General features: G+C 70.7%; 59 protein-coding genes (2 of these 59 cut by a window edge). 25 read left to right on the top strand and 34 right to left on the bottom strand.

Translation table 11 applies throughout. The annotated features are described in order from the left end of the window. On the top strand, positions 1–165 hold the end of the coding sequence (locus MZC64_RS48645; RefSeq protein ID WP_308300999.1) for a YibE/F family protein. 1,974 nt of this gene lie to the left of the window's left edge; the window shows 165 of its 2,139 coding nt (coding positions 1,975–2,139); its start codon lies beyond the left edge, outside the window; its stop codon occupies positions 163–165. Between the two features lie 17 nt (positions 166–182). Here the strand turns inward: MZC64_RS48645 and MZC64_RS13670 are convergent, their stop codons facing one another. The 3 genes from MZC64_RS13670 to MZC64_RS13660 all read right to left on the bottom strand — a co-directional run bounded on the left by MZC64_RS13670 (position 183) and on the right by MZC64_RS13660 (position 3,539). Beyond that, positions 183–1,574: a DUF1996 domain-containing protein gene (locus tag MZC64_RS13670; RefSeq protein ID WP_247756802.1), complete on the bottom strand. Its 1,392-nt coding sequence runs from the start codon at positions 1,572–1,574 to the stop codon at positions 183–185. A 145-nt stretch (positions 1,575–1,719) separates the two neighbouring features. After that, a complete protein-coding gene (locus tag MZC64_RS13665) occupies positions 1,720–2,916 on the bottom strand; it encodes an MFS transporter (protein WP_247756803.1) in 1,197 nt (398 codons plus the stop codon). A 47-nt stretch (positions 2,917–2,963) separates the two neighbouring features. Beyond that, positions 2,964–3,539 (bottom strand): pyridoxamine 5'-phosphate oxidase family protein, encoded by a 576-nt coding sequence (locus tag MZC64_RS13660; protein WP_247756804.1) that lies wholly within the window; start codon positions 3,537–3,539, stop codon positions 2,964–2,966. A gap of 106 nt (positions 3,540–3,645) precedes the next feature. On the opposite strand from MZC64_RS13660, the gene MZC64_RS13655 reads away from it, so the two are divergent. The 5 genes from MZC64_RS13655 to MZC64_RS13635 all read left to right on the top strand — a co-directional run bounded on the left by MZC64_RS13655 (position 3,646) and on the right by MZC64_RS13635 (position 7,983). Continuing rightward, positions 3,646–4,836, top strand: coding sequence for a macrolide family glycosyltransferase (locus MZC64_RS13655; RefSeq protein ID WP_247756805.1), 1,191 nt, complete (start codon positions 3,646–3,648; stop codon positions 4,834–4,836). Continuing rightward, positions 4,833–5,465, top strand: a complete 633-nt coding sequence (locus MZC64_RS13650; protein WP_247756806.1) for a GNAT family N-acetyltransferase — start codon at positions 4,833–4,835, stop codon at positions 5,463–5,465. Before MZC64_RS13655 ends, MZC64_RS13650 begins: the two co-directional genes overlap by 4 nt. A 73-nt stretch (positions 5,466–5,538) precedes the next feature. Next, complete coding sequence (locus MZC64_RS13645; protein ID WP_247756807.1) at positions 5,539–5,916, top strand: helix-turn-helix transcriptional regulator; 378 nt, start codon at positions 5,539–5,541, stop codon at positions 5,914–5,916. Further along, positions 5,909–6,361, top strand: coding sequence for an SRPBCC domain-containing protein (locus MZC64_RS13640; RefSeq protein WP_247756808.1), 453 nt, complete (start codon positions 5,909–5,911; stop codon positions 6,359–6,361). Before MZC64_RS13645 ends, MZC64_RS13640 begins: the two co-directional genes overlap by 8 nt. 647 nt (positions 6,362–7,008) lie before the next feature. After that, positions 7,009–7,983 carry a YafY family protein gene (locus MZC64_RS13635; protein ID WP_247756809.1) on the top strand — a complete coding sequence of 325 codons (975 nt, stop codon included), beginning with the start codon at positions 7,009–7,011 and terminating at the stop codon, positions 7,981–7,983. Between the two features lie 44 nt (positions 7,984–8,027). Here MZC64_RS13635 and MZC64_RS13630 read toward each other — a convergent pair whose 3' ends face one another. After that, positions 8,028–10,355: a 2Fe-2S iron-sulfur cluster-binding protein gene (locus MZC64_RS13630; protein ID WP_247756810.1), complete on the bottom strand. Its 2,328-nt coding sequence runs from the start codon at positions 10,353–10,355 to the stop codon at positions 8,028–8,030. Positions 10,356–10,510: 155 nt separating this feature from the next. On the opposite strand from MZC64_RS13630, the gene MZC64_RS13625 reads away from it, so the two are divergent. Beyond that, entirely contained in the window at positions 10,511–11,131 is a 621-nt protein-coding gene (locus MZC64_RS13625) for a TetR/AcrR family transcriptional regulator (protein WP_247756811.1), read from the top strand. A gap of 13 nt (positions 11,132–11,144) precedes the next feature. Here MZC64_RS13625 and MZC64_RS47775 read toward each other — a convergent pair whose 3' ends face one another. After that, positions 11,145–12,491, bottom strand: a complete 1,347-nt coding sequence (locus MZC64_RS47775; RefSeq protein WP_308300998.1) for a site-specific integrase — start codon at positions 12,489–12,491, stop codon at positions 11,145–11,147. Between the two features lie 68 nt (positions 12,492–12,559). On the opposite strand from MZC64_RS47775, the gene MZC64_RS13615 reads away from it, so the two are divergent. Next, on the top strand, positions 12,560–13,177 hold the full coding sequence (locus MZC64_RS13615) for a hypothetical protein (RefSeq protein ID WP_247756812.1): 618 nt from the start codon (positions 12,560–12,562) through the stop codon (positions 13,175–13,177). A gap of 1 nt (position 13,178) precedes the next feature. Here MZC64_RS13615 and MZC64_RS13610 read toward each other — a convergent pair whose 3' ends face one another. The 7 genes from MZC64_RS13610 to MZC64_RS13580 form a co-directional block, all read right to left on the bottom strand. Next, complete coding sequence (locus MZC64_RS13610; RefSeq protein WP_247756813.1) at positions 13,179–13,913, bottom strand: DUF554 domain-containing protein; 735 nt, start codon at positions 13,911–13,913, stop codon at positions 13,179–13,181. A gap of 94 nt (positions 13,914–14,007) precedes the next feature. Then, positions 14,008–16,191: an excinuclease ABC subunit UvrA gene (uvrA, locus tag MZC64_RS13605; protein WP_247756814.1), complete on the bottom strand. Its 2,184-nt coding sequence runs from the start codon at positions 16,189–16,191 to the stop codon at positions 14,008–14,010. 32 nt (positions 16,192–16,223) lie between these two features. After that, positions 16,224–16,985 (bottom strand): ABC transporter permease, encoded by a 762-nt coding sequence (locus tag MZC64_RS13600; RefSeq protein ID WP_247756815.1) that lies wholly within the window; start codon positions 16,983–16,985, stop codon positions 16,224–16,226. Further along, a complete protein-coding gene (locus tag MZC64_RS13595; RefSeq protein WP_247756816.1) occupies positions 16,982–17,938 on the bottom strand; it encodes an ATP-binding cassette domain-containing protein in 957 nt (318 codons plus the stop codon). Before MZC64_RS13595 ends, MZC64_RS13600 begins: the two co-directional genes overlap by 4 nt. A gap of 85 nt (positions 17,939–18,023) precedes the next feature. Continuing rightward, a complete protein-coding gene (locus tag MZC64_RS13590; protein WP_247756817.1) occupies positions 18,024–18,656 on the bottom strand; it encodes a PadR family transcriptional regulator in 633 nt (210 codons plus the stop codon). Between the two features lie 39 nt (positions 18,657–18,695). Next, positions 18,696–19,913, bottom strand: coding sequence for an MFS transporter (locus MZC64_RS13585; protein WP_247756818.1), 1,218 nt, complete (start codon positions 19,911–19,913; stop codon positions 18,696–18,698). Then, a complete protein-coding gene (locus tag MZC64_RS13580) occupies positions 19,910–20,488 on the bottom strand; it encodes a winged helix-turn-helix domain-containing protein (RefSeq protein WP_247756819.1) in 579 nt (192 codons plus the stop codon). Before MZC64_RS13580 ends, MZC64_RS13585 begins: the two co-directional genes overlap by 4 nt. Positions 20,489–20,581: 93 nt before the next feature. On the opposite strand from MZC64_RS13580, the gene MZC64_RS13575 reads away from it, so the two are divergent. Then, positions 20,582–21,496, top strand: a complete 915-nt coding sequence (locus tag MZC64_RS13575; RefSeq protein ID WP_247756820.1) for an SDR family oxidoreductase — start codon at positions 20,582–20,584, stop codon at positions 21,494–21,496. Here MZC64_RS13575 and MZC64_RS13570 read toward each other — a convergent pair. After that, on the bottom strand, positions 21,487–22,101 hold the full coding sequence (locus MZC64_RS13570; RefSeq protein ID WP_247756821.1) for a TetR/AcrR family transcriptional regulator: 615 nt from the start codon (positions 22,099–22,101) through the stop codon (positions 21,487–21,489). The two genes, MZC64_RS13575 and MZC64_RS13570, sit on opposite strands and share 10 nt — an antisense overlap. Positions 22,102–22,145: 44 nt before the next feature. On the opposite strand from MZC64_RS13570, the gene MZC64_RS13565 reads away from it, so the two are divergent. Next, positions 22,146–22,553, top strand: coding sequence for a RidA family protein (locus MZC64_RS13565; protein ID WP_247756823.1), 408 nt, complete (start codon positions 22,146–22,148; stop codon positions 22,551–22,553). 1 nt (position 22,554) lies between these two features. On the opposite strand, the gene MZC64_RS13560 is transcribed toward MZC64_RS13565, so the two are convergent. Further along, positions 22,555–23,247 (bottom strand): alpha/beta fold hydrolase, encoded by a 693-nt coding sequence (locus MZC64_RS13560; RefSeq protein ID WP_247756825.1) that lies wholly within the window; start codon positions 23,245–23,247, stop codon positions 22,555–22,557. A 100-nt stretch (positions 23,248–23,347) separates the two neighbouring features. Between MZC64_RS13560 and MZC64_RS13555 the strand changes: the two genes are divergently transcribed. Both MZC64_RS13555 and MZC64_RS13550 read left to right on the top strand, forming a co-directional pair. Further along, a complete protein-coding gene (locus MZC64_RS13555; RefSeq protein WP_247756826.1) occupies positions 23,348–23,656 on the top strand; it encodes a YciI family protein in 309 nt (102 codons plus the stop codon). Between the two features lie 3 nt (positions 23,657–23,659). Further along, positions 23,660–23,959 (top strand): YciI family protein, encoded by a 300-nt coding sequence (locus MZC64_RS13550; RefSeq protein WP_247756827.1) that lies wholly within the window; start codon positions 23,660–23,662, stop codon positions 23,957–23,959. On the opposite strand, the gene MZC64_RS13545 is transcribed toward MZC64_RS13550, so the two are convergent. Beyond that, the gene (locus MZC64_RS13545) at positions 23,947–24,816 is read right to left on the bottom strand and encodes a winged helix-turn-helix transcriptional regulator (protein ID WP_247756828.1); all 870 of its coding nucleotides are present in this window, start codon (positions 24,814–24,816) and stop codon (positions 23,947–23,949) included. The genes MZC64_RS13550 and MZC64_RS13545 overlap by 13 nt on opposite strands. A gap of 80 nt (positions 24,817–24,896) precedes the next feature. Here MZC64_RS13545 and MZC64_RS13540 point away from each other — a divergent pair, with 80 nt between their 5' ends. From MZC64_RS13540 to MZC64_RS13530, 3 genes are all read left to right on the top strand, one after another. Further along, positions 24,897–25,655 carry a class I SAM-dependent methyltransferase gene (locus tag MZC64_RS13540; RefSeq protein WP_247756829.1) on the top strand — a complete coding sequence of 253 codons (759 nt, stop codon included), beginning with the start codon at positions 24,897–24,899 and terminating at the stop codon, positions 25,653–25,655. A gap of 140 nt (positions 25,656–25,795) precedes the next feature. Beyond that, on the top strand, positions 25,796–27,037 hold the full coding sequence (locus tag MZC64_RS13535; protein WP_247756830.1) for a phenylacetate--CoA ligase family protein: 1,242 nt from the start codon (positions 25,796–25,798) through the stop codon (positions 27,035–27,037). Next, positions 27,037–28,242 carry an MFS transporter gene (locus MZC64_RS13530; RefSeq protein WP_247756831.1) on the top strand — a complete coding sequence of 402 codons (1,206 nt, stop codon included), beginning with the start codon at positions 27,037–27,039 and terminating at the stop codon, positions 28,240–28,242. The genes MZC64_RS13535 and MZC64_RS13530 overlap by 1 nt, the downstream gene beginning before the upstream one ends. A gap of 5 nt (positions 28,243–28,247) precedes the next feature. Here the strand turns inward: MZC64_RS13530 and MZC64_RS13525 are convergent, their stop codons facing one another. The 3 genes from MZC64_RS13525 to MZC64_RS13515 are packed head-to-tail and all read right to left on the bottom strand — an operon-like array spanning position 28,248 to position 29,520. Further along, a complete protein-coding gene (locus MZC64_RS13525) occupies positions 28,248–28,832 on the bottom strand; it encodes a hypothetical protein (protein ID WP_247756832.1) in 585 nt (194 codons plus the stop codon). Next, a complete protein-coding gene (locus tag MZC64_RS13520; RefSeq protein ID WP_247756833.1) occupies positions 28,832–29,149 on the bottom strand; it encodes a hypothetical protein in 318 nt (105 codons plus the stop codon). The genes MZC64_RS13525 and MZC64_RS13520 overlap by 1 nt, the downstream gene beginning before the upstream one ends. Continuing rightward, entirely contained in the window at positions 29,149–29,520 is a 372-nt protein-coding gene (locus MZC64_RS13515; protein ID WP_247756835.1) for a helix-turn-helix domain-containing protein, read from the bottom strand. Before MZC64_RS13515 ends, MZC64_RS13520 begins: the two co-directional genes overlap by 1 nt. Before the next feature lie 101 nt (positions 29,521–29,621). On the opposite strand from MZC64_RS13515, the gene MZC64_RS13510 reads away from it, so the two are divergent. Then, on the top strand, positions 29,622–30,251 hold the full coding sequence (locus tag MZC64_RS13510) for an NAD(P)-dependent oxidoreductase (protein WP_247756836.1): 630 nt from the start codon (positions 29,622–29,624) through the stop codon (positions 30,249–30,251). Between the two features lie 2 nt (positions 30,252–30,253). Here MZC64_RS13510 and MZC64_RS13505 read toward each other — a convergent pair whose 3' ends face one another. Continuing rightward, entirely contained in the window at positions 30,254–31,342 is a 1,089-nt protein-coding gene (locus tag MZC64_RS13505) for a hypothetical protein (RefSeq protein WP_247756838.1), read from the bottom strand. Between the two features lie 133 nt (positions 31,343–31,475). Here MZC64_RS13505 and MZC64_RS13500 point away from each other — a divergent pair, with 133 nt between their 5' ends. Then, positions 31,476–31,943 carry a helix-turn-helix domain-containing protein gene (locus tag MZC64_RS13500; protein ID WP_247756840.1) on the top strand — a complete coding sequence of 156 codons (468 nt, stop codon included), beginning with the start codon at positions 31,476–31,478 and terminating at the stop codon, positions 31,941–31,943. On the opposite strand, the gene MZC64_RS13495 is transcribed toward MZC64_RS13500, so the two are convergent. Beyond that, positions 31,944–32,363, bottom strand: coding sequence for a hypothetical protein (locus MZC64_RS13495; protein ID WP_247756841.1), 420 nt, complete (start codon positions 32,361–32,363; stop codon positions 31,944–31,946). A 33-nt stretch (positions 32,364–32,396) separates the two neighbouring features. On the opposite strand from MZC64_RS13495, the gene MZC64_RS13490 reads away from it, so the two are divergent. Then, positions 32,397–32,771 carry a MerR family transcriptional regulator gene (locus MZC64_RS13490; protein WP_247756842.1) on the top strand — a complete coding sequence of 125 codons (375 nt, stop codon included), beginning with the start codon at positions 32,397–32,399 and terminating at the stop codon, positions 32,769–32,771. Between the two features lie 23 nt (positions 32,772–32,794). On the opposite strand, the gene MZC64_RS13485 is transcribed toward MZC64_RS13490, so the two are convergent. Together MZC64_RS13485 and MZC64_RS13480 are read right to left on the bottom strand one after the other, a co-directional pair. Then, positions 32,795–33,955, bottom strand: coding sequence for a hypothetical protein (locus MZC64_RS13485; protein WP_247756843.1), 1,161 nt, complete (start codon positions 33,953–33,955; stop codon positions 32,795–32,797). 81 nt (positions 33,956–34,036) lie between these two features. Next, positions 34,037–34,597 carry a TetR/AcrR family transcriptional regulator gene (locus MZC64_RS13480; RefSeq protein WP_247756844.1) on the bottom strand — a complete coding sequence of 187 codons (561 nt, stop codon included), beginning with the start codon at positions 34,595–34,597 and terminating at the stop codon, positions 34,037–34,039. Positions 34,598–34,693: 96 nt separating this feature from the next. Here MZC64_RS13480 and MZC64_RS13475 point away from each other — a divergent pair, with 96 nt between their 5' ends. Further along, on the top strand, positions 34,694–36,184 hold the full coding sequence (locus tag MZC64_RS13475) for an FAD-dependent monooxygenase (RefSeq protein ID WP_247756845.1): 1,491 nt from the start codon (positions 34,694–34,696) through the stop codon (positions 36,182–36,184). 51 nt (positions 36,185–36,235) lie between these two features. Here MZC64_RS13475 and MZC64_RS13470 read toward each other — a convergent pair whose 3' ends face one another. From MZC64_RS13470 to MZC64_RS13445, 6 genes are all read right to left on the bottom strand, one after another. Then, complete coding sequence (locus MZC64_RS13470) at positions 36,236–38,758, bottom strand: acyl-CoA reductase (protein WP_247756846.1); 2,523 nt, start codon at positions 38,756–38,758, stop codon at positions 36,236–36,238. Beyond that, the gene (locus MZC64_RS13465; protein ID WP_247756847.1) at positions 38,755–39,921 is read right to left on the bottom strand and encodes a hypothetical protein; all 1,167 of its coding nucleotides are present in this window, start codon (positions 39,919–39,921) and stop codon (positions 38,755–38,757) included. The genes MZC64_RS13470 and MZC64_RS13465 overlap by 4 nt, the downstream gene beginning before the upstream one ends. Continuing rightward, positions 39,918–41,042, bottom strand: coding sequence for a GNAT family N-acetyltransferase (locus MZC64_RS13460; protein WP_247756848.1), 1,125 nt, complete (start codon positions 41,040–41,042; stop codon positions 39,918–39,920). The genes MZC64_RS13465 and MZC64_RS13460 overlap by 4 nt, the downstream gene beginning before the upstream one ends. A 192-nt stretch (positions 41,043–41,234) precedes the next feature. Continuing rightward, a complete protein-coding gene (locus MZC64_RS13455) occupies positions 41,235–42,431 on the bottom strand; it encodes an FAD-dependent monooxygenase (protein WP_247756849.1) in 1,197 nt (398 codons plus the stop codon). A 292-nt stretch (positions 42,432–42,723) separates the two neighbouring features. Continuing rightward, entirely contained in the window at positions 42,724–43,179 is a 456-nt protein-coding gene (locus MZC64_RS13450; RefSeq protein WP_247756850.1) for an N-acetyltransferase, read from the bottom strand. 52 nt (positions 43,180–43,231) lie between these two features. After that, the gene (locus MZC64_RS13445) at positions 43,232–43,921 is read right to left on the bottom strand and encodes a TetR/AcrR family transcriptional regulator (protein WP_247756851.1); all 690 of its coding nucleotides are present in this window, start codon (positions 43,919–43,921) and stop codon (positions 43,232–43,234) included. 65 nt (positions 43,922–43,986) lie between these two features. On the opposite strand from MZC64_RS13445, the gene MZC64_RS13440 reads away from it, so the two are divergent. Further along, positions 43,987–45,099 (top strand): NAD(P)/FAD-dependent oxidoreductase, encoded by a 1,113-nt coding sequence (locus MZC64_RS13440; protein WP_247756852.1) that lies wholly within the window; start codon positions 43,987–43,989, stop codon positions 45,097–45,099. A 134-nt stretch (positions 45,100–45,233) separates the two neighbouring features. On the opposite strand, the gene MZC64_RS13435 is transcribed toward MZC64_RS13440, so the two are convergent. Next, a complete protein-coding gene (locus tag MZC64_RS13435) occupies positions 45,234–46,094 on the bottom strand; it encodes an NAD(P)-dependent oxidoreductase (RefSeq protein ID WP_247756853.1) in 861 nt (286 codons plus the stop codon). 115 nt (positions 46,095–46,209) lie between these two features. On the opposite strand from MZC64_RS13435, the gene MZC64_RS13430 reads away from it, so the two are divergent. Together MZC64_RS13430 and MZC64_RS13425 are read left to right on the top strand one after the other, a co-directional pair. Continuing rightward, positions 46,210–47,187 (top strand): GlxA family transcriptional regulator, encoded by a 978-nt coding sequence (locus MZC64_RS13430; RefSeq protein WP_247756854.1) that lies wholly within the window; start codon positions 46,210–46,212, stop codon positions 47,185–47,187. A gap of 49 nt (positions 47,188–47,236) precedes the next feature. Next, positions 47,237–48,148: an NADP-dependent oxidoreductase gene (locus MZC64_RS13425; protein ID WP_247757437.1), complete on the top strand. Its 912-nt coding sequence runs from the start codon at positions 47,237–47,239 to the stop codon at positions 48,146–48,148. Between the two features lie 2 nt (positions 48,149–48,150). Here MZC64_RS13425 and MZC64_RS13420 read toward each other — a convergent pair whose 3' ends face one another. Further along, positions 48,151–48,717: a TetR family transcriptional regulator gene (locus MZC64_RS13420; protein ID WP_247756855.1), complete on the bottom strand. Its 567-nt coding sequence runs from the start codon at positions 48,715–48,717 to the stop codon at positions 48,151–48,153. 109 nt (positions 48,718–48,826) lie between these two features. Between MZC64_RS13420 and MZC64_RS13415 the strand changes: the two genes are divergently transcribed. Beyond that, complete coding sequence (locus MZC64_RS13415; RefSeq protein ID WP_247756857.1) at positions 48,827–49,675, top strand: SDR family oxidoreductase; 849 nt, start codon at positions 48,827–48,829, stop codon at positions 49,673–49,675. Here the strand turns inward: MZC64_RS13415 and MZC64_RS48640 are convergent. After that, positions 49,647–50,102: an Lrp/AsnC family transcriptional regulator gene (locus tag MZC64_RS48640; RefSeq protein ID WP_185005066.1), complete on the bottom strand. Its 456-nt coding sequence runs from the start codon at positions 50,100–50,102 to the stop codon at positions 49,647–49,649. The genes MZC64_RS13415 and MZC64_RS48640 overlap by 29 nt on opposite strands. Before the next feature lie 113 nt (positions 50,103–50,215). On the opposite strand from MZC64_RS48640, the gene MZC64_RS13405 reads away from it, so the two are divergent. Beyond that, positions 50,216–50,827 carry a LysE family translocator gene (locus MZC64_RS13405; RefSeq protein ID WP_247756858.1) on the top strand — a complete coding sequence of 204 codons (612 nt, stop codon included), beginning with the start codon at positions 50,216–50,218 and terminating at the stop codon, positions 50,825–50,827. Positions 50,828–50,887: 60 nt separating this feature from the next. Here the strand turns inward: MZC64_RS13405 and MZC64_RS13400 are convergent, their stop codons facing one another. Then, positions 50,888–51,742 carry an alpha/beta fold hydrolase gene (locus MZC64_RS13400; protein WP_247756859.1) on the bottom strand — a complete coding sequence of 285 codons (855 nt, stop codon included), beginning with the start codon at positions 51,740–51,742 and terminating at the stop codon, positions 50,888–50,890. Continuing rightward, the gene (locus tag MZC64_RS13395; RefSeq protein WP_247756860.1) at positions 51,739–52,170 is read right to left on the bottom strand and encodes a helix-turn-helix domain-containing protein; all 432 of its coding nucleotides are present in this window, start codon (positions 52,168–52,170) and stop codon (positions 51,739–51,741) included. Before MZC64_RS13395 ends, MZC64_RS13400 begins: the two co-directional genes overlap by 4 nt. A gap of 221 nt (positions 52,171–52,391) precedes the next feature. On the opposite strand from MZC64_RS13395, the gene MZC64_RS13390 reads away from it, so the two are divergent. Then, positions 52,392–52,970, top strand: a complete 579-nt coding sequence (locus MZC64_RS13390) for an SRPBCC domain-containing protein (protein ID WP_247756861.1) — start codon at positions 52,392–52,394, stop codon at positions 52,968–52,970. On the opposite strand, the gene MZC64_RS13385 is transcribed toward MZC64_RS13390, so the two are convergent. Beyond that, positions 52,967–54,153: the final stretch of a DEAD/DEAH box helicase gene (locus tag MZC64_RS13385; protein WP_374205742.1), read on the bottom strand. The gene runs 1,285 nt beyond the window's last position; only the last 1,187 of its 2,472 coding nucleotides appear in the window; the start codon falls outside the window, past its right edge; its stop codon occupies positions 52,967–52,969. The genes MZC64_RS13390 and MZC64_RS13385 overlap by 4 nt on opposite strands.

Here is a 54,153-nt window from a genome sequence, read left to right as displayed (position 1 = left end):
ACCTCACCCCACCCCGCCCCACCCCCCAGCGAGCCGCCCCACCCCACACACGAGCAGCGGCGACCCCCACCGCCGCCCTCGCAACAGTGGGAATCGCCGCCCGCCGACCACCCGGCACCGGACCACCCGACCCCGCCGCGCCGGTCCCGACACCGGCGCGACTGATCAGGCCCGGCCCGGTCTCACTCCCGGCACCGCTTGTTCTTGTTGATGCAGTTGACCACCCGGTTCATGATCGACTGCGACATCACGTTGGCGAAGTCGTCGTGGTCGGAGAAGGGGTTGTGCTTCTCCTCCGGGAAGGAGTCCACCGCGAACCGGCGCTGTTGCTGGATGTCCTGCGGGATGTTGTAGGTCAGGGAGATCCGCAGCTGCGGCACCGCGCGAGTGCCCCGCGGGCAACGCCCGGAGCCGGCATCGGCGAACTTGATGTGGTCGCGGTGGTTGGTGCTGTCGATGTTCTGACCGTCCCAGCAACTCGGGAAGTCGTGCACCCGCTTGATCTTGCTGCCCTGTGGGCAGATCGGATACTTGTTGAGCAGCCGATCCTCAAAGCCGGTGCAGGTCCAGGAGGCGCGGGCGTTCTTGGTGCCGTTGGTGGAGACCTTCGCGTCGCCGTAGAGGATGCGCAGGAAACGCGGCATCGCCGAGACCTTGCCGGTGGGGCTGCCGCGGAAGGTCAGGTCGACCACCTCCGGCCGCTGGATCTCCCCGCCGTTGCCGGGCAGCTCGTTGTTGCCGTCGGCATCGAGCAGGCTGGCCTTGGGGGACTCGAAGACCTCGGCGTTGTCCGGCTTGACCTCGCACTGGGCCAGCCCGTCCAGCTCCGGCTGCTGACCGTTGCGGGCGGCCTCCTGCTTGATCCCGTCGATGGCCACCTCGCGCTGCTGTGCCAGCGGCGCGAGCACCTCCTGCTGCACCTGACCCTGGTTGGCCAGGTCCACACCGCGGAGTTTCTCGTTGGCCTCCTCGACCTGTCCGTCGAGCTGGTCCAGCCGCGTTTCCACCGCGGGCTGGGACTCATCCGGCACGTCCTCCAGCTTGCTGGCCACGTCCGGGCAGGTCACCACATCGGCCTTGACCTGCTTGGCGTTGGTGCCGCCGCGCTGGCCCTTCTGGTTCTGCGCGTCGTCGTCACGGTCGATGCGCACCACCGGCCAGAAGTAGGTCGACTTGTCGCCGTTCTTGCAGGTCGTGCCTGCTCGTTTCAGGCTTTCATTCGTGGAGTCCGCATTCGTGGAAAGGTTTCCAACATAGTCGTGCAGGTGCTGGGCGCCGTTGCGCACGCCAGGCTGGGCGATGAAGTTGTCCGGATTGAAGTGGCCGTTCTCGTTGCGGCCGCAGTTGACCGTGAACGTGCCTTTTGTCGCGTCGTTCTCCCCTCGGGGTGTGCGTACGTTCGGTCTGACCTTCTGGATGTCGACATACTGGTCTTCCGGCCCCTGTCCGTCAGCCAGCGCCGAGCCCGGCTGCACCGAGGAGGTGATCACGGCGACCACTCCGGCGAGCAGCGTCATCGTGATGCACGCGGCGAGGAAAGCGGCCCGTCGGGACGGGAGTCTGTGCAAGGCCATGCGAGGTCACCTCACAGGTCAAGGTGCATGAAAAACATGCGTGTGCATAACTTCGCCGGGATTCCTGGGCACCCGTGAACCCGACATGGGAAATACGGGTCGGAACCTGCGAAAGCTCACCTCGTTGCCTCGCGTTATCAAACTGTTATTTCAGGCGTACTCCTTCCTCGGCTGCCACCAGCCGCGACTCCGACACCCACCGCCGCAGCGGCAGGATGGTCACCAGCATCACCACCGCGCACCCGGCGAAGACCGCCTGCGCGGGCACCAGCACGGCCAGCAACCCGCCCAGCGCCGCGCCGATCGGCGTGCTGCCGTAATTGATCATCCGGAACGCGCCGCCGACCCGGCCCAGCTCGGCCCGGACCACCGTGCGCTGCTGGACCGACATCGACACCGCCTGCCACATCCCGCCCAGCACACTGGCCAGCGTCATCACCGCACCCAGCACCCAGCCCTGCAGCACCAGCGGCGCGGCGAAGTACACCGCCCAGCCCACCCGGGTGAGCTGCAACAGCCGCGCCCGGCCCCACCACCGCTCACACCGCCCGGACAGCAACGACCCCACCGCGGCGCCCACACCGGCCGCCCCGAGCACCAGCCCGTACCCGGTCTCGCTCAGCCCCAGCACATCACGCGCGTACCCGAGGAACGGGACCAGGAACGCCGCGTAAGCCGCCATCGCTGTGCCGCTGACACCGAAGAGCGCCAACAGGATCGGCTGGCGCAACACCGGCCGGAACCCGGACCGCAGCCCAGGTCTGCCGCGGGCCACCGGCGCCGAGGGCAACGCGATCCCGCGCAACAACCATGCCGCCGCCAGGCAGGCCAGGCCCGCCGCCACCGCGGGCAACCCGATCGCCAGACTCGCCGCCACGCCGGCCACCACCGGCCCCAAAGCCTGCTGCGACAACCGGGTCGCCACCGACATCGCACCATTGGCGCCGGTCAGCTTCTCCGGAGGAACCAGCTCCGGAATGGTCACCTCGGCGGCGGTGTCGGACAACAACTGCAGACACACGACGAGGAAGACCGAGATCACCAGCACCGGTACCGGCGAGATGCCGGTGCTGAGCAACAACCCGGTTACTAGCAATACCAGACCGCGGCCCAGTTGGGCCAATCGGAGCAACCGGCCGCGGTCGGTGGAATCCACCAGCACGCCGCCGGGCACCGCGAACAGCAGCCAGGGCAGGCTGGCCGCCGTGCTCACCGCGGCCACCGCCAGCGGTGATCCGGTGCTGGCCTGCGCGATCAGCGTGCCCGCCACGATCACCACCCCGGTCGCGGAGTCCGACAACGCCGTGGTGCCGAGCAGACGCTGGAAGGGGGCGATCGGCATGACCCGAGCCTGCCAGGTGACAAGCCCTGGTCAGAGCGATTAAGGGGTCACCGCGGGGGCAGCGGCAAGGGCAGTGCTGGCAACCCGTCGATGCTGGTGCCGTTGGTCGGCACCCGCTCGCAATAGGTGGCGAAATCGGCGTCGGCGCGCCGGCCGAAGTAGTCCGCGTGCAGGGTGCGCTCGGCCCGGAAATCCAGCAGTGGCACCGCGAATCCGCAGCTGTCGCTGACCCGCTGCACCGCCACCAGGATCACCGCGCGCAACCCCGGCCCGTCCGCCTCGCCGAAACCCGCGACCAGGTCGGCGAACCGCGGGTCGTCGCGGAAGACCGGCTCGCCGGCGCCGTGCACCCGCAGCACCATCGGCGGACCGCTGAAAGCGCACCACATCAGCGTGATCCGGCCGTTCTCCCGCAGGTGCGCGATGGTCTCGGCGTGACTGCCGCCGAAGTCCAGGAAGGCCACCGTGTGCTCGTCCAGCACCCGCAGTGTGCCGGCCCGGCCCTTGGGTGAGAGGTTGACGTGCCCCGACTCGGCCAGCGGCGCCGTGGCCACGAAGAACAGTGGCTGCTCGTCGATAAAGCGTCGCAGCCTGGCATCGAGTCCGTCATAGTTCCGCCCCATGATCGGCAGTCTCGGTCCTGCCGCTGGCAATCCGCTGACGCCGCTTGCCGACCAGCCCGGCCACCCTCTAGCATTGTGATATCACTTTTCTGGGGAGGAACCTCGCATGGCGCACATCCTCTGTCTCGCCCCCGGTGCGGCGGGACACGTCAACCCCCTGCTCGGCGTGGTCAGCGAACTGAGCGCGCGCGGGCACCGGATCAGCTTCGCCACCACCAAGGACTACGCCGCCCGGGTCGCCGACGCGGGCGCGGAACCGGTGGTCTACCAGTCCGTCATCGAGGAGTCCTGGGGCGATGCGGACCCACCGGACTTCACCGGCGAGGAACTCATCCGGCTGATGCAACTGGGGGTCACCGAGACCGAGACCCAGCTGCCGGTGCTGGAACAGGCACTGGCCGGCGACGAACCCGACCTGGTGCTCTACGACGGCATGCAGATGCTGCGCTGGGTCGGACCGTTCCTGGGGGATCACTGGGGCGTGCCGACGGTGCAGAGCTGCCCGTCACTGGTCAGCAACCAGCACTGGTCGATGACCGACGAACACGTCGAATTCGACCCGGAACACCCCGGTTTCGCCGAGGTCCTGACCAGACTCGGAACCCTTGCCGCGCAACGGAAAGCCAGCTTCGACTTCGGTGGCCTGTTCGACGACTCGCTCAGCGCGCGGCACCTGGTGTTCCTGCCCAGGGAGTTCCAGCCCGCGGGGGAGACCTTCGACCAGCGCTACCACTTCGTCGGCCCGTGCCTGAGTCAACGCTCTTTCCAGGGCGAGTGGGAACCGCCGAACTCGGTGCGCCCCAGGGTGTTCATCTCCCTGGGCACCGCCTACAACCGGCGGCCGGAGTTCTTCCGCACCTGCATGGACGCCTTCGACGGACTGCCGATCCACGTCGTGCTGGCCATCGGCGACCAGGTCGACCGCGCCGCCCTGGGCACCGTGCCCACCCACGTCGAGGTTCACCAGTTCGTGCCACAGCTGTCCGTGCTGGAACAGGTCGACCTGTTCGTCACGCACGCGGGCATGGGCAGCACGATGGAGGGCCTGCACCTGGGGGTGCCGCTGCTCGCGGTGCCGCAGATGGCCGAACAGCGGGTCAACGCCGACCGGATCGAGGCACTTGGACTGGGTCGTCAGCTCGCGCCCGGCGAGGTCACCGCGGAGAGCCTGCTCGCGGCCGCGCTGGCCGTGCTCGGCGACGGCGCGATGGCCAAACGTGTTGCGGCGTACCGTAAGCGCTCGCAGGCTGCAGGCGGTGCGCCGGTGGCCGCGGACGTGGTGGAGGAACTGCTGTGACCGAGCAGGTCGGTGAGCTGGTGCGGGACTGGGTGCACGGCTGGGCGCGCTGCCGCGAGGTCGCGCCGCCGGTGGCCGTGCCCGAGGGGTACCGGCTGCGCGTGGACCGGCCCGGACACCTGGTCCGCCATGTCCTGCCCGGCTTCGATCCGGTGGGGCTGCGGGAGCTGGCCGCCGGACTGACCACTGTGGACACCTGGCTGAAGGTCTGCGGACCACCCGATCAGGTCACAGCCTGCCTGTCCAGGCAGTGGTCGGTGGGCGCGCCGGAGTTCCTGATGAGCCTGGACCTCACACCGGAGCGGGCGCCGGTGACCACCTATCCGATCGAGGTCGCCGAGGGTGCGGACGTGGTCGACGTGCGACTGCGCGCCCCGGACGGCTCGGTCGCGGCCAGCGGGCGGATCGGGCTGACCGGGACGGCCGCCGTGGTCGACCAGGTCGAGACCGCGCCCGCGCACCGGCGCCGTGGCCTGGGCCGGGTGGTCATGGCCGGCCTCGGCGCGCAAGCCCTGGTCAGGGGCGCGCGCCGGGCCGTGTTGGTGGCCACCGAGGACGGCCAGGGCCTCTACCACGCCCTCGGCTGGACCACCCGCTCCTCGGTCACTGCCGCCCGCCGCACCGCCTGACCTGCGCATTTGCCAGTCGAGGTGACCTGGACTACATTCAACCCAGCGGTTAATTAACGAGGCGGTTGAATACATGACTGGCAACGCGAGCCCCGATACCGAGGACCAGCTCAGTGTGGTGTTCGCGGCGCTGTCCGACCCCACCCGCCGGGCCATCCTGGCCCGGTTGGCGGAGGGGGAGGCCACGGTCAACCAGATCGCCGAACCGTTCGCGATGAGCCTGCCCGCGGTCTCCAAGCACCTCAAAGTGCTGGAGCGCGCCGGGCTGATCACCCGCGGACGCGAGGCCCAGTGGCGGCCCTGCCGGTTGGACGCACGTCCGCTGGCCGGGGCCACCGACTGGCTGGAGCGGTACCGGAAGTTCTGGTCCGACAGCTTCGACCGCCTCGACGACCACCTGCGCCGGCTGCAGGAGCAGGCGCCCCAACAGAAAGGACAGGACGATGACTGAGGTAGCAGTCGCCAGGGAGTTCACCCTCACCCGCGTCTTCCACGCTCCGCGCGAGCTGGTGTACCGCTCCTGGACCGACCCGGACGAGGCCACCCACTGGTGGGGTCCGCACGGTTTCACCACCCCCCGCGCCACCATGGCCTTCGACGTCCGCCCCGGCGGCGAATGGCAGGCGTGCATGATCGAGGACGCCACCGGCAAGCAGTTCCTCAGCAGCGGTGTCTACCGCGAGGTCGTGCCCAACGAGAAGCTCGTGTTCAGCTGGGGCGAGCAGGGCGACGCCGACGAGGACAAGCCGGTCATCACCATCGACTTCAACGACCTGGGCGAGCGCACCGAGATGGTCTTCCACCAGGTCGGCCTGCTCCCGGAGGACGCCTTACTGGAAATGGAGGACGGCTGGAGCCAGTGCATCGAACGCAGCATGACCCACCTGAGCCGCTGACCCCACCAGCACAACCTCACCGTCAGCACCACCGCGCTCCACCCCAGCACAACCCGCGCCCGCTCTACCGGCAACCACCGCCACCCGGCTGACCACCGGCACCACAGCTCGATGGTGACAGCGATCCACCGCCCGGATCGCCGCCGAGTCCCACCCGGCGCCCACACCGTCGACCAGCCCAGCACAGTTCCCAGGCCAGCCGCGACCAGCGCCGCCGCGTGGTCGCCCAGGGAACACCAGCTCCGCGGATGACACCCCACCGAGCACGCGGCAAGCGGGCACACCAGTCCCTGCCCAGCTCAGCCACAGCCCAGCGTCGCCGCCGCTGACCACGCGCGCTCGTCATCCACGGTCGGCCCGCCTCGCCCTCGCCGAGGCACCACGGTCCAACCACGCCAACCACTTGCGGCACAACCATGCCCGCCAACAACCACAGCGGAGGTGAACCTGCACTCTCACGCACTCGAATCCCAGCCCGCCGGAACACCACGCCCCCGGCACTGACCGTGCTCGCCGCCGACCCCACCTCGGCACTTGCCCACCTCCAGCCTGGGTCCGCCCGCCTTCGCTGAACTGGGCACCGAATCGCCCCAAAGACCATTCCAAGTAGGACAGGAGGTGTCCGCATGGGTTGAGATGATGTGGCCATGACCGACACACCGGGCCGACTGCTCACCCTGCTCTCGCTGTTGCAGACGCCGCGGGAGTGGTCGGGCACGGTGCTCGCCGACCGGCTGGGTGTCACCACCCGGACGATCCGGCGGGACATCGAGCGGCTGCGCGAGCTGGGCTACCCGGTGCAGGCCACGCTGGGCGCAGAGGGCGGGTACCGGCTGGTGGCGGGAGCGGCGATGCCGCCACTGCTGCTGGATGACGAGGAGGCGGTGGCGATCGCGGTCGGGCTGCGGACCGCGGCGGGTCAGGCGGTGCAGGGGATCGAGGAGGCATCGGTCCGGGCGCTGACCAAGCTGGAGCAGGTGCTGCCGTCCCGGTTGCGGCGGCAGGTGGCGAGCTTGGGCAGCGCCACGGTGCCGATGTACGGGCCGCCTGCGGCGCTGGTGGATCCGGAGAACCTCACCGTGCTGGCCGCGGCGGTGGCCAATCGCGAGCGGGTGCGGTTCGGCTACCAGGCCGGTGACGGCGCCGAATCGAAACGCCTCGTAGAGCCGCATCGACTGGTCTCCTCCGGTCGGCGGTGGTACCTGGTCGCCTTTGACGTCGACCGGGATGACTGGCGGATCTTCCGGGTGGACCGGGTCGCCGAGCCCAGGGCCATCGGGGCGCGTTCGCTGGAACGGACCTTGCCCGCGGCCGATGCCGCCGAGTACGTGACCAACAAGCTGTACTCGCTGGTGCCGACCTACCGCGCGGTGGCCACCATCCACGCCCCGGCCAGTCGGCTGGCCGGAGTGCTGGGTGACCGGCCGGCCGATCTGGAGGTGGTGGATGAGAACACCTGCCGGTTGCACAGCCACACCGACACCCTGGAATGGCTGGCCTTCCGGCTGGCGATGCTGGGCTGTGAGTTCGAGGTGCATTCGCCGCCGGAGCTGGCGCAGTACCTGCGTGAGCTGGCTGGGCGGGTCACCAGGGCAGTCGCCGGGACCCCGTCGGCGGGGTGAGTGTGATCCACTGACTGGCAGCGCACCTGCCAGTGGATCATCGGTCAGGACGGTTCGGCGATGTCCAGGGTGACCTTGGCCAGTGGGCAGCCCACGCAGGTCAGGACGTAGCCGTCGGCCTTCTGTTGTGGGGTCAGGCAGTTCGGTTCGTTCATCCTGACCTGGCCGGTGCGGAGTTTCACCATGCAGTCTCCGCAGTTGCCGACCGTGCAGGAGTAGGGCATCGGCAGGCCCGCCGCGAGACCGGCGTCCAGGAGCGTCTGGCCTGGTTCGACCACCACGGAGCCGACTTCGTGCGCGCCGTCCTCGACCACCATCTCCTGCGGTGCGGTGGTTGTGCCGGCGGTGTCCGCTCCGCTGGCGTAGCGCTCCTGGTGCACGTGGGCTTCAGGCACGCCGCGTTCGGTCAGGACGCCCTGGACCGTGTCCATCAGCGGTTCGGGGCCGCACAGGTAGTACCGGGCGGTTTCGGCGGGGTTCAGCTCGGTGAGCCAGCTGTGCGTGCCCGGGGCGTCGAGCCGTCCGTGCTGCTGGGTGAGGATGTGGGTGACCGACAGGCGTTCGGGGTTTTCCGTTGCCAGCCGGTGGAGTTCGTCGGCGAAGATGATGTCCGGTTCGGTGCGATTGCTGTACAGCAGCGTGATCCGGCTGGTCGCCGGTGCGGCCAGCAGGGTGCGGATCATGCTCATCATCGGGGTGACGCCGCTGCCCGCAGCGATCAGCACGACCTCGTGTGCTGCCGCCGGGTCGGTGTGGAAGACGCCGGAGGGGCCGCGGAGCGACAGCCGGTCCCCGGTGCGCAGGGTGCGGTGGACGTGGGTGGAGAACCGGCCGCCGTTGACCTGCTTGACCGTGACCTCCAGCCGTGGCGTCCCGGGTGCGGAGGAGGCGGAGTAGGCGCGCCGTACCGGCCGGCCGTCGATGTCGGTGATCAGGGTGAAGAACTGTCCGGGGCGGAAGTGGAAGGGGGCGGGGTCGTTGGCGTCCTCCAGCGCCAGGGTGATCGTGCTGGGCGTCTCCTGGCGAACCTCGGCGATCCGCACCTCCCGCACCGGGTGCTCCGCCGCGGGCCCGGCGGCGGGACGCTGGTCTCGCCCGGCGCGGCGGGAGCCGACCTCGACGTCCTGGTAGCCCTCCTTCTGCAGTGCGGACCGGTAGGCGCGGTTCATCACCAGCCGCAACAACCGGTTGATCCCAGGGATCTTCATGACGACCTGGAACACCCGAGCGAGCCGACTGCCCTCGGCCTTGGCCAGGTTCGTGGCGAGGTGGTCTCCGGCCAGCGCCATCAGGTCAGGCACCGTGCCACGCACCAGGTGCGCGGCCGCGGTCCACGGCCGGGACCGTGCCAGGGCGGGGCCCGCGGTCACTTCGGCGTGGTCAACCTCGATGAGCAGGGCCGCGTGCGGGGGTGTGCCACGCAAGGCCATCGTCGCCAGCAACGCCGGATCGTCGGTGATCGAGCCGCGGCCGCGCACGTGCAGCACGCCGGTGCGGCCCGGGACGAGGGCGGCGAAGGAGAGCCGGTTGTCCTGGAGGAGGTTGTGCAGGCTGTCCGTGCGTTTGTTGCCCTTGCGGTCCGGGATGGCGAGGGTCCGGCTGTCCAGGATCCGCGCGACGGTCCGCCAGTCCCCGCGTGGACTGGTGTCGCTGCCGCCGGAGGCGTCCCAGGTGGACAGTGCGAGGAATGGGGCGGCGGCCAGGAAATCGGCCACGCCAGGGCCGCGCAGCGGGCCGTCATCGCCGCCGCCGTTGGCATTGCTGGCGCTGTCGCCGCTGGTGCCATTGCCGTTGTCGCCGCTGGTGCCAGCGCTGTCGCTGTCGCCGTTGGCGTCGTTGCCGTTGCCGCCGCCGTCATCGCCGCCGTTGGCGCTGTTGCCGTCGCTGCCACCGCCGTCGTTGGCGGGCTCGAAGTCGGGAACGGGTGCGGGGTCGGTGGGAGCTGGGGGCTGCCACAGGCGGGAGCGGATGACTGCCTGGGCGCAGTGCACGTACGCCTCGTGCACGTCGACGAAGGTCTCGGCGCCCTTGCGCTTGACCACGGAACCGTTGACGCGCAACGTTTCCCCGACGCCCGGCAGAAGGAACAGGAACGACACCGGGCCGTGCGCCTGGCCATCGGGCAGAGCGAAGGAGATCCGGGTGGGCGAGTGGACGCGGATGAAGCCGGGGGTGCCGCCGAGGAACGTCGTGCGGCTGACGCCTTCCGCGTCGCGGTAGCCGAAGGCGGCGAGCGGACTGTGCGCCAGGATGCTCCGGCAGCCTTCGTCGAGGGCGCTGATCTGCTTCATCATGATCACCGCCGGTGGCGGTCCCACGGTCGCCTCGACTTCGGCGACCGTGGACATCCGGCGTAATGCGCTCAACTGCATGGGAATCCCCCTCATCCCGGCGTGGACCGGCCGTGCCGCTGGCAACCTGCGCGCCAGATGCCGCCGGGCACCTTGTCTGCGCAGCTCATAGCACTATTGTGAGCATTAGCTCAGGTATTTGCTACTCGCTTTTGCCGCCATCGAGGAGGACCAGCATGCCATCGGCGGACCGTCGCTTGGAACCACGTCGCAAGCCCCGTCAGGTGCGTGCCGAACTCACCCGCGAGCGCATCCTCACCGCGGCTGCTCACGTTTTCGCCGAGCACGGCTACGCCGCGGGCACCACCAACCGCATCGCCGAGCGCGCCCGCATCTCCATCGGCTCGCTCTACCAGTACTTCCCGAACAAGGACGCCATCCTCGCCGAACTGCTCATCCAGCACATCGACCGCGGCACCTGGACCAGCGCCGCCGAACTCGACCTCTCGCCAGGGACGCTGGAAGCCACCGTGCGGGCCTTGATCCGCGACGCGATCGACAACCACAGCGACGATCCCCGGCTGCTCCGGGTGATGATCGAGGAGGCGCCGGTCTCCCAGGAGCTGCTCGACACCATCGACCGGCACGGCAAGCTGCGCACGGCCCAGGTCCGCGATGTCCTGCTCCGGCACCCCGACATCCGGGTGGGCGATGCCGATGTGGCCGCGGAGATCATCCTGTTCACCGTGGAGATGAACACCCACAAGTTCATGGCCGCGCCGCGGACCAGCCCGGTCGAGACCTTCGAGCGCGAACTGGTCGCCATGGTGACCCGGTACCTGCGCGGGGACCGGTAGCCGGGGCGGGTTGTCACAGGCCGAGCTTGGTCACCGCGTTGTCTTCCAACGGGTTCGCGGTGCGGATGTAGCGGTGCACGGTGCGCGGGTTGGACCAGCGGCCCTGGCGCATGATCTCCCGGTCGCTGGCGCCGCCGAGGGCAGCCTGGGTGGCGAAACCCGCGCGGAGGGAGTGGCCGGAGAACAGGGCCGGGTCCAGACCCGCGCGCGCGGCATAGCGCTTGACCAGTTCGGCGACCGCGCGGCCGGAGATGGGGGTGCCGCCCAGGTGGCCGTGCTTGGTGATGGCGGGGAAGAGGGGGTGCGCGGAGCCATTGGCCAGGGAGGTGCCTCGGTAGGCGTGGCAGGTGTGCACCGTGGCGGAGAGGGAGGGGGATCGAGGGGGCGCTGGGGGCTGTGGGCCGGTTGGGGGCTGCGAGCCAACCAAGGACTGGGTACTGGCTGGGGATCGGGTGGTTGCCGGGGGTTGCGGGGCAGTGGATTGGGCGACAGCCGGGGACTGCGGGGCGAGGTGGTCCTGGAGGGCGGTGGAACCGTTGGTGGCGTTGACTTCCAGCAGGGCCACCCAGTTGGCGAAGGCGCACACGGGGCAGGTGTGCGGGCGTTGGCCCCTGGGGAGGGCGACGCGTTGTTCGTGGATGCCGGTGGGGTCGGTTTTGGTGCTGGCCAGGTGGACCAGCAGGAGGGGTTCGCCGGTGCTGAGGTCGGTGTCGACGGTGACGTCGTCCAGGGTCAGGGCCGCCAGTTCGCTGCGGCGCAGGGCGCCGGCGAAGCCGACCAGGAGCAGCAGCTGGTCTCGGCGGCGGGCTGGTTCGGTGGGCCAGCCCGGGGCGGGCAGCCCGGCGAGCAACTCTTCCAGGGTGTGCAGCAGGACGGGGCGTTTGCGGGTGGGCTGGGTGCGGCGGGTGCGGCGGATACCGCGCAACGTCAGGCGGACCACGTCCGAGCGGGTGGGGCTGGGCAGGCCGTTGGCGGCGTGCACGGCGGCGATGGCGGCGGACTTGCGTTCCAGGGTCGCGGGGCTGAAGGCGGGCTGGCCGGTGGGTTTGCGGGTGTCGGCGGCCGCGGCGAGGTAGACCGCGACGTCGAGCGGGTCGGCGGGCAGGGCCTGGCGGCCCTCGGCGGCGCACCAGGCCGACCAGGCCAGCCAGTCCGAACGGTAGGCGCGCAGGGTGTTGGGGGACTGGCTGGCTTCCAGGTAGCGGGCCAGGGACTCGGACTGTTCGGCGTCGAAGCGGGCGCGCACCGCCAGCAACTGCTGGGTGTCCACCAGCACGCTGCGCGGGCCCTGCTCCAGGCGGGCGCGCACGAGCTGGGGCAGGCGATCGACGACCTGGGACGCTGCGCCGGGGTGCTCCACCCGACCAGCCTGCCACAGCGGGATGTCATGATCGACTCCGTAGACCGGTGACACGGAAGGGAACTGCGGTGGCCGAGTTGTCCGGAGTGGCCTCGACCGAGGCGGGGATGCTGGCGATCTGGGCGCCTGAGGAGTTCGCCGGGATCGTTGATCAGCCCAGCTGGGCGGCGGAACTGGGGACCGAGGACGGGATCCGGGCGCGGATCGAGGCGGGCGGGCTGGTGCCGATCAACATCGGCGGCAACGGGGCCTGGCAGGTGGTGCTGCGAGCCGGTGGGCCGGAGGCGCCCGGTGGCGGCCTGGGGTTGAGCGCGCCGGAGATGCCCGGTGGCGGGGCCGGATTGAGTGCGCGGGAGGAGCGTTATGTGATGCTCAGTTCCGAGCCCTACCTGTTGGTGTGCCACGGGATGGTGCACGTTGGCGGCATCGAGGAGGTGTCCGGGCGGCCCGCCGACACCGGGCTGCCGTTGCCACCCGGGCGCTACTCCGTCTCCATTCACCTCATCGAATGGGACGCCGAACCGGGCAGCCGGGACGCCCAGGGGCAGCCGACCGAGGACGCGTTGCCGGACTTCGTCGTGTTGCTGGAACTGGACTATCGGCTCGGGGCGCGGGTGCCGCCCGCGGGGTCGGCGCTGGCGCCGGTGTACCGGCGGGAGTTGCTGACCTTCGGGGCCGCGGGGTGAGTCAGGCCAGGGCTAGGTAGACCGCGGTGGCGATCGGGGCCAGCGGCAGGGCCGGGAGCAGGTTGGCCACGGCGATCTCGCGGAGTTCCAGCATGCGCAGGCTGATCGCCAGGATCAGGATGCCGCCGACCGCGGTCAGGGAGCCGATCACGGCGGGGACCATCACGGTGCTCAGCACCGAGGCCAGCGCGGTCAGGCCACCCTGGTAGACCAGCACCGCGGCGGCGGACAGGCCCACGCCCCAGCCCAGGTTGGCGGCGAAGGCCAGGGCGATGAAGCCGTCCAGGATGGACTTGATCGCCAGGATGCCGGGGTCGCCCTGCACGCCGTCGGCGAAGGCGCCCAGCACCGCCATCGGGCCCACGCAGAACAGCAGGGTGGCGGTGACGAAGCCGGTGGCGAAACGGTGGTCCTCGGCGCCGCCGCGGGAGAAACGGCGTTGCAGCCAGCCGCCCATGGTGTCCAGGCGGGACTCGATGTCGAGGGCCGAACCCAGGCCGCCGCCCAGCACCAGGGCGGCCAGGATGAGGATGGTGGCGGCGCCGCCCGCGGCGGTGGCGAACTCGCCGGTGAAAGCCTGCATGGCCTGGTAGACGCCCATGGCCAGCAGGAACAGGGCCAGTGAGGAGACCATGAGTTCGCGCCAGCGTTTGGGCAGGCGGTCGCCGAGCACCGCGCCCAGGCTGGTGCCCACCAGGATCGCCAGGACGTTGATGCCCGTACCCAGACCAGTCACCGCAACAGCCTAGGTGGGCAGGAGCCCGCGGAAAGCGTGCTCCTGCCCACAGCAGGGACTGTCCACGAAGGACAGTCAGGAGGCCGGCACCGGACTACCTGGTGAGATACCGGCCGGTCCGGCTGGCCGGATTTGCCGCGATCTCCTCCGGGGTGCCGGTGGCCACCACCTGGCCGCCGCCGTCACCGCCTGCCGGACCCAGGTCGATCACCCAGTCCGCGGTACGCACCACCTCGCTGTGGTGCGAGACGGTGATCACCGTGTGCCCCTTGGCCACCAGCCGGTGCAGCACCCCCATCAACCTGGCCACGTCGCTCGCGTGCAGACCCGTGGTCGGCTCATCCAGCAGGTACAGCGTGTGCTTGCCGGGTCTGCGCTGCAGTTCCGCGGCCAGCTTGACCCGCTGCGCCTCCCCGCCGGAGAGCGTGTTCGCCGCCTGGCCCAGCCGCAGATAACCCAGCCCCACCTCGCACAACGTGCGCAGCGGACCGGCGATGGCCGGGGCCGCGGCGAAGAACTCCGCCGCGGCCTCGATCGGCAGGTCCAGCACGTCGGCGATGGTGCGATTCCGGTAGGTCACCTTCAGCGTGTCCGCGTCGTAGCGGGTGCCGTGACAGCTGTCGCACTCCAGGAACACATCGGGCAGGAAGTACATCTCGATGCGCACCGTGCCGTCCCCGGCACACGCCTCACACCGGCCGCCGGGGGAGTTGAAGGAGAACCGGCCCGGGGTGAAACCCAGCTCCTTGGCCGTGCTGGTCTGGGCGAACAGCTTGCGGATGGAGTCCAGGATCCCGGTGTAGGTCGCCGGGGTGGACCGGCCGGAGCGGCCGATCGGGGTCTGGTCGACCCGGATCACCCGGTCCACCAGGCCGAGTCCGTCGACCCCGTCGTGCTCGCCCGGGGGCAGCGCCTCCGTGCCGAGGGCCTTGGCCGCGGCCCGGTAGAGGATGGTGTCGACCAGGGTGGACTTGCCGGCGCCGGAGACCCCGCTGACCGCGACGAAACACCCCAGCGGGAAGGTCACGTCCAGGCCGGTGAGGTTGTTCTCCCTGGCCCCGCGCACCGTCAGCGCCCGCCCCGGCACCGGCCTGCGGCGGCGGTCCGGGCGATGGCCGGTGCGGCGGCCACTGAGATAGGCCCCGGTCAGCGACTCCGGATCGGCCAGCATCTCCGGCGCGGTGCCGGTGAAGATGAGCTGCCCGCCGTGCTCGCCCGCGGCCGGACCCAGTTCGACCACCCAGTCCGCGGCCCGGATCAGGTGCTCGTCGTGTTCCACCACGATCAGGGTGTTCCCCCGGTCCCGCAACGACTTCAGCGTGCCGATCAGCTCCTCGACGTCCTGCGGGTGCAGGCCGGCGGTGGGCTCGTCCAGCACGTACAACAGCCCGAACAACCGGGTGCCGAGCTGGGTGGCCAGCCGGATCCGCTGCGACTCGCCCCCGGACAGGGTGCGCGCCGGGCGGTCCAGGCTGAGGTAGCCCAGGCCGACCTCGGTGAGGTAGCGCAGCCGGTCAGTGATCTCGATCAGCGCCTGGTCCAGGACCTGCCGCTGCCGTTCGGAGAAGGACAGTTCAGCGAACCAGCGCAGGCACTGCGCCACCGGCAGCGCGGTCACCTCCGCGATGCTCCGGCCGCCGACCCGCACTCCCAGTTGGGCGGGCCGAAGACGTGCGCCACCACAACTGGCGCACAACCGGAGCCGGGTGCTCTCCTCCTCGGCCGCCGAGCCCAGGCCCTGGCAGTCCGGGCACTGGCCGAAGGGCAGGTTGAAGGAGAAGGAGCGGTTGTACAGCTCGGGCAACTCGGTCTCGTGCCCGTCCAGGCAGACCAGGACTCCGTTGTCCGGCAACAGTTCTTCGTCACACACCGTGCAGTGCGGCAGGCCGGCGGTGGCCCACACCACCCGCATCAGGTCATACACCTCGGTCACCGTGCCCACCGTGGAGCGCGGGCTGCGGGTGGCCGAGGAACGCTGGTCCACCGCCACCGCCGAACACAGGCCCTCCAGCCGGTCCAGGTCGGGCTTGCCCATCTCGTCCATGAACTGCCGGGCGAAGGTGGACAGCGACTGCACCTGACGCCGTTGCGCCTCGGCGTAGAGGGTGTCGAAGGCGAGCGAGGACTTGCCGGAGCCGGAGACCCCGGTGAACACGATCAGCTTGCGGTGCGGCAGGTCGAGGTCGACGCCGCGCAGGTTGTGCACGCGCGCGCCACGCACGATCAGTCGGTCGGGGAGCAGGGTGTCGGTCGAGTCGAGGACGTCGACTGAGGTCACGGTGCCCTTTCTGGACTTCTCTGAAAAGGAGATCAGGCGGAGAGTTTGCGGATCGCGCGCAGGGCGAAGGCGGTGGCTCCGGCGCCACCGACCACTACGATGCCCACCGAGATCAGGATCGAGGGATGGCTGAAGTTCCCGGCGAAGAGCGCGCGTTCGGCGTTGACCACGTGGGTCAGCGGGTTGATCCGGGAGAGCACGAACAGCCAGCCCGGCGCGGTGTCCATCGGCAGCAACATGCCCGCGGTCAGCATCAGCGGCAGGATCGCGGTCTGCACCGCGGTGTAGAACAGGTACGCCTGCTTGATCACCAGCCCCAGGCCGAGGGAGGCGATGCCCACCGCCGCGGAGAGCAGGATCAGCATCACCAGCCCCAGGAACGTGCCCAGCGGATCCACCGAGAGCCCGAAGGGCAGCACCACCACGATCAGCACCAGCGCCTGCACCAGCAGTGTGCTGACCTGCCTGCCGACCTGCCCGATCAGCAGCGCGATCCGGCTCACCGGCGAGGCCAGCAGCCGTTCCAGCGAGCCCATGTCCCGCTCGTACATCAGGTCTGCCCCGGCGAAGGCGGTGCCGAACAGGGTGGTGAAGACCAGCATGCCCGGGATGAACCAGGCCCACGGGGTGCCGCCGCCGGGCACCCCGGGCAGGCTGAAGGTGGACAGCAGCGGACCGAACAGCGCCACGTACAGCAGCGGCTGGAGCAGTCCGGTGATGATCGCCATCGGATTGCGCAGCGTCGGCCGCATCTCCCTGGCGTAGATGACACCGGTCGCGGTGATCAGGTTCATGCCGACTCCTCACGCAGGCTGCGGCCGGTCAGGGACAGGAAGACGTCGTCGAGACTGGGCCGGGAGACATTCAGCCCGCGCAGCCGGATCTCCGCGGTGTCCAGGGCGCGGACCAGCATCGGCAGCGCCTCGTCACCGTGCTCGACCCGCAAGGTGAGCCGACTGCCCTCGGCGTTGACCTCGTGCGCGCCGGGCAGGGCCTCGCCGATGGCCACCGCGCGGGCGGCGGCCTCGGGCTCGCCGAACTCCACGGTGACCAGGTCGCCGGAGACCTTGGCCTTGAGCTGGTCCGGGGTGCCCTCGGCGATGATCCGGCCGTGGTCGATGACGATCACCCGCTCGGCCGCGGTGTCGGCCTCGTCCAGGTAGTGGGTGGTCAGGAAGATGGTCGTGCCGTACTGCTCGCGCAGCCCGGTGATATGCGTCCACAGGTTCGCCCGGCTGTGCGGGTCGAGACCGGTCGAGGGCTCGTCCAAGAACAGCAGGTCCGGGCGGTGGATCAGCCCGAGCGCCACGTCCAGCCTGCGCTTCTGCCCGCCGGAGAGGGTGGCCACGTACCGTTTGGCCTGCTCGGCCAGTTCCAGCTGGTCGAGCAGCTCATCGGCCCGCTTGCCCGCATCCACCGAGCCGAGCCCGTAGATGCGGCCCTGCGCGACCAGCTCGTCGCGGACCTGCTGGCCCTCGCTGGCCCCGTGCTTCTGCCCGATGTAGCCGATCCGGCCGCGCACCGCGTCCGGGTTGGCGCGCACGTCGAACCCGGCCACCTTCGCCTCGCCGGAGGTGGCGGGCAGCAGTGTGGTCAGCATGCGCAGTGTGGTGCTCTTGCCTGCCCCGTTCGGGCCGAGGAAGGCGACGATCTCGCCTTGCACTACGTCCAGGTCAACGCCCTGGACAGCCTTCACTACCTCCCCTTTTGCCTTGAAGTGACGGACCAGATCCCTGGTGTGGATCATCCCCAGCTCCCTACTCAAACTTGAGTCGCCGGGCGAGGGTAGGGCAAAACGGACCCTACATACAAGTTTGAGTGGAGGAAAAGTTTCAGCCGCAGCTGATGTCGGGACGCGGCCGGGGCCGGGGTGTGCCGTCACTGTTGAAGGTGGCGCCGCCGGGCATGCCGAAGACGTGCGGGGCCTCGCCGGCGAAGGTGTGCTCCCCGGCCTCGATCCGCTCCACCAGGTCCTGGGTCCAGGCGATGCTGCTGTCCGCCGAGCGCCGCCAGACCCCGAACAACTCGCTCATGTGCGCGGGTTCGGTCAGGTCCCCGGCCTGCCCGGCGACCTGGGCCCGGTTGACCTCCAGCGCGGCCAGCCGCTCCTTGAGCAGCGAGATCACCTCATCGCGCGGCAGGGTCGGCATCAGCACCAGGGCGGCGGCGAGCAGATCGGGCTTGTGCTGCTCCGGTTCGCGCAGGGTGGCCCGCAGCAGTCGCAGGAACTCCGCGTCGCCTGCCTCGGTCAGCGCGTAGTCGACCCGGCCCACGTTGGTCGCCGGCGAGGCGGCGGTCATCAGCTCCTGCTTGGTGAGCTGTTTGAGGCCGTGATAGATCGAGCCCCACTTGATGTTGGCCCACTCGTGCGCCCACCAGGACTCCAGCTCGGCGCGCACCAGATAGCCGTGTGCGGTCCCGCACCAGCGCACCACACCGAGCAGCAGCAGCCTCGTCGCCGACATTGTCTCCCTGTTCAGTCACGCCCACCTACCGTGACCAGGTTATCCCTGCTGGATCGAGGCTCGCCGCAGGTCCGCCACAGCCAGGCACAAGATGGCCCCGATCAGCTCCAGTGCGGCGCAGAGCAGATAGGCGGGCAGCACCCCGAAGGCATCCACCGCCAGGCCGAACAAACCGATGGCCAGCGGCGCGATGCCCAGGCTGCACAGGGTGTGCACGCTGCTCACCCGGCCGCGGAAGGCATCCGGCGTGCGGGCCTGCATGAGGGTGCGCACCGCGATCCCGCACGGCGCGCCGCCCAGTCCGACCAGCACCGCCGCGAACACCGCCACCGGCAGACTCGGCCACACCGCCATCGCCACCATGGCCACCGCCTCGGCCAGCGCGGCCACCGCGACGATCAGCCCGAGCCGGGTGCGCAGGTGCACCCGCAGCAGCACCAGCGCGCCCAGCGCCGCGCCGCCGCCGAACCCGGCCACCAGCAACCCGATCCCGACCGACCCCCAGCCGCGGTACTCCGCCAGCACCGCGATGCCCAGGTTCATCGGCCCGACAAAGCCCAGGTTGATCACCAGCGCGGCCAGGATCACCGTGCGCAGCACCCGGTCCCCGCGCAGGAAGGCGAAACCCGAGCGCATCGCGGCGAACATCGGCTCACCGCTGGGCTGGACCTCCCGGCGCGGCCGGGCCGAGGCCACCGCGACCATGGAGAGCACGAAGGTCACCGCGTTGACCACACAGGCCAGCGGCAACCCGCCGACAGCCACCAGCACGCCGCCCAGTGGCGCGCCCAGCAGCAGCGCGGCCCTGGCCGCCACCTCGTTGAGCGCGGCGCCGGAGGAGAGCTGCCCGAGTTCCAGCAGCCGCGGTTGCAGCGAGCCGGCCGCGGGCAGGAACACCGCGTCGGCGATGCCGAAGGCCAGCGCGACCAGCACCAGCCACAGCACGCTGGGCGAGGTGAAGGCCAGTACCGCGGCCAGCACCATGACCACCGTGCGGGCCAGATCGCTACCGATCATCAACCGCCGCGCGTCGAAGCGATCGGCCAGCGCGCCGCCCAGCAGCATCAGCGCCAGCCTCGGCACCGAGGCGACGGTCATGATCAGACCGGCCACGCCGGGGGAGGCCAGCTGCACCGCGGAGTAGGACAGCGCCACATGCCAGACCTGATCACCCAGCAGCGAGGTGCCATGTCCGGCGAGGTAACGCAGGTAGGCGGGTTCGCGGTAGGCCGGGCGAACGGCGAGGGCGGTGCTCACGGGCGCTCCGGGAAGGCGTGCAGGAACAGGAACACGTGCTCGCGACCGTCCTCGGCCTCGGGCCCGGCCGGGAGGTCCTTGCGCGGTTCGCGCCACTTGGTGATCACCGCGTGCAGCTCGTCCTCCAGCTCGCGCAGTTCGGTGTCGGTCAGGCGCAGGTAGTTGTTGGAGACGAAGGCCGAGGTGTTCCACTGCCCTTCCCAGCCGTCCCGGGTCTGCTGGAAGGCACGCGAGCGCTCGAACTGGTTGGTCACCATCTGGGCCAGCGCCGCGGTGGCCACCGTGCGGGCCTCCGGGGTGGTGAAGTCGGTCCAGGCCCAGGACTGGTTCTCCCCGGTGGCCCGGTACCAGCGCTCGCGGCGGTCCCTGGCCAGCTCGGGCGCGGCCACGATGTAGCCCGCCTTGGCCAGCTCGCGCAGGTGGTAGCTGACCAGGCCGGGATCGGTGTCCACCCGCTTGGCCAGCGCGCTCACCGTGGCCGGGCCGGTCTGGGTCAGCAGCTGGTAGAGCTGCTGCCGCAGTGGCTGGGCCAGGCCCTTGAGCACCTCGGGATCGGTGATGCGACGGTTCCCCATGTTCCAGAAGATAAGTTCCAGAAGAAATCTTCCGCAACTGGTTTCGGCAATACCTGCCAGAACGTGTCAGTCTCTGCTGGCACGGTGACCGGCATGAGCAAGCCACTGAACGGCAAGATCGCCCTGGTCGCCGGCGCCACCCGCAACGCCGGTCGGGGCATCGCCATCGAACTGGGCGCGGCGGGCGCCACCGTCTACCTCACCGGCCGCACCGCGGGCGGGGCGAAGTCGCCGGAGAACCGCGCCGAGTCCCTGGAGGAGACCGCGGCGATGATCGAGGCCGAGGGCGGCACCGCGGTGATCGTGCCGGTGGACCACCTCGACCCGGCCCAGGTGCACGCCCTGATCCAGCGCATCGACGCCGAACAGGGCCGCCTCGATGTCCTGGTCAACGCGATCTTCGGCGGGAATTCCTTGCTGGAGTGGGAAAGGCCGATCTGGGAGCACAACCTCGACGGCGGACTGAAGATGCTGCGGCTGGCGGTGGACACCCACCTGATCACCGCGCACCACGCGCTGCCGCTGATGCTGCGCCACCCCGGCAGCCTGCTGATCGAGCTGACCGACGGCACCACCGCCTACAACCAGGACAACTACCGGGTCAGCACCTACTTCGACCTGACCAAGGCCAACTGCAACCGGATCGCCTTCACCCTGGGCCATGAGATGAAGGCCAAGGGCGGCACCGCGGTCGCGCTCACCCCGGGCTGGCTGCGCTCGGAGATGATGCTGGAGGCCTACGGGGTCACTGAGGCGAACTGGCGGGACGCCCTGGTCAAGGAACCGCATTTCGCGATCTCCGAGACCACCCGCTACGGCGGCCGGGCGGTGGCCGCGCTGGCCGGCGATCCCGAGGTGGCCCGGTTCAACCAGCAGTCCCTGGACGCGGGCAGCCTGGCCCAGGTCTACGGCTTCACCGACCTGGACGGCTCCCAGCCCGACGCCTGGCGCTACCTGGTCGAGGTGCAGGACCCGGGCAAGCCCGCCGACACCACCGGCTACCGCTGATCGAGGGTCCAGCCCCGCATAACGGATCGGGCGCACCGGCCCGGCTCATCGCCCATGCTGACGTAGAGCGCGGTCAGCATGGGCACGCCGCTGCCCAGGGTCTGGCGGGGGAGCGGGCCGTTGGCCACCAGGGAGACCAGGCCGTGCGCGATGGCCCAGCTCTGGGTGGCCAGTTCCAGCGGCACCACCTCGGCCCGGAACCGCTCGGCCACGCGGCCCCGGTCGGCGGCCTGGACCAGGTACTCCAGGGTCGCGTCGGCGGCCTTGAGGTCCTCCAGGTCAAAACTGGCGTCGAACATGACCCGGTACAGGTCGGGGTGATCCAGGGCGTTGCCGAGGTAGGCGGCCACCAGCGCGGTCAGGTCCGCGACCGGATCCTTGGACATGGTCAGGGTGGCGAAGCGGGCGGCCAGGTGGGTGAAACCCTCCTGCCGCAACGCTTTCCACAGTCCGTCCATGCCGCCGAAGTAGGTGTAGACGGCCATGGTGGACACACCGGTCCCGGCCACCAGCGTGCGCAGCGTGACCGGTTCGCGGGTGCGCAGCAGCTGCGCCGCCCGCTCCAGCAGCAGGGTGCGCACCGCTGGATCCTTCGTCCTGGCCATGGGCCCAGGATACATAGCATTGCAATGTTATGTATTGTCGCGGCATGGCTATCACCCTGGTTAACCCCGCCGGACTGCCCAAGGTCGACCTCTACCGGCAGGTCGCCGTGGCCACCGGCTCCAGAATGGTCTTCATCGCCGGCCAGGTCGCCCGCGACGCCGAGGGCCGCAAGATCGGCGAAGGCGACCTGGCCGCCCAGGTCGAGCAGTGCTACCTCAACCTCGGCATCGCCCTGGCCGAGGTCGGCGCCACCTTCGACGACGTGGCGAAAGTGACCGTGTACTTCGTCGGCTGGAACCCGGACCTGATCGCGCACTACGTCGAAGGCGCCGAGCGGGCCGCGGCGAAGCTGGGCATCACCGCGTTGCCGCCGCTGACCGGGATCGGCGTGGCCGCACTGGCCGAGCCGGATCTGCTGGTGGAGATCGAGGCGACCGCGGTGCTGGACTGAGTTACCCGGCCAGGAACCCGGAAACCACTGAGGTGAACGGGTCGGGGGCGTCCAGCCACGGCCAGTGCCCGCAGCCGGGGAGTACGGCGAGGACCCCGGCCGGGTGCAGGTCGGCGACCAGCTTGGCCGGGGTCAGTCCGGCGATGCCGTCCTCGGCCCCGGCCACCGCGAGCACCGGATGCGGCAGCGCCTTGGCCTGGTGCTCGACGTAGAACGCGCCCCGCAGCCAGCCCGGCGGACTGCCGTTCTCCGCCGGTTCCTGGGTGCGCACCCCTCTGGCCTGGATCCGGGCCACCTCTTCGGCGTCCGGCTCGCGCGACCCGCGACCGGCTGGGGCGACGAGCACCAGCCGCCGGACCCGCCGGGGTTCGGCGGCGGCGTAGGCCTGGGCGGTCAGGGTGCCCGCGGAGTGCGCCAGCAGGTCGATCTGGCGCATCCCGAGGTGGGCGCGTAACGCCTCGATGTCCTTGACCTGGGCGGGAAACGCGCAGCTGGCCTGGTCCTGGGGGATCTCGGAGTCCCCGCCCGCCCTGGCGTCCAGCCGGATGAGCGTGTGGTGCTCGGCCAGTCCACCGAGGTCACCCAGGCTGGTGGCGTCCGCGCCGGGTCCGCCGGAGAGGCAGATCAGCGGCGGGCCTGCGCCGAGTGTGGTGTAGGACAGCCGAAGTCCGTCATAGCTCTCGAAATGCGGCATCCCGCCCAGGTTGCCACAACTCGCCGCTGCGCCGGTGTCGATTCCGCGAGCCCGTGCCCGTCGGGTGGGGGAGAGTCGGAATCGGCCGAAGGAGGAGTGGGTGAAGTACCTGCTGATGATCTGCGCGGAGACACCCGCGGACACACCGGAGTTCGCGGCCTGGCTGCGCGAACTCGACGCGCGGGGCGCGAGCCGGACCGGACTGCCACTGGCCGCGCCGGCGGAGGCGGTGACGGTGCGGGTTCGCGGTGCCGAGCGCCAGCTTGTGGACGGCCAGTTCGGCGAGATCAACCCGTTGTCCGTGGAGATCATCGACTGCGCTGACCTGGACACCGCGGTGGCCATCGCCGCCGCGCATCCGGCCGCGGGCCGGGGTCCGATCGAAGTTCGCGCGTACTGGGAGGACTGAGTAATGAAGTACCTGATGTTCGTGCGCGTGGACGACGCACTGGTCGGCACGGTCGAGGACAACGCGGAGGACTGGGTGGACACCACCCCGCAACGCCTGGACGGAGACCGGCTCCGGCCGACCGCGGAAGCGAGAACTGTGCGCTCGCGGGCCCTGGTCAGCGACGGACCGTTCGCCGAGACCAAGGAGTGGATCGCCGGATTCGACCTCCTGGACTGCGCGAGCCTGGACGAGGCGATCGCGATCGCCGCCCGGCATCCGGTGGCCCGCTTCGGTGCGATCGAGCTTCGTCAGGTCGGCTGAAGCTGATCGACCAGCGCCAGGGCGTCCTGCACCGAGCCCGCCGCGTCCGGGATCGGGTAGAGCACCGAACGCACGATCCGCTGCCGGTCCACCACCAGGGTCAGCCGCTTGAGCCGGTCCACCCCGCCGGCCCGGAAAGTGGGTAGCCGCAACGCGGTGACCAGCGCCAGTTCGGCATCGGAGAACAGTGGGAAGGGCAGGGACTCGGCGGCGGTGAAGGCGGCCAGTTCGTCCGGGCGCTGGGTGGAGACCCCGTGCACGGTGGCCCCGCGCGCGGCGAACTCGGTGTGCCGGTCGCGGTAGGCGCATGCCTCCAGGGTGCAGCCGGGGGCGCCGGGGATCTGGTCCCAGCCCGGCGGGTGGGTGCCGCCCGCGCCGGGGAAGAAGTAGACAACAGTGCTGGTGGAGTCGGCGATCGGGTCCCGGCGGGTGCTGTCCGCGGCGGGCAGCAGCAGGTCCGGGACCCGGGCGCCGACCAGGTCACGCACCCGGCGGGCTTCGGCCGAGTCCGGTGCGCTGGTGGCGGAGAGGGTGCCGTCGCCGAGCAGCCAGGTCGCGCCCCAGTCCTGCAGGGCCACCAGCACCGGCAGCAGTGCGCGGCCCCGGTCAGTCAGCCGGTACTCGTAGCGCGGCGGGTGCTCGTGGTAGCGCTCGCGCCGCAGCACGCCATGATCCAGGAGCCAGCGCAGCCGTTCGGCCAGCACCTTGCGGGACATGCCCAGTTCGGTGCACAACGCCTCGAAGCGGTGCACGCCGCGGGCCACATCGCGCACCACCAGCAGCGTCCACCAGTCGCCGACCACATCCAGGGCCTGCGCGATGGCGCAGTCGGCGTCGGAGAGGTCCGTGCGGCGCACCCAGTCCTCCTTGACTCGCGCTTCCCTTGCCCAGCATAGTGCGTTCCCAGAAGGAACTCACTACATCCTGGGGGCAGGACATGCGTACAAAACCGGCTGGCGACTTCGACTACGAGACCCACGGCTCCGGCTACGCCCAGCACCGCCGCACCGACCCGCGTATCGCCGAACTGGTGCACGCCGCCCTCGGCGAGGCCCGCACGGTGGTCAACGTCGGCGCGGGCGCGGGCTCCTACGAACCGCTGGACCGGCACGTGATCGCGATCGAACCCGCCGCCGCCATGCGGGCCCAGCGGCCGTCACACCTGGTTCCGGCGATCAACGGCATCGCCGAGGAACTGCCCCTGGACGACGGCAGCGTGGACGCGGCCATGGCCACCATCACCGTGCACCAGTGGTCCGACGCCGAGCGCGGCCTGCGCGAGCTGCGGCGGGTCAGCCGCGGCCGGGTGGTGATCCTGACCATCGACGGTCCGGCCCTGGCCCAGGGCTGGTTCGCCGAGTACGCGCCGGAGGTGGTCAGCGTCGAACGCGGCCGCTACCTGCCCGTGGAGCGGATGGCCGAGATCCTCGGCGGCGCCACCGTCACCCCGGTCCCGGTGGCACTGGACTGCGTGGACGGGTTCACCGACGCCTACTACGGCCGCCCGGAACGCTTCCTCGACCCCGCGGTGCGCCGCGCCCAGTCCGGCTGGGGCTTTGTCGGACCCGAGGCCGAGGCGCGGATCGTCGCCACCCTGGCCGCGGACCTGGAGTCGGGGGAGTGGGACCGGCGATTCGGCCACCTGCGCACCCAACCGGAGTACGCCAGCGCGCTGCGGCTGGTCGTGGCGGAGTAACTAGGCCAGCCGGGGGTATCCGAGGTCACCGGGTGTCGGTGCGCACATCCGTTGCGCGAGCTGGGAAAACGCCAAACGGCGGACGCTAGCCTCAGGTGTTTTGTCCTGACCTGGCTGGAGGTTTCGCACAGGTGGCTGGCTTGTCTGTTTCCGCACTCGTCGACCTGGTCCGCGAGCGCTCCCCCTACTACCGGGAACTCTACGCGGAGCTGCCACCCGCGCCGGACCTGACCGACCTGCCGATCGTGGACCACGCCGGGTACTGGGCGGCGAACACCTTGCGGGACAACCGGTTGCACACCGGCGAGCACGTCGGCGGTCTGGTGTTCAAGACCGGCGGCACCACCAGCGCGCCGCGGGTGTCGGTCTACACCCGCGCGGAGTGGCGGGAGATGAGCGAGACCTTCTCCACCGGTCTCGTCGGCGCGGGACTGGTCGACGGGGACCGGGTGGCGAACCTGTTCTACGCCGGGGAGCTGTACTCCAGCTTCATCTTCACCCTCAACACCCTGCAGGACGCGCCGGTGGACACCGTGCAGCTGCCCATCGCCGGCTCGGCTCCGCTGGAGTTCGTGGCCAAGACCCTGGAAGAGTTCGGCGCGACCGTGCTGGCCGCGCCGCCCACCTCGCTGTGCCAGCTGGCCCAGCACGTGGTGGACACCGTGGGTTCGCTGCCGCTGGTGCGGATCGTGCTGTTCAGCGGCGAGGCTTTCTACGGCGACCAGCGGGCGCTGATCAACGCCGCTTTCCCCGGCGCGCAGGTCCGCTCGATCGGCTACGCCAGCGTGGACGGCGGCATCCTGGGCGGGCCGGTCGAGGGTGAGCAGGACGCGCGGATCCACCGGGTCTTCCCTGGGCGGATCATGGAGATCCTGGACATCGACTCCGGCGAGCCGATCCAGGAGGCGGGCCGGCCAGGGCGGGTGGTGGTGACCGACCTGGTGCGCACCCTGCAGCCGGTGGTGCGGTACCCGGTGGGCGATCTGGCCGAGTGGACCGATTTCGAGTCGCGGACCTTCCGGCTGCTCGGGCGTTCCGACGAGGGCGCGCGGGTCGGACCGGTGACCGTCTACCTGGACGATCTGCGTTCCATTGTGGAGGGTGCGGCGGCCGGGCAGTCCATCACCGGCATCCAGGTGGTGTTGCGGCGCAAGGACGCCAAGGACCAGCTCGTGCTCCGGCTTGGCGGCACGGTCACCGGACAGGAGGAGCTGGCCAAGGCGATCGCGGTGTCCCTGGACGAGCTGCGGCCGATGTTCGCCGACCACGTCGAGCGCGGCCTGATCCAGCCCCTAGCGGTGGAATGGGCGGGCCCGGACGGGCTCAAGATCAACCCGCGGACCGGCAAGCTGGTCCGGCTGCTCGATGAGCGCGGCGCCTGATGTTATTGCGCAACAAGAACTTCGCCCTGGTCTGGGTGGGCCAGGTGCTCTCCCAAGGCGGCACCCGGGTCTACCAGATCGCGCTGCTGTGGTGGCTGCTGGGCAGCCTGCCCGCCGACACCCGAGGGCTGGCCTCCGGGGCGTTCCTGGTGCTGGGCGCGCTGCCGCCGCTGCTGCTGGTCCGCCAGATCGGCCGCCGCCTGGACCGCCGCCCCAGCCGCACGGTGATGCTGCGCGCGGAACTCATCGCCTGCGCGGTGGTCACCGTGCTGGCGATCCTGGCCACCCAGGACGCGGTCGCGCCGTGGATGGTCTACCCGGTGGCGCTGGTGCTGGCCACCTGCCAGGCGTTCTTCGACCCCTGCCTGCTCAAGGCACTGCCGGAACTGGTGGCGGGCAAGGACATCGAACGCGCGGTCGGCTTCGGCGCGGCCACCCAGTCGGTGGCCAACTTCGCCGGCGCGGCCTTCGGCGCGGTGCTGCTGGCCACGGTCGGCTTCACCGGCGCGATCTGGCTCAACGCGGCCAGCTACGCCATCGCCGCGCTGTGCCTGACCGCGGCCAAGTTCACCCCGGTCCCGGCCCCGCCCGCACGCCCGGCGGACGCACCCGCGGCCGACGGTGGCACCTGGCACTTCCTGGGTTCGATGCCCGGGGTGCGGCCGCTACTGGTGTGCTTCGCCGCCGCCAACTTCTTCTCCGCGCCGACCCTGCTGGTGCTGCCGCTCTACACCAAACTCGTGCTGGCACAGGGCGCGGGCACCCTGGCGATCCTGGAAGCCGCGCTGTGGCTGGGTTTGCTGCTGGGCGCCTTCCTCGCGGCGAGCATCCCCACCGGTAGCCGCACCACCCGCTTCGGCGCGGTCTGCATCGCCCTGTTCGGGCTGTGCCTGGCGGTGCCGGGGCTGCTGGTGGACCAGTGGCTCTACGCGATCGCACTCGCGGCCAGCGGCTGGTTCCTCGGCGTCTCCAACGTCAAGTTCACCGCGCTGTTCCAGCAGGTGGTGCCGAATGAGGTCAAGGGCAGGTTCTTCGCCGCGCTGCAGGCCGCGATCAGCGCCACCTTCCCGATCGCCTTCCTGGCCTTCGGCGCGTTCGGCGACGCGGTCAGCCCGCAGCTGCTGACCCTGGCCCAGGCCGGTGGACTGCTGGTGCTCGCGGTCGCGCTGGCCCAGCTGCGCGAGCCGAAACCGGTGATGGCGTAACGGATTCAGCCGCCCTCGGCGACCAGTGCTTCAAGGTCCGTGCGGGCGTAGTGGCCATGTTTCTGGAGTAGGCCCCGCCGCTGCGCGAACTCCAGGAACTGGTCCTGCCGCTGCCAGCCCAGCGCCGTGGCCGCGTCCGCGATCGAGAGGCCAGCCACGATCCACGCGATGCGCTCGGCCACCACCGCGGCCAGTGCTGCGGCCTGCTCGGCGGCCACGCGGTCCAGCTGCGCCGGTGCGAACAGGTCGTGCGAGCGGTCGTTGCTGGTGTATCTCGCGGCGACGGTGAGCAGGCCCTGCTCGGCCAGCGCGGCCACGTCGGCCGGGGTGACGTCCAGGCCGCTGAGTACGGCCAGCCTGCCCGCCGCGCGTTGCCCGCCGATCGGGTACTCGGCGCCCACCGCCGCGCGGATGCGGTCGGCCTCGCCGGTGAGCGCGGCGGCCGTGGTGGCGGACCAGCGCGGGTCCAGGTCCGGTGCGGGGATCAGGCCGAACTCGCGGCCCACCGCGACCTGCCAGGCCCGTAGGCCAAGGTGTTCAGCCAGCTCGGCCTGGTTGTAGCCGGGCGGTGTCGTCTCGCTTGTACCCATCAGCAGTGCTCGGTGATCAGCACCAGCCGGGCGCCGGTGGCACTGCGCCACATGCTCACGCCGTAGCTCAGCTCGTGCTGGACGGTCGCCTCGCCGTCCACCCGGCCCGCCACCCGCTCGGCCCAGAACCCCGGCCGCGCGGCCGGATCCAGCCAGGTCAGCTCGGGATCGGCCGATTCCACCGCGACCAGTGTCGAGCCGCGCAGCACGAACCGCCGCGCGTCCCGCTCGGGCAGCCAGCGTGGCTTGCTCCGGAACCACTCCCGGCCCTGGTGATCAATCCAGCTCTCCCGGGCAGACCGCCACAGCTCGGTCATCAGCCGATCCGCGCTTCGTGTTCGGCGCGGGCCGCGAGGACTTCCGGCAGGTGCTCATCGGCCCAGGTGCAACAGGTCTCCAGCAACCCGAGCAGCGAGCGGCCCAGCCCGGTCAGCTCGTACTCCACCCGCGGCGGGATCTCCGGGTAGTGCGTGCGGGTCAGCATGCCGTCGCGTTCCATCGCGCGCAGCGTCTCGGTGAGCACCTTCGGGGTCACCCTGGCCATCGGCACCCGCAGTTCGGTGAACCGGCGCGGCCCGTCCTCCAGACAGCGGATGACCATCGCGGTCCACTTGTCACCGATCCGGAACGGCAGCGCGCTGGTGGGGCAGGCCGGGTCGAACAGGTCCGGACGCAGTGGCTTGGTCACTTCCGAAACGGTAGCCAAGTACCTTTGAAGTAACAAGTATGTCGTGGATAGCGTCCAGGTCAGCGCCGTGATCAGCACGGTCCTGACGAACTGGGGAACCCATGAGCAAGATCATCGTTTTCGGCGCCGGTGGCCGGGTCGGCCGGCTGGTGGTGGCCGAGGCGCTGGCCCGCGGTCACCAGGTGACCTCGGTGGTCCGCGATCCGGCCCGGCACCCCGACCTGCCCGGCCAGGTGGTCACCGGAGACGTCACCGACGCCGCCTCGGTGGCCGCGCTGGTCCCCGGCCACGACGTCGCGGTCAGCACGGTCTACGACCTCAGCGCCGACCCGGCCGCCTTCTACACCGCCGCCGCCCAGGCCCTGGCCGCGGTGCCCGGGGTGCGGGTGCTGGTGCTGGGCATCGCGGTGCTGCTGGAGTCCGCGCCGGGGGTGCGGCTGATGGACGTGCCGGAGTTCCCGGCGGAGTTCAAGCCGTTCTGCCTGGGGCACCTGGCCGGGACGGAGGTGCTGGCCAAGACCGACGGCCTTGATTGGCTGGTGCTGAGCCCGATCGGGGAGTTCGACTTCGAGGCCGGGCGCACGGGGCATCGCACTGACGGCGGGCTGGTCGCGCCGGGCTGGCCGCGGACCGAGGGCGCGTTGTCCGCGCTGGACTTCGCCGCCGCGGTGGTCGAGGAGATCGAGACACCCCGCCACCGCGGTCAGCAGGTCGCGGTGCACCCGGTCTGAGATCAGGTCAGGGCGCGGGTGAAGAACTTGATCACCTCGTCCACGGCCCGGCCACGCTGCCGCTGCTCGTCGAGCTGCTTGACCACGGCGCCGGACTGGGGTTCCCGGCACTGGCCCTCGGGCAGCGGCGGGTTCTCCTCCCGGCCGGGCGCGTCGTCATAGGCGTGCTGCTGACCGCTGCCCGGCGACCACTGGGTGTTGAAGAAGTTGTGGTTGCCGCCGGTGTAGGTGCTGACCGCGGCCGGATACCGGGTGCCGGCGGCCAGCGCGTCGCGGACGTAACCGCGGCCGGCCTCGCCCACCGCGCCGTCGCAGGTGCTCACCAGCACCCGGACCGGCGCGGTAGTCACCAGTCCGTCGCTGATATCGCCCTCCACCAGGGGGAAGTACACCGGTGCGACCGGCAGCACCGCGCGGATCCGGACGCCGGCCGGGACCTTGGCCCGTTCCCGGTCGGCGGCCTGCCACATGATGCCCTTGCCGCCCCGGGAGTGGCCCAGGGTGCCGACCCTGGTGAGGTCGGCCCGGCCGCGGAAGTCGACCTCGCGGGCGGCGCCGGTGTCCGGATCGGTGAACCGCCCGGCCAGTTCGCCGTCCCCGGTGGCGGCCAGCCGCTGCCACATCGCCAGGTGCTTGTTGATCAGGTCCGCGCGGGCCTGGTACGGCTGCATCGGCTGGGCCGGGCCGCTGCCGCCGGGCCGGTTCCACTGGCCCTCGATCGCGTTGGCCGCGATGGAGATCGCGATGATCCCGCGTTCGGCCAGCGCCCGGCCGAGGTAGTCGTAACCGCGGTGGCTGGGCATCGGCGCGGAGCTGGCGCAGGGCCAGGCCGCGTCGTCGGCGCAGGAGTGCCAGGAGCCGTGCAGCATCAACACCACCGGCGCGGGCCGGGAACTGCGCCGCACCGGGTAGTGCACCACCGCGGTCAGCTCCAGGGGCTCGGGCATGGCCGGGGTGCGGAAAGCCGCCCGCCCCAGGTCGTAGGCCACCACGCCCACGCCCTGGCCTTCCGCCTCGGCCTGGGCGAGCACCGGACTCAGCGTCAGCAGGAGTGCGGCGACGGTGGACACGGCGGGTTTGCGCAGGGGCACAGCGGATCCCTTCGGCGGTGGAGTGGCCGTCACCGACGGTAGGGGTGAGTTGTCAGGAAGTTGTGAACCGGTTGTCAGCCGGTAGTGGCCCCGACCTCAGTTCGGATTCACAACTCAAGGGTAGGCTGAGGGCATGTCCGAAGTCGCCGAGGTCAGCACCGACAACTGCTCAGTGGCGCGCACGCTCGCCGTGGTCGGGGAGAAGTGGTCACTGCTGGTGCTGCGTGAGGCGTTCTTCGGCACCACCCGCTTCGAGGAGTTCCAGCGCCGGATCGGCTGCGCCCGCAACCTGCTCACCCAGCGCCTGGCCACCCTGGTCGAACACGGCATCCTGCACCGCGACAGCTACCGGGAACCCGGCCAGCGCGCCCGCCCCGAGTACCACCTCACCGGCAAGGGCCGCGAGCTGTACCCGGTGCTGGTGGCGTTGATGCAGTGGGGCGATCAGCACGTGGCCGACCCGGCCGGGCCGTCGGTGCTGCTGACCCACCACGACTGCGGCCAGCCGGTGCACGCGGTGCTGACCTGCGGCGCCGGTCACGACCAGCTGACCAGGACCGACCTGGACATCACCCCCGGCCCCGGGGCACACACCGCCTGATCAGGCGCGGCTGAAACTCATGTCCAGCCAGTGCGTCCACTCCCCGCGCACCAGGCGTTCCCACCGCGCGGCCATCACCGATTCGGCGATCCGCAGCGTGGCCCTGGTGTCCGGACCGAGGAAGGTCCACACGCCCTCGGCGTCCACCCGCGCGATCATCTCCGCGAGCACCCCGCGGTTGTCGAAGGCCCGCATCGGGTAGCCGCCGGTGGCCGGATCGTAGGGGCCGATCATTTCCAGGACCTCGACGTGCTCACCGCCGAACCGCACATCCACCCGGTGCACCAGGAAATGCTCGCCGGCGAACCAGGTGTACTCGTCAGTGCCGATGATCCGCACCGGCGGGCTGTCCAGGGTCTCCCCACTGGAGCGCCACAGGCCGAGCAGTGCGTTGAGGGGGGCGTTCTCCGCGGTGGGCATCGGGCCGGCTCCTCATCGGTAAGGTGGGCTGACGTGCGGATCGGAGAGTTGTCGGAGCGTACGGGCACCCCCCGGCGGTTGCTGCGCTACTACGAGGAGCAGGGCCTCATCCTGGCCGAGCGCTGCCAGAACGGCTACCGCTCCTACGACGAGACCTACGTGGACCGGGTCCTACAGATCCGCGGCCTCCTCGACGCCGGGCTGCCCACCCGGCTGATCAAGCAGATCCTGCCCTGCCTGAACAAACCCCGCACCATCCACTTCCCGGACGCCACCCCGGAGATGATCACCACCCTGGAACGTGAGCGGGACCGGATGTCGGGGCGGATCGAGGCGCTGGTGCGCAACCGGGACGCCATCGCGGAGTACCTGGACGCGGTCCGGGACGGGAATCCGCCTGACGCCTAGCGTCCCCGTCCCGGCCGCGGTGGTCAGCGCTTCGGTTCGTCCAGGTTCAGGCCAGGCAGGTCGGCCGCGGTGATCCTGGCCAGCAGCCCCGGATAGTCGTGCCGCCCCTTGGCCTCCTCGATCAGCCGCTCCCGTTCGGCGCCCTCGGGCGTGCCGACGAGCTTGGCCGCGGCGTCGGCCGGCGCGTTCCCCTCGGCGATCAAGCCACGCCAGGACTCGCCGGTCGACTGCTCCAGCAGCCTGCCGATCGCCGCGCCCACGGCGTAACTGCGGTTGCCAGCCAGGTGGAAGAACAACCCCCGCCGGTCCTCCGGGGTGCGGTCCTCGTGCACGACGGTCTGCCCGCCGAGTTCGACGTAGCGGTCCTCGGCGAACCGGGCCGTGCCCTCCCACTGGTCCTGCTGCCGCTCCAGGTCCACCACCGCGGGTACCTGGGCGTAGCGGGTGGCGCGGATGGCCAGGAAGGTGCGCAGCCGCTCGCGCGCCGGGCCGGGCGCGGCCAGCACCCGGTCCTCCAGCAGCGCCAGGGCGTGCACCGCCGCGGGACCCCTCGGGAAGTCCCTCGGGTTCGGCTGGCCCGGCACCGCGGGGCGGAAGGTGGACTGGAAGTGGTGGAAGGCCTCGTGCACATCGATCCGGGACAGCAGCCAGGTGCCCGGGTCGAACGAGGCCCCCGTCCCGTAGTTGAAGTGCACCACGGCGGCGTCGTCGACCTCGTAGAAGGGGAGATCGCGCAACTTGTCCAACGCGGGCCCGTCCGAGATCCGGTGCACCGCGGGCAGTCCCAGCTCCCGGGGGAGATCCACCGGCGTCGCGGCGCCCAGCTTCGCCGGATCCGGGTGACCGATCGCGTAGGCATACCGCGGCCGCGTCCCGGGCCCGGCGCCCTCGGGCAGGGCCCCGACCACGCGGGCCATCCGGTCGGGGCGGAACGACGGGGACCAGACCCCCGCCGCATGCCCGTCGAAGGTGGTGGAGACGTGCGCGAACTGGGTGAACAGCTGCCGATCGGACTGCGGCAGCGCCCGCCAGCCCGGTGAGTCGAACACCAGCGGTTGGACCGCGGGGATCGAGGCCGCCGAGGCCGGTGCCGCACCGGTCAGGGTCGCGACCGCGCTGCCGGCCAGCAACCAGGACGTGGCCAGCCGGGTTCGGCCGCGGGCAGTTCGAGACAGAATCGCCATGCGCCCCACCCTGGCCGAGCCGGCGTGCGCACCCCTCGTACTTTCAGCCAGCACTGCCGGCGTTACTCGTTCTTTCGGCGGTCAGCGCAGCAGCGGCAGGAAGATCGTGTCGACGATCTCCGCCAGCACCCGGTCGGGCACCGAGGTGAAGGTCACCAGGATCTCGTGCCGCAGCAGGTCGAACGGCAGGTTCTTGACGCGGTCGCTGAGGTTCTTGCCGGTGATCTCGCCGCGGCTGATCGCGCGCTCGAAGAGCAGGGTGAGGTCGGTGTCCTCGCCGGTGTCGAGCAGGTCGCCGGGGCTGGCGCCGGTCTGCTGGTGGTACCCGGCCAGGTGCGCGCTCATCACGATGATCAGCTGGACCCGGGTGGCGTTGATCTCCCGCAGGAGCGCGAGGACATCGCCGCGCAGGCTGCCGGTGTCGGGCAGGGCGAGCCGGGACCGGGCCAGGACATGGCTGATGGTCGCCCGGACGAGGGCCTCGCGGTCGGACCAGCGGCGGTAGAGCACCGGCGGGCTGGTGCCCGCGCGCTGGACCACGCCGTCCATGGTGAATCTGGCGTAACCGTTGGCCGTGAGTTCCGCCCAGGCCGCGTCCAGCAGCGCCTGCTCCAGTGCCGCCCCGCGGCGTCGCTCGGCCACCCGCACCCCTCCACTAGATAGACTTGCCTATCTTAACTCAGTGTCCTACCGTGAGGTGCGATAAGATACATCGATCTATCTTAAAGAGGTTGCCGGATGTCGACGTCGCTGGACTACGACGTGCTGGTGGCGGGCGGCGGGCCGGTCGGCCTGATGCTCGCCACCGAACTGCGGTTGGCCGGGGTGCGAGTGCTCGTCGTCGAACGGCTGAGCGAACTCGACACCACGAACAAGGCTGGGGCGATCAACACCGCCGCCGTGGAGGCATTCGAGCGGCGTGGACTGCTCCCGGCACTGATGGCCGCGGCCGAGCAGTCGCCGTTCCTGGACAAGGGAAAGCGGTCGCCGTTCGTCGGGCACTTCGGCGGGATCCTGGTCCCGGCCGCGCCCATCGACCTGGACGATCCCAGCCTGCGCGGGCGCGGTCCGGACTGGTACCTGCACATCCAGCAGATCGAGGTGGAGCGCTTCCTCGGTCAGCACGCGACGGAGCTGGGGGTGGAAGTCCGGCGCGGGGTCGAGGTGAGCGGGTTCGACGCCGATGCGGACGGGGTCACCGTGCACCTGGACAGTGGCGAGGTCCGGGTGGCCTGGCTGGTCGGCTGCGATGGCGGCCGCAGCCTGGTGCGCCGGCAGGCGGGCTTCGACTTCCCCGGCGCCGAACCGACGATGACCGCCCGCCAGGCCGCGGGCACCGTGGTGGGAGCGGAACTGCTGGGGAGCGGCTGGCAGCACACGCCGACCGGCATGTACGTCTACGGGCCGAAACCGGGCTGGATGCGCACCTTCGAGCTGGACGGGCTCCCGGCCGACCGCACCGCACCCGTCACCGCGGCCGAGATGGAGGCCAGTCTGCGGCGGGTCAGCGGCCGCGACGTCCGGGTCACCGACCTCGCCCCCGGCGGCACCCGCTTCACCGACCACACGCGGCAGACCAGCACCTACCGGCGCGGCCGGGTGCTGCTCTGCGGGGACGCCGCGCATGTGCACCCGCCGTTCAGCGGCCAGGGCCTCAACCTTGGCCTGGGCGACGCGGTCAACCTGGGCTGGAAGCTCGCCGCCACCATCCGCGGGTGGGCGCCCGAGGGCCTGCTCGACACCTACACCAGCGAACGGCACCCGATCGGCGCCTGGGTGCTGGAGTGGACCCGGTCCCAGGTGGCGGTGATGCGCGGCGACGCCTACAGCACCGCCCTGCGCGGCCTGGTCACCGACTTCCTCGGCACCCGGGACGGGGCAACCTACTACGCACGGCGGGTCTCCGGTCTGTGGCAGCACTACGAGCTGGGCGAGGGCCATCCGCTGACCGGCGCGATGATGCCCGCCCTCCAACTCGACGACGGCACCTGGCTCGCCGAGCACACCCACAGCGGCCGGTCCCTGCTCGTCGACCTCACCGAGGACGAGGACCTCGCGGCGCTGGCCAAGCCCTACACCGACCGCCTGGACCTGGTGCGGGGCAAGGCAGACGGCGCCGGGCTGAGCGGACTGTTCGTGCGTCCCGACGGTTTCGTGGCCTGGGCCGCGGACACCGGCGATCTCGACGGTCTGGCGGTCGCCCTCAAGCGCTGGCTGGGCACTGTCTAAAAAGGAGGAAGGGCGGACCGGGCTCGGGGTTCCGGCCCGCCCTTCGCGCGCTCAGCTGTTGCGAGCGCGCCGGTCGACCACCGCGACCAGCTTGCCGCTGGCCCCGGTCCGGTCGAAGGTGGTCGGATCGGTCAGCTGCACGTGCAGGTCCACCAGGTTGTCCCGGACCGCGGTGACGGTCAGCTCCGGGTAGCGGGCCAGGAACTCCGCCTGCACCGCGTTCGGGTCCAGGTTGGCCCGGCCCCGCTCCAGGCGGATGGTCAGGCTCTCCCGCTCGTCCTGCTCGTCCAGCACGATCTGCAGATCACCGGCGTAGGCGAAGGCCTCATCGGCCACCGCGACGAACCGCCGGTAGTTGAGGAAGTGCCCGCCACTGCGGAAAACATCCCCGGAACGGCCCAGCAACTCGAACCGCGGCGTCCGCCGACCGCACGGGCAGTCCTCGGCCAGCCAGCGGCCCAGATCGCCGATCTCGTAGCGGTCCAGGCGCTGGCCGCGGCGGGTGTGCGCGGTGAAGACCAGGCGGCCGGTCTCGCCGGGGCCGACCGGGCGATCCTCTTCCCGGTCCAGGATCTCCAGGGTCTGGATGCCGGCGAAGAGGTGGTGCACCCGAGCGGGGGAGTCCGGGCACTGGTAGCCCAGCGGGCCGCCGTCCACACTGCCGTAGGCGGCGCTGCGGATGAGTTCGACGCCGAACTCCTCGGTCAGCCACTGCCGCTGGGCCTCGCTGAAGTGCTCGCCGCCGTAGAAGATCTTGCGCACACCCCGGTAGTTGCGCAGGGTGTCGCCGGACTCGTCGAAGAGGCGCAGCAGGTAGCTGGGCATGCCGAGCAGGGTGTCCACCCGATTGTCCACAATGGACTTGGCCACCAGGTCGTGCAGGTTCTGCTGGCCGGCCATCGGGAACTGCACCGCGCCCAGGCGTTCCAGCGCGGAGAAGAAGCTGAGGAACCCGCCGTAGAGCTGGCCGCCGAAGAACAGGTTCATCGTGCGGTCGGTACGCGGGTCCAGCCCGGCGGCGAGGAGGCCCTCGGCGCCGTGCCGCATGTGCTCGTCGTAGTCGGCCCAGCTGAACGCGGACAGCTTGGGCTCGCCGGTGGTGCCGCCGCTGCGGAAGAACACCTCGGCCCGGCTCAGGTCGGTCTGCAACTCATCGAAGCGCGCCTTGGTGGTCACCGGCACGGCGGGCGGCGGCAGCGGGCGGGAGGAGACCAGATCGTCCAGGCAGGCGTGCCCGGTGAACCGCGCGTCCAGCTGCACGTCGACCCGGCGGCTGTAGCGCTGCAACGCGTAGACGCCGTCGTGCGGTTCGCCGTCGTAGCTGCCCAGCATCCGGCCGGGCATGGTGATCCGCTGCACGCCCGCGCCGATCAGCGCGCGGGTCAGCGCGGCCACCTCGTCGCGGTCCGCGCCAAGGCCCACGGTCTGCAGGTAGCGGCGCATCGGCCGCAGCACCTGGCCGATGTTCTTGCGGGACAATGATTTCACCCACACCGTGCGGAACAGCGGGGAAGCCCGCAGCGCGGAGCGGGTGTCGGCGAGCACCCGCCAGGACCCGTCCGCGGCGGCGTGCACCTTGGTCAGCCCGAGGTGCTCTTCCAGCTCGGTGACCAGCACGGTGTTGGTGATCTCTGCCCATTCCGGGTCACTGGGCGCGCGGACCTCGGTGGCGGCCACGGTCTCGGCCAGCACCGCGGCGAAGCGCTCGGCGAAGGCGAAGACCTCCGCCTCGTCCTCGGTGTCGAGGTAGATCACCTGCGGGCTGGAGCAGGCCTGCTGGTCAAGCAGGCACACGTCTCCGGCCACCGCGCGCAGGGTGTCCGGCTCGGCCCAGGTGGCGGTGGTGAGGTAGGCGAAGGACAGCTTCGGGCCCCAGTCGACCAGGCGGCAGCCGGGTCGCAGCACCGAGGCCACCCCGGCGAGGGCTTCCTCGCCGCCCCAGGCGGCAACCGCGTCAGCCGGTGCGCACATCCGCTCCAGCCAGTCCTTGCGGCTGGAGGAGTAGTGCAGCACGATCACCCGGCGGGCGATCTGCCCGGTCGGATCGGCCTCGGCCAGCGCGGCCAGGAGTTCGGCGGTGAACCGGGAGTCGTCCCCACTGGTCTTGATCACGTTGAGGTTGCCCGAGAGCAGCCCTTCCAGACCGCTCATCGCGCCGGCGGCGGGGGCGTTGCCGGGGGCGATGTGCGCGAGCAGCCCGACCGGCGCCCACGCCTCGAAGATCTCCTGCCGGAAGTCGACCCGGGTCAGCCGGCCCGGGTCGATGCCGCCGAGTTCGCGGACGACCTTGCGCTCCAAGGTTTCCCGGCTCAGCGCGCCGGTGAGCTGGGCCAGGGTCGCCTCGATCTCGGCCGCGGGCACGTGCCACGCCGCCAGCCGGTCGGCCAGGCGTTGCCGCACCGGGCTGTTCGCGTCACGGAGCTGGCTGACCAGCTTGTCCGCGGCGGCCAGCACCAGCAGCGGGCTCAGCGGTTCGCCGCCGAGCACCTGCTGGGTCAGCTCCTCCAGGGTGTCCAGCCTGCGGTCGGCCTCGGCGTCGGTGACCCACTCGCCCTGCCAGTAGTGCTGGTTCACGACTTGTCCTTCAGGAGTTCGGCGGCGGCGATGGCGCAGCTCTTGTTCCGGCTCAACCCGGCGCGGCCCAGGATCCGGATCCACGGGGTCGGGGCGCCACAGCCGCATTCGGCAGGGGTGTGCAGCGAGGCGAGATCGCCCATCAGCACGCTCTGCGCGGGTGCGGAGGTGATGAACGGGGAGACGAACTGGAGGTAACCGGGTTCGCCGTAGCCCAGCGGGGACAGGTCGCGGACCGAGCGGATCAGCACCCGGGACCAGACCGGCACGTGCATGTTGTGGCGGGCGCATTCCATATACGGCACCGAATGCTCCACCGAGCCGAAGCCGTCCCGGATCCGCTCGTCCGGGATGCCCAGCTGCTCGGCGATCTTGCCGTACAGCTCGGGCTTGCTGATCTGCTTGTCCGCGTTGCCCTTCCAGCCGCCGCCGAAGACCACCAGCGAGGCCGGGTCCAGCCGGATCGGCTTCATGCCCATGGTGCGCATCCGGTCCAGGGTGAAGGACAGGAACGCCGGGAAGCCCAGAATCCTTACCGGCACACCGTCTTCGGCCGAGCGCAGCAGGGAGCGGATCGCGCCGAAGGCGTCGAACTCGTGCCCGGTGCCGGTGCTGGGCAGGGCGTGCTCGACCCGGTTGACCGGGGCGAACTCGCACAGGTAGTTGTCGGTGAAGGAGGCGCCCAGGTTCAGGCCCGGCCGGGGCTGGTAGGTGTAGATCAGGTAGTCCACCGCGCGGCTGTCGTCGATCCAGCCGTAGTGGTCGAAGATCCGCGCCACCATCCGCTGCCCGGCGCGCAGGGTCCACTCGTCGAAGAACATCTGCGACTTCTGACCCGTGGTGCCGGAGGAGGTCACGTGCAGCTTGACCTCATCGCGCGGGATGGAGACGACCTCGTGCATCTTGAAGAAGTTGGCGTGCACGAACGGCTGCCGCGCCAAGTCCACAATGGACTCCAGCACAGCGCGGCCCTTGCTCTGCCACAGCGAGTCGAAGAACGGCGAGCGCTCGGCGTGCCAGGCGTTGGACTCGTTCATCGCCGCCACGAACAACTCGTCCGCGTCGGCGCCTGCCGCGTACGGCGCGGCCAGGTCGCACAGCCGCTGCACCGCGTCCAGCGCGGCCGGGTCGGGGACCGTGACCGGTCCGAGGTAGGAACTCACCGGAACACCCCGCGTGTGTTGAGATACATCTGTTTCCAGGCTTCGATGTACTGCTCGGTGAACGGCTGGAAGGCCGCGTCGATGGCCAGGCCCCGGAAGTCCAGGGGCTGCATGGTGCGCGCCATGACCACGTAGTCGCGGAACAGCTCACCGTCGCGGCGCATCGCCGGGTAGGCGGCCGCGGGCAGGAAGCCGTGCGCGAGCAGCTGGCCCAGTTCGTCGAAGGCGTGCAGTGGCACCAGGGTCTCGATGTAGAAGGCGCCGTAGTCGTTGAGCTGCTCGATGAGCAGGTCCAGGTGCCGGGCCACCGCCATCGCGTCCGGGTTGGCCCCGATCAGCGTGCAGTAGCCGTCGTTGCCGGACAGGTGCGCGAACACCTCGTAGGAGCCGTCGGCCGCGGCCAGCAGCACGTTCGGGGTGTGGAAGGGGTAGAAGCGCCGGTCGGCGTTGGTGAGCTGCTCGTTGTAGCGGCGCAGCACGAACCGGGGTGCGCTGATCAGCTCGACCTCCGGCGCACTCTCCCCGCGCCGCACCGGCACCTCCGCATCGGGCACCAGCTCGGGCCGGACGGGCAGGCCCACGACCTTGTCCACCGCGTCCAGCAGCGGGCCGAGACTGGCCGGGACCCGCTCCACCGGGTGCCGCTGTTCGAGCACGCCCTCTTGGTGCCGGGCCAGCAGCACCATGGTTTCGTGCCGGGCGGCCTTGCGCAGGTTCGGGAAGATGCCCAGTGCCTTGAACCCGCTGCGCAGGCAGACCCGTTGCGGGGCGGTGGAGGTGGTGCGCGCGGTGCCGTAGACGGAGTCCGCGCGCCCGTCGGAGAGGATCAGCTCCGCGAGGGAGCTGACCGCCTGCTGGGCCAGGCCGCCACCGCGGTGCTCGGGGTGCACCACCAGGCCCTGCATCTTGCCGAGCCGGTCGGCGGGTTCGACGTTGCCGACGATGGAGGCGACCAGGTCGCCGTTGTCCCTGGCCACCAGCCAGCTCGTCCGGTCGGAGGTGATCTCGGCGGCCATCACCTGCGGATCGGTGCCCAGCGGCAGCGCGTAGGCGCGGCCGTAGACCTTGCGGTAGAGCCGGAGTAACTCGTCGATGTCCTCGACGCTCGCCCGCTCGAACACCGGCCCCAAGGCAGTTCTCCGTTCTCGTTCCCCAGATGTTTCGCAGAATTCGGCCGGGACCGCGCAGTCGACCGGAGCCATCGGAAGACTAGCTGCCCAGCAGGCTTGACCATGATTTGATAAAGCCCTGACCTGCGAAGATGTCCTGATGGGGCGATCAGGCTCACATGCGGATACGACCGGATGTCGCAATTAGTGAGAGGTCTTCGAACCAGGGCAACACGGATAGGCCGGAAGTTGCAGACCGGAGGCGGCCTTGGTGGTGAGTTTGTTGAAGAATCCGCTCAACCGCGGCGAGGCCAGTGCCTTGTACATCAGGTTGCGCCGCCGGATGCCGAAGGCGGTGCGCGGGGCCAGGAACGCCCCGGCGTTGTCCGAGGTCTTCTGACACCCAGTCGCGTACTCCCGGATGATCCGCTCGTAGGCCCGGAACGCCACCCGGTGATCACCGCCGGCGGCCCGGAGTTCTCCGGCGAGCACGTGCGCGCACACCACGGCCAGCCCGGTGCCCAGCCCGCCGCAGGTCGCCCCGTACCCGGCATCGCCGAGCAGCACGATCCGCCCCTGGGAGAGCCGGTCGAGGTGGATCTGGCTGATCGAGTCGAAGTAGAAGTCCGGCGCCGCCCACATGGCATCGATGATCTTGGGCACCTGCCAGCCCATCCCGGCGTAGGCCCGCTCGACGATCTTCATCTGCTGCCGCGGGTCCCGCCGGTCGTACTCCAGGGGGTCGCTGGCGAAGACCAGCAGCGCGCCTGCCTCGACGCCGCCGAGCGCGACACCGCGGCCGGGTTCGTTGTAGAGGCGGTTGTGTTTGTCCGGGCCGGGGTGGCCGGGCATGGAGAAGCCGCACACGTAGTAGCCGAGGTGGCGCAGGAACCGCTCCTCCGCGCCGAAGGCCAGGCGGCGGACGTTGGAGTGCAGCCCGTCCGCGCCGACGACCAGGTCGAAGGTGCGCGGCGCACCGCGTTCGAAGGTCACCTCGACGCCGTCGGGGGTCTCGGTGAGCGAGGTGATCGAGTCGCCGAAGACGTACTCCACGTCGTCCTTGGTGCGGTCGTGGATGATCCGGCTCAGGTCGCCGCGCAGGATCTCCACCTCGCCCGCGGTGAGGTAGGCGGGCAGCCTGGCCTGCTGCCGCCCGTCCCGGTCCACCACGATCATCTCGCCCGCGTCGGTCTGGTTGGCCCGGACCTCCGCCAGGATGTCCATCCGGCGCAACACCTCCAGGTGCACCGGGCCGCGGAAGTCCACCGCGAACCCGCCGGGACGCAGCACGGGCGCGCGTTCGACGACGGTGGGGTTGAAGCCATAGCGGCGCAGCCAGAAGGCCAGGGCGGGTCCGGCGATGCTGGCGCCGGAGATCAGGACGTTGCGGTTGCTGGTCATGGCGGCAGCCTGGCCGGGCCCGCTGACCAACCACGCACCATCGACTGACGGTGCTGGTCAGCGCCCACGCGCAGGGCCATCCAGGTGAGTTCGGGGCCAGGAAGAAATGCCCGGCCGCTCCGGCGCGAAGCACTGCGGGGATGGCCTCGTGCCTAGGGGAGGCGCGATGGATCTCAAGCTGGCGGCCACACTGGCGGCGATCGCCGCTCCGGTGGCCACCGGAGGGGACGGCCGGGGGCGCGCGTGGGTCCCTCGGTCGCCTTCCTGCTGCCCAAACCGGGCCAGTATCCGTTCAGACCGTGATGACCTGCCGGTAGACGTTGACCCGGTAGGCCAAGGTCATGCCCAGGGACTCGTACAGCCGGTAGACGCCGGTCGGGTTGGTGGTGTCCACGCCCAGCCCGACCTTGCTCCGGCCCTCGGCCGTGTACCCGGCGAAGGCGGCGCGCAGCAGAGCCGAGGCCAGGCCGCGGCCGCGGTGTCCGGGCAGCGGGTGGGCGGTCTCGGCGAAGGTGGCGCACACCAGTTCGTGGCAGGCACGCAGTTCCTCGGTCCGCAGCGGCCGGATGGTGTAGCCCGGCACGGGGTCGGGTGGTTGCTCGGTCCCGGTCAGCGCCGCGGTCACCTCGGACTCGTCGAAGTCGGGGAATCCCACCGCGGCGACATCACTGGCGTGCACCAGGGCGAGGATCTCCGGAACCTCGGCGAGCGTCGGCCGTTGCAGGGAGTAGCCGTCGGGAAGGCGCATCGGGCCAGTGAAGTCCGGGCCCGGCGGGGGAGTCCAACCACTAACGCCGGGTCTACCCCTTCGGGCGGAGCCCGTGCACCCCGGCGAGCACCAGATCGACGCCGGCCAGGAACTGCTCGCGGTCGTCGTGCTCACGCATCTGCCCGGCCACGGCCCGCAGGAACGAGTACTCCTCGGGATCGAGCTTGTCCCACTCCGCCTCGGCGGTCGCCAGGAACTCGGCCCGGTCGGCATCTGGTCCGAGCACTCCGGCGTTCGCGGCGTTCTGGCCCGCGGCGCCGAGGATGTAGTGCACCAGTGCGGAGGTCGCGGTGAACCAGCTGTGCTCGGGCACGTCGAGCGCGCGGATCTGGCGGCCGATGCGCTCGAAGATCCGCGGTGTCACCGCGCCCCACGGGTTGCCGGAGAGCTGCGCGGAGAGCTGGGTGGCCAGCCACGGATGCTGCTCGATCGCCTCGAACAGACCGAGCGCGACCGCCCGGATCTCCGCCTGCGGCGAGTCTGCGGGTTCGGTGGTCAGGGCGGCGGTGATGACGGCCTCGGTCGCGGCGCCGACCAGCTCGCCCTTGTTCGCCACATGCCAGTAGATCGCCCCCGGCCCGGTGGCCAGGCGCTCGGTCAGCACCCGGAAGGTCAGCCCGCTCTCGCCGGCCGCGTCGAGCAGTTCGACGGCGGCGGCCACGATGCGCTCCCGGGAGAGCGCCTCGGTACGTCGCTGGGACCGGCCCGACCGCGTTGCCATGCCGCCATCTTGACACATCTGGAATGTCGTTCCAACATTGGAACGACATTCCAGAGAGGGGTTTCATGGCCACCCACGTCACGATCATCGGCGCCGGACTCGGCGGACTCACCCTGGCCCGGGTGCTGCACCTGCACGGGATTCCGGCCACCGTCTACGAGGCCGAGCCCGCGCCGAGCGCCCGAGCGCAGGGCGGCATGCTCGACATCCACGACTACAACGGCCAGCTCGCGTTACAGGCCGCGGACCTGATGGACGAGTTCCGCGGCCTGATCCTGGACGGCCGCCAGGCAATGCGGATCCTCGACCGCGACGGAACCGTGCTGTTCGAGAAGGTCGACGACGGCACCGGCGGCCGCCCCGAGGTGCAGCGCGGTGACCTGCGTCAGCTGCTCCTCGACTCGCTCCCCGCCGGGACCGTCCGCTGGGGCCACCAGGTCAGCGCCGCCCGCACCCTCGACGACGGCCGGCACGAGGTGACCTTCGCCGACGGCGATACCGTCCGCACCGGCCTGCTGATCGGCGCGGACGGCGCGTGGTCCCGGATCCGTCCGCTGCTCTCCGCCGCCACCCCCGAATACACCGGCACCTCCTTCGTCGAGACCTACCTGTTCCAGGCCGACACCCGGCACTCCGCCGCGGCGAAAGCGGTCGGCGGCGGGTCGCTGATGGCTGTCGGACCGGACCGGGAGATCCACGCGCACCGGGAAAGCGGCGACACCCTGCACACCTACGTGCTGCTCACCAGGCCCCTGGACTGGTTCGCCGCCATCGATTTCACCGATGCCGCCGCGGCCACCGCCCGGATCGCCCAGGAGTTCCACGATTGGACCCCCGAGCTGACCGCGCTGATCACCGACGGCGACACCGCGCCGGTCCACCGCCCGCACTACGCGTTGCCGGAGGAGCATCGGTGGGACCGGCTGCCGGGGGTGACCCTGCTCGGCGACGCCGCCCACCTCACCGCCCCCAACGGCGAAGGCGCGAACCTGGCCATGCTCGACGGCGCCGACCTCGGCCAGGCCCTGGCCGCACACCCCGGCGACGTCGAGTCCGCGCTCACCGCCTACGAACAGACCATGTTCCCGCGCACCGCCGACACCGAAGCCGATACCGCCCGGCTCCAGCAGTCCCTCTTCGGCGACGAGGCCCCGCCCGCCCGGCAAACCCGTCCCTGACTCGCCGGCGTGTTGGCCGTTGTCGTACCCAGTCTTGGCCGAACTCGTACCACTTGGGCCAACTGGTACGCCCACTTTGGCCAACTCGGCGTACCAGTTGGGCCAACTCGCCGTCCAGAACGGCCAACACGGAGTTAGGCGGAGCGGAGCAGTTCGATGACCCGGGCCCAGCCGTCGCTGCCGTGGCCCTGGGCGACCGCGCGCTTCGCGTAGTCCCGCAACAACTTCGGCAGCGCGGCGTCGATGCCGCGGACCTCGCTGGCGTGCACCAGGTGCTCGATGGTGGCCGCCTGCACGTCGATGGTCGCGTCAAAGCCGGGGTAGGCGCGCTCGTCGACCTGCTGGGCGTAGGCGTTGACGAAACCGCTGACATCGCCGAGCCAGCGGATGGCCAGGGGAGTGAACTCGGCGGCGGTGGCGCCGTCGGCGGTGACCAGCGCGGCGGCGTGCAGCCAGCCGGTCATGGTCGCCCACATGATCCCCAGCAGCGCGGTGTCATACAGCGAGGCCACGCCGGGGTCCTCGCCGAGGTGGATCGCCTCGCCGAAGGCGGACAGCAGTTTCTCGGAGTCGGTGAAGGCGGTCCGGGGGCCGCTGTAGAGCAGCATGGAGGCCGGGTTGCCGATGCCGGGCGGGGTGATCATGATCCCGCCGTCGAGGTAGCCGATCCCGTGCCGCGCCGCCCAGGCCGCGGTCTCGCGGGCCTGTTCGGGGGAGCCGGAGGTGAGGTTGACCAGGGTGCGCCCGGCCAGGGTGGCCGGGTCCAGGATCTCGTGCAGGGCCGGGTAGTCGAGCACGCAGGCGATGATCACCGGGCTGGCGGCCTGAGCCTGCGCCGCGGTGGCCGCGACCTGCGCGCCCTCGGCGGCCAGGGCGGTGCTCTTGGCGGTGGTGCGGTTCCACACGGTAGTCTGGTGACCGGCGCGCAGCAATGCGGCGGCCAATGCCGAGCCCATCTGACCCAGGCCCAGCACGGTCACATCGGAGTGAGGCATGATGTTGTCCCCCAAGGGTTTCGCTGACTGACCCGATCAGCCTCACACCCGCCGTTCTCGATCAACAGTGGCAGAAATGCCGACATCCGCACGATTACTGCCATAGGCTGGCGGCATGACCGTGGGAACCGTGGCGATCCTGGTGACCGATGACCACGCGCCCACGCTGTGGGACGTCTACGAGGTCGGCCTGGCCTGCGTGGTCTTCGGCGTCGAGTACCCCGACCTGGCCGACCCCTGGTACCAGATGCGCCTGTGCGGCACCCGCCCCGACCTGCCCCGGGCCGGCCGCGGCTTCGTGCTCAACCCCGAACACGGCCTGGAGGGCCTGCACGGCGCGGACACCATCCTGGTGCCCTCGGTCCCCGAAGCCGTGCTCAACGGCGCCGAACCCCTGGATCCGTTGCTGGTCAAGGAACTCCAGGCCGCCGCGGACAACGGCGCCCGGATCGCCGCGCTGTGCAACGGCGCGTTCGTGCTCGCCGAGGCCGGGCTGCTGGACGGCCGCCGGGCCACCGCGCACTGGTCCTACACCGCCGAACTCGCCCGCCGCTATCCCAAGGTCGAGGTCGACGATTCGGTGCTCTACATCGACGAGGGCCAGATCCTGACCAGCGCGGGCGCGGCCGCCGGACTCGACCTGTGCCTGTACCTGGTGCGCCAGGACCTCGGCGCGCACGTGGCCAACCAGCTCGCCCGGCGGCTGTGCGTGCCCGCGCACCGCACCGGCGGCCAGGCCCAGTTCGTCACCCGGCACGTGCCCGCCACCGACGACGACAGCATCGCCCCGGTGCTGGAATGGGCCACCCATCACCTGGACCGCCCGTTGACCGTGGCGGAGTTGGCCCGCCGCGCCGGGATGAGTCAGCGCACCTTCTTCCGCCGCCTGCACGAAGCCACCGGCACCACCCCGCTGCAATGGCTGCTCAGCCAGCGCCTCGCACACGCCCAGGCCCTGCTGGAGACCACGGCGCTCTCGGTCGAACAGGTCGGCGAACGCTGCGGACTCGGCTCGGGGGCGAACCTGCGCCGGCATTTCACCGCGCACGTCGGCGTCGCACCCACCGACTACCGGCGCGCCTTCACCGCTTGACCTCGACCTAACTGGAGGTAGTGGACTTCCAGTCATGACAACCAAAACAATGCGGGCCGCCGCGGCCACCAGGTTCGGCGGGATCGAAGTCCTGGACGTGGTGGAGATCCCGCTGCCGGAACCGGGCCCCGGTCAGGTCCGGGTGCGCGTGCGGGCGGCCGGGATCCAGCCCTTCGATCTGGCTGTGCGCGCCGGCTGGACCCCGCCCTACGGCTCGGTGACCTTTCCCCAGCCGCTGGGCAACGAGTTCGCCGGGGTGATCGACGCGGTGGGGGAGCAGGTCACCGGGATCGAACCGGGCGCGGAGGTGCTGGGCTTCTCCGTGCTCAACGCCCAGGCCGAGTACGTGGTGGTCCCGGCCGACGCGATCACCCCCAAACCGCCGGAGATGCCCTGGGAGGTCGCCGGTGGCTTCACCGCGGGCACCCAGACCGCCACCCTCGCCCTGGACCAGCTCGACATCAAACCCGGGGACACCGTGCTGGTGCACGCCGCCGCCGGTTCGGTCGGCACCGCCGCCGTACAGCTTGCCCAGTTGCGCGGCGCCAAGGTGATCGGCACCGCCAGTGCCGCCAACCAGGACTACCTGCGCTCCCTGGGTGCCACCCCGGTGATCTACGGCGAGACCCTGGCCGCCCAGCTCAAGGACCTCGTCCCGGACGGGGTGGACGCGGTGCTCGACGGCGCCGGGGGAGCAGCCCTGGACCTGTCCCTGACCCTGGTCGCCAACCCGCAGCAGATCGTCACCCTGGTGGAACACGGCAAGGCGGCTGACCTGGGAGTTCAGCTCGTCAACGGCACCAGGTCCGCCGAACGCCTCGGCACCCTCGCCACGCTCTACGCCGAGGGCAAGCTCCAGTTCCCGGTCCGCCGGGCCTACCCGATGCACCAGATCCAGGACGCCCACCGCGAGGTCGAGACCGGCCACGGCCGCGGCAAGGTCGTGCTGACCCTGGACTGAGATCAGCCGCCGACGAGGCGGCGCACGGCTTCCCGGATCGCCTCCCGGTGCCGGGACACCCGCGCCGCCTCATCGTCCGCACTCTCGGTCACTGCGGCGCCGAAGTGGGTGAACCAGGCCATCGCCAGCCCGATCACCAGGATCAGCAGGTCCTCCGGATCCAGCCCGGCGTCCACGGAGCCCGCCTGCTGCGCGGCGGCGAGGGGCGCCTGCTTGTACGCGAGATCCGCCATCCGCTCGGCCGCGGTCAATGGCCGTTCCAGCTGCCGCCAGGAGTTGAGCCGCAACACATCCTGGTTGACCAGCAGCGCGTCGAAGAGCCGGACCGCGTAGTCCGGCAGATCCTCCGGGGTGAACGGGACCAGATCGGAGATGGCCGCGGTGGAGCGGGCCAGGACGATGTCGAACAGCTCGTCCTTGTTGCCGAAGTAGACGTAGATCAGCCGCTTGTTCGCCTTGGCCTGCTCCGCGATCCGGTCCACCCGGGCGCCGGCGATGCCGTAGCGGGTGAACTCGGCACTGGCCGCGTCCAGCAGACGGGCCTTGGTCGCGGTGGAGTCCGGTGGCATACCGGGAGCCTACCCGGTCAACAGGGGTAACTAACCGGTTATGGACACAATCCGGATCCTGTGCTTATCTGTAACTACCCAGTTAGGTACGTCTCCTGAAGAGGTCCCCATGTCTGCCAGCACCTGGTTCATCACCGGCACCTCCACCGGCTTCGGCCGCGTGCTCACCGAACAACTCCTGGCCCGCGGCCACCGGGTCGCGGCCACCCTGCGCCGCCCCGAACAGCTCGACGAACTCGCCGCCCGCCACGGCGAGCAGCTGTGGGTGCGCCGCCTGGACGTCACCGACACCGCCGAACTGCGCGCGGTGGTCGACGCGGCCTTCGCCGAGCTGGGCCGGATCGACGTGGTGGTCAGCAACGCGGGCTACGGCGTGCTCGGCGCCACCGAGGAGTTCACCGACGAGCAGCTCACCCGCCAGCTGGACACCAACCTGCTCGGCTCCATCCAGCTCGCCCGCGCCGCGCTGCCGCACCTGCGCGCCCAGGGTGGCGGGCACCTGGTGCAGCTCTCCAGCATGGGCGGCCAGATGGCCTTCGCCGGGTCCAGCCCGTACCACGCCAGCAAATGGGGCATCGAAGGCTTCTACGAGAGCCTGGCTCCGGAGATCGCCCCGTTCGGCATCCGCACCACCCTGGTCGAGCCCGGCGGCACCGCCACCGAGTTCATCGGCGCGGGCATGGCGGTGACCGAGGAAATGCCGGCCTACGCCGACGGCCCGGTGGCCCAGCTGCGCGCACTGCTCTCCGGCAGCGGCGACTACGAGTTCGGCGACCCGGCCCGCTACGCCGAGGCGATCATCGAGGCGGTGGCCAGCCCGGAACCGCCGACCCGGCTGCTGCTGGGCGCGGACGCCTACGAGCAGGTCACCACCGCGCTGGCGGCCCGGCTGGCCCAGGCCGAGGCGCAGCGGGAGACCGCGATCGGCCTCAGGAAGCCGGCAGCGACCGGTCGTTGACCACCCGCTTCATCACCAGGGTGGAGTTGAGCCGCTGCACCCCGGGCAGCGCGGAGAGCACATCGTCCTCCAGCTGCTGGTAAGCGGCCAGGTCGGCGGTGACGATCCGCAGCAGGTAGTCGGGATCACCGAAAAGGCGTTGGGCCAGCAGCACATTCGGGATCCGGGTGAGCGCGTCCTCGAAACTCAGCAGCGTCTCCCGGTCCTCCTGGCGCATGGTGACGAAGACCAGCGCCTCGAAGTTCAGGCCCAGCGCCGCCGGGTCCACCACCGCGCGGTACCCGCGGATGGTGCCATCGCGTTCCAGCGCCCGCAGCCGCCGGTGACAGGGCGACACGCTCAGCTGGACGCGCTGGGCCAGCTCGGTGAGCGTCAATCGCCCCTCCTCCTGCAACACGGCAAGGATCTTCCGGTCTACAGCGTCCACGGGGAAGATTCTTCCACAAACGTTGTGGCCAGCGACAATAGTTGGAAGCACCTTTGGCGAGTTGACGCATAGCTTTTCAGGCACACCCGGTCCCCGCGGAAAGAAGAAGCCCCGTGCCTGTCGCTTCCCTGCTCGCCTTCTGGGGCGTGGCCGCCCTGCTCATCGCGGTGCCCGGCCCCGACTGGGCCTTCGCCATCAACGCCGGCCTGCGCCGCCAGGTGCTCCCGGCCGCCGGCGGCATCGTGCTCGGCTACCTGGCGATGACCCTGGTCGTCGCGGCTGGCCTGGGCCTGGTCATTTCCGCCACCCCGGCGGCGCTGGCCACGCTGACCATCGCCGGCGGGGTGTACCTGGTGTGGCTGGGCTCCAAGATCGTCCGGAGTCCGGCCACACCACCCGGCGCGGCCGTGCCCCAGCCCGGCGGCAAGCTGCGCACAGTCGCCCAGGGCATGGCCGTCAGCGGCCTCAACCCCAAGGGCCTACTGGTTTTCGTGGCCATGCTGCCCCAGTTCACCGACCCCGCCGCGAGCTGGCCGCTACCCCTCCAGCTCGCCGCCCTGGGCCTGACCTTCACCGCCACCTGCGGCGCGGTGTACCTGGCGGTCGGCGCCGCCGCCGACGGCCTGCTGCGCGCCCGGCCAGCGGCCGCCCGCCTGGTCTCCCGGATCTCCGGCGTGGCAATGATCCTCATCGGCGCCCTGCTGTTGCTGGAACGGCTGCTCTGAGAACCTGGCCAGAAGTCCGGTCCGTAACCCCTCCAGCGACGGCCGACGCCGGCAACCCGCTCAGGTGCGGGACGCCGGCGCGGTGCGCAGGAACTCCAGCACCGGCAAGCAGGCCATCGGCACGTAGTGGCCGGTCCCCGGCGACAGGTACACCTTCGCCTGCGGCACGAACTCGGCCAGCCTGCTCCGGGTCTGCGCCGAGTCCAGCAGCACGTCCCGCCCGCCGATCCCGACCAGCATCGGCATGTCCAGGCCACTCAGTTCCGCGTCGGTGGCCACCGAGATCCGGTCCGTGCGTGGCCGGAAGTTCCGGTTGACGAAGAGCAGGTACTCCTCGACCTCCGCGGGCAGCGTCGTCGTGCCCATGATCATCCGGAACAGCTTGCGCCGCCCGGCTTCGCCCTGCAGGCCGAACCACAGCGCCTTGGGCAGCCAGCCGAAAGTCTGCCTGCCGATGCCGCTGGGGCTCAGCAACGCCAGCCGTTCCACCTGGTCCGGCCGGTGCACCGCCTGGTCCAGCGCGATCCGCCCGCCCAGGGAACTGGCCACGAACGCGGCTCGCCGCACCCCCAGCGCGCCGAGCACCTCCGTCAGCCAGCGCACGTGTCCGCCGGAGGTCAGCGGCATCCGGTTCGGGTTGCTCAGGCCGGGTTCGCCAGGGATGTCGATGGCGTGCAGCCGGAAGTGCTGGGACCACTCCGCGGCCACCTCCAGCCAGGCGCCGGCATTGCCGCTGGAACCGTGCAACAGCACCAGCGGCGGTGCTTCGGCAGGGCCGCTGGAGATGACGAAGGTGTCACCGTCCGAAGTGGACACCGTCTCCTGGTCGGCCGGGACCGGCCAGCGGCTCAGCAGGGCGCGGTAGCGCTCGACGAGCAGGCGTTCGCTGTCCGGGGTGCGGTAAATGCCGCTCATCGGGTCAGCAGGTGGTTGACGAGGTCGAGCAGGGCGGCGGTGTCGCCGACCGGCCCGTTGAGGATGATCTTCATGCTGGCCCGTTCCTGGTCGTAGTAGGTCTGCACCCGCATCGGCTGCGCGTTGAAGTCGCGGCCCTGCAGGGAGCCGGTGATGGCGCCGCTGACCGCGCTCATCAACTCGAAGCTGATCGCCTCGATCTGCACCACGGTGGAAGCCTCGGCGTGCCGGTGCCGCACCGCGGTGTCCCTGGCCGGCGGTTCCGCGGTGCGGCCGGTGAAGGCCTCCAGGTCCCGGCGGGCGATGCGGTACTGCTTGCCGATCCGGACCGCCTTGAGCCGTCCCTCACGCACGTAGTTGCGCACGGTCTTCACGTGCAGCCCGAGCACGTCGGCGACGTGATCCACGGTGTACAGCTCGTCGTCCACAACAACTCCCTTGGTTCCCGTACGAACGCCACCATAGCACGTGATAGGGAAGATTAGGGAAGTATGGGGCAGTCTTGGTGGCCGAGCGGTGAATTCCGGCGGTCAGGCTGGTCTGACTCAGTGCGGAACATGGCCCTGACTAGGCATCGGAGGCGACAATGCGCACTACCGGCAAGACTGTTCAGGCTGGGGTTTCTTCCCCCCGAACGAGGCTGAGGACCATGACCAAGAAGGACGACGCCGTCCGCACCGCGACCGGCCGTGACTGGACCGAGTGGCTCTCCCTGCTGGATGCCGCGGGCGCCGCCGACTGGGACCACAAGGGCATCGTCGCGCACCTGGCCGCGGTGTACCCGCAGGTCAGCAGCTGGTGGCAGCAGTCGATCACGGTGGCTTACGAGCAGGCGCGCGGCAAGCGGGCGGTCGGGCAGACACCGACGGGGTTCCAGGTCGGCGTGCAGCGCAGTGTGTCCGCGGGTGCGGACGTGGTGTGGAAGGTGATCACCGAGCGCCCGGAGCTGTGGCTGGGCGGCCCGGTCCGCTTCGAGCCGGGCAACCGGTACGAGGGCGGCGGGGTCAGCGGCGAGATCCGGGTGGTCAAACCGGTGGACCGGGTCCGCTTCACCTGGCAGCCCGCCGGCTGGGACACTCCGGCGACGGTGCAGGTCAGCCTGCTCGGCGAGGGTAAGACCGCGGTGCACGCCCAGGTGGAGAAGCTGCCGGACGCCGAGGCCCGGGAGTGGGCGCGTGAGCAGTGGCGGGCCGCCCTGGACCGCATCGCCGCCGAGGCCGGCGCTTAGCGGCGCAGCTCGACCAGGTCGGCCAGTTCGGCGTCGGTGAGTTCGGTGAAGGCGGCCTCGCCGGCGGAGAGCACCGAGTCGGCCAGGTCCTTCTTGGCCGCGATCAGCTCGGCGATCCGGTCCTCCACCGTGCCCTCGGCGATCAGCCGGTGCACCTGGACGGGACGGGTCTGGCCGATCCGGTAGGCGCGGTCGGTGGCCTGGTCCTCCACCGCCGGGTTCCACCACCGGTCGTAGTGCACCACGTGATCGGCCCTGGTGAGGTTGAGCCCGGTGCCGGCGGCCTTGAGCGACAACAGGAACACCGGCACCTCGCCGTCCTGGAACCGCTGTACCAGCTGCTCGCGCTGCGGCACCGGGGTGCCGCCGTGCAGCAGCTGGGTTGGGATGCCGCGGGCGGCCAGGTGTTGTTCGAGCAGGCGGGCCATGGTCACGTACTGGGTGAAGACCAGCACCGCACCGTCCTCGGCCAGGATGGTCGCCAGGAGTTCGTCGAGCAGCTCCAGCTTGCCGGAGCGGTTCTCCAGCTTGGGGTCGGTCTCCTTGAGGAACTGCGCCGGGTGGTTGCAGATCTGCTTGAGCGCGATCAGCAGCGAGACGATCCGGCCCCGCCGTGCCATCGGCCCGTCGCTGTCCTTGATCGCGGCCAGGCTCTCCCGCACGGTCGCCTGGTAGAGCGCGGCCTGTTCCCTGGTCAGCGAGACCGGCTGGTCGGTCTCGGCCTTGGGCGGCAGCTCGGGGGCGATGCCGGGATCGGATTTGCGGCGGCGCAACAGGAATGGCCGGACTAGGCGGGCGAATCGGTCGGCCACCGCGGTGTCCTTGGCGCCCTCGATCCGTTTGGCCCACCGGGTGCGGAAGGCGGGCAGGGTGCCGAGCAGCCCCGGCGTGGTCCAGTCCAGCACGGCCCACAGTTCGGCGAGGGTGTTCTCCACCGGGGTGCCGGTCAGCGCGACCCGCGCCGGGGCCGGGATGGTGCGCAACGCCTTGGCCGTGCCCGAGCGCGGGTTCTTCACGTGCTGGGCCTCATCGGCGACCACCAGACCCCAGGAGAACCCGGCCAGCACGGCGGAGTCCAGGCGCATGGTGCCGTAGGTGGTGAGCACGAACCCACCCTCCACACCGTCCAGAGTCCGCGCGTTCCCGTGGTACCGGCGGACTTCGACCCCGGGTGCGAACCGGT

This window comes from Crossiella sp. S99.2, from assembly GCF_023094165.1.
Classification (GTDB): domain Bacteria; phylum Actinomycetota; class Actinomycetes; order Mycobacteriales; family Pseudonocardiaceae; genus Crossiella.
This window is presented reverse-complemented; position numbering and strand designations above follow the sequence as displayed.

Excerpts from the sequence above, each read along its gene's own strand:
- MZC64_RS13670 (WP_247756802.1), bottom strand. The coding sequence starts at position 1,574 with ATGGCCTTGCACAGACTCCCGTCCCGACGGGCCGCTTTCCTCGCCGCG.
- MZC64_RS13665 (WP_247756803.1), bottom strand. The coding sequence starts at position 2,916 with ATGCCGATCGCCCCCTTCCAGCGTCTGCTCGGCACCACGGCGTTGTCG.
- MZC64_RS13660 (WP_247756804.1), bottom strand. The coding sequence starts at position 3,539 with ATGGGGCGGAACTATGACGGACTCGATGCCAGGCTGCGACGCTTTATC.
- MZC64_RS13655 (WP_247756805.1), top strand. The coding sequence starts at position 3,646 with ATGGCGCACATCCTCTGTCTCGCCCCCGGTGCGGCGGGACACGTCAAC.
- MZC64_RS13645 (WP_247756807.1), top strand. The coding sequence starts at position 5,539 with ATGACTGGCAACGCGAGCCCCGATACCGAGGACCAGCTCAGTGTGGTG.
- MZC64_RS13640 (WP_247756808.1), top strand. The coding sequence starts at position 5,909 with ATGACTGAGGTAGCAGTCGCCAGGGAGTTCACCCTCACCCGCGTCTTC.
- MZC64_RS13635 (WP_247756809.1), top strand. The coding sequence starts at position 7,009 with ATGACCGACACACCGGGCCGACTGCTCACCCTGCTCTCGCTGTTGCAG.
- MZC64_RS13630 (WP_247756810.1), bottom strand. The coding sequence starts at position 10,355 with ATGCAGTTGAGCGCATTACGCCGGATGTCCACGGTCGCCGAAGTCGAG.
- MZC64_RS13625 (WP_247756811.1), top strand. The coding sequence starts at position 10,511 with ATGCCATCGGCGGACCGTCGCTTGGAACCACGTCGCAAGCCCCGTCAG.
- MZC64_RS13600 (WP_247756815.1), bottom strand. The coding sequence starts at position 16,985 with ATGAACCTGATCACCGCGACCGGTGTCATCTACGCCAGGGAGATGCGG.
- MZC64_RS13595 (WP_247756816.1), bottom strand. The coding sequence starts at position 17,938 with ATGATCCACACCAGGGATCTGGTCCGTCACTTCAAGGCAAAAGGGGAG.
- MZC64_RS13590 (WP_247756817.1), bottom strand. The coding sequence starts at position 18,656 with ATGTCGGCGACGAGGCTGCTGCTGCTCGGTGTGGTGCGCTGGTGCGGG.
- MZC64_RS13580 (WP_247756819.1), bottom strand. The coding sequence starts at position 20,488 with ATGGGGAACCGTCGCATCACCGATCCCGAGGTGCTCAAGGGCCTGGCC.
- MZC64_RS13575 (WP_247756820.1), top strand. The coding sequence starts at position 20,582 with ATGAGCAAGCCACTGAACGGCAAGATCGCCCTGGTCGCCGGCGCCACC.
- MZC64_RS13570 (WP_247756821.1), bottom strand. The coding sequence starts at position 22,101 with ATGGCCAGGACGAAGGATCCAGCGGTGCGCACCCTGCTGCTGGAGCGG.
- MZC64_RS13565 (WP_247756823.1), top strand. The coding sequence starts at position 22,146 with ATGGCTATCACCCTGGTTAACCCCGCCGGACTGCCCAAGGTCGACCTC.
- MZC64_RS13560 (WP_247756825.1), bottom strand. The coding sequence starts at position 23,247 with ATGCCGCATTTCGAGAGCTATGACGGACTTCGGCTGTCCTACACCACA.
- MZC64_RS13550 (WP_247756827.1), top strand. The coding sequence starts at position 23,660 with ATGAAGTACCTGATGTTCGTGCGCGTGGACGACGCACTGGTCGGCACG.
- MZC64_RS13540 (WP_247756829.1), top strand. The coding sequence starts at position 24,897 with ATGCGTACAAAACCGGCTGGCGACTTCGACTACGAGACCCACGGCTCC.
- MZC64_RS13530 (WP_247756831.1), top strand. The coding sequence starts at position 27,037 with ATGTTATTGCGCAACAAGAACTTCGCCCTGGTCTGGGTGGGCCAGGTG.
- MZC64_RS13525 (WP_247756832.1), bottom strand. The coding sequence starts at position 28,832 with ATGGGTACAAGCGAGACGACACCGCCCGGCTACAACCAGGCCGAGCTG.
- MZC64_RS13520 (WP_247756833.1), bottom strand. The coding sequence starts at position 29,149 with ATGACCGAGCTGTGGCGGTCTGCCCGGGAGAGCTGGATTGATCACCAG.
- MZC64_RS13510 (WP_247756836.1), top strand. The coding sequence starts at position 29,622 with ATGAGCAAGATCATCGTTTTCGGCGCCGGTGGCCGGGTCGGCCGGCTG.
- MZC64_RS13500 (WP_247756840.1), top strand. The coding sequence starts at position 31,476 with ATGTCCGAAGTCGCCGAGGTCAGCACCGACAACTGCTCAGTGGCGCGC.
- MZC64_RS13495 (WP_247756841.1), bottom strand. The coding sequence starts at position 32,363 with ATGCCCACCGCGGAGAACGCCCCCCTCAACGCACTGCTCGGCCTGTGG.
- MZC64_RS13485 (WP_247756843.1), bottom strand. The coding sequence starts at position 33,955 with ATGGCGATTCTGTCTCGAACTGCCCGCGGCCGAACCCGGCTGGCCACG.
- MZC64_RS13475 (WP_247756845.1), top strand. The coding sequence starts at position 34,694 with ATGTCGACGTCGCTGGACTACGACGTGCTGGTGGCGGGCGGCGGGCCG.
- MZC64_RS13455 (WP_247756849.1), bottom strand. The coding sequence starts at position 42,431 with ATGACCAGCAACCGCAACGTCCTGATCTCCGGCGCCAGCATCGCCGGA.
- MZC64_RS13450 (WP_247756850.1), bottom strand. The coding sequence starts at position 43,179 with ATGCGCCTTCCCGACGGCTACTCCCTGCAACGGCCGACGCTCGCCGAG.
- MZC64_RS13445 (WP_247756851.1), bottom strand. The coding sequence starts at position 43,921 with ATGGCAACGCGGTCGGGCCGGTCCCAGCGACGTACCGAGGCGCTCTCC.
- MZC64_RS13440 (WP_247756852.1), top strand. The coding sequence starts at position 43,987 with ATGGCCACCCACGTCACGATCATCGGCGCCGGACTCGGCGGACTCACC.
- MZC64_RS13435 (WP_247756853.1), bottom strand. The coding sequence starts at position 46,094 with ATGCCTCACTCCGATGTGACCGTGCTGGGCCTGGGTCAGATGGGCTCG.
- MZC64_RS13430 (WP_247756854.1), top strand. The coding sequence starts at position 46,210 with ATGACCGTGGGAACCGTGGCGATCCTGGTGACCGATGACCACGCGCCC.
- MZC64_RS13425 (WP_247757437.1), top strand. The coding sequence starts at position 47,237 with ATGCGGGCCGCCGCGGCCACCAGGTTCGGCGGGATCGAAGTCCTGGAC.
- MZC64_RS13420 (WP_247756855.1), bottom strand. The coding sequence starts at position 48,717 with ATGCCACCGGACTCCACCGCGACCAAGGCCCGTCTGCTGGACGCGGCC.
- MZC64_RS13415 (WP_247756857.1), top strand. The coding sequence starts at position 48,827 with ATGTCTGCCAGCACCTGGTTCATCACCGGCACCTCCACCGGCTTCGGC.
- MZC64_RS13400 (WP_247756859.1), bottom strand. The coding sequence starts at position 51,742 with ATGAGCGGCATTTACCGCACCCCGGACAGCGAACGCCTGCTCGTCGAG.
- MZC64_RS13390 (WP_247756861.1), top strand. The coding sequence starts at position 52,392 with ATGACCAAGAAGGACGACGCCGTCCGCACCGCGACCGGCCGTGACTGG.